The organism is Bradyrhizobium sp. 31Argb, from assembly GCF_043638955.1.
Lineage (GTDB): Bacteria > Pseudomonadota > Alphaproteobacteria > Rhizobiales > Xanthobacteraceae > Bradyrhizobium.
This window is the reverse complement of the sequence record NZ_JBEGDB010000011.1, coordinates 1-57,226: the sequence shown is the minus strand read 5'-3', so window position 1 is coordinate 57,226 and position 57,226 is coordinate 1. Positions and strand designations below refer to the sequence as shown.

Annotated in this window: 52 protein-coding genes and 1 pseudogene (1 of these 53 cut by a window edge); 31 read left to right on the top strand and 22 right to left on the bottom strand. The window is 63.6% G+C overall.

The window, feature by feature from the left end; all coding sequences use genetic code 11:
* From AAFX91_RS04005 to tyrS, 3 genes are all read right to left on the bottom strand, one after another.
* Positions 1-1,209, bottom strand: the 5' portion of a protein-coding gene (locus AAFX91_RS04005) for a methyl-accepting chemotaxis protein (protein WP_394565597.1). 489 nt of this gene lie to the left of the window's left edge; the window shows 1,209 of its 1,698 coding nt (coding positions 1-1,209); the start codon lies at positions 1,207-1,209; its stop codon lies beyond the left edge, outside the window.
* 101 nt (positions 1,210-1,310) lie between these two features.
* Entirely contained in the window at positions 1,311-2,552 is a 1,242-nt protein-coding gene (locus tag AAFX91_RS04000) for an MFS transporter (RefSeq protein ID WP_130578805.1), read from the bottom strand.
* A 55-nt stretch (positions 2,553-2,607) separates the two neighbouring features.
* On the bottom strand, positions 2,608-3,864 hold the full coding sequence (gene tyrS, locus AAFX91_RS03995) for a tyrosine--tRNA ligase (protein ID WP_130578804.1): 1,257 nt from the start codon (positions 3,862-3,864) through the stop codon (positions 2,608-2,610).
* Between the two features lie 165 nt (positions 3,865-4,029).
* Here tyrS and AAFX91_RS03990 point away from each other — a divergent pair, with 165 nt between their 5' ends.
* A complete protein-coding gene (locus AAFX91_RS03990; protein WP_130578803.1) occupies positions 4,030-5,133 on the top strand; it encodes an anhydro-N-acetylmuramic acid kinase in 1,104 nt (367 codons plus the stop codon).
* A gap of 88 nt (positions 5,134-5,221) precedes the next feature.
* Positions 5,222-5,899, top strand: a complete 678-nt coding sequence (locus tag AAFX91_RS03985; RefSeq protein WP_130578802.1) for a glutathione S-transferase family protein — start codon at positions 5,222-5,224, stop codon at positions 5,897-5,899.
* A 113-nt stretch (positions 5,900-6,012) separates the two neighbouring features.
* On the opposite strand, the gene AAFX91_RS03980 is transcribed toward AAFX91_RS03985, so the two are convergent.
* The gene (locus tag AAFX91_RS03980) at positions 6,013-6,660 is read right to left on the bottom strand and encodes an alpha/beta hydrolase (RefSeq protein WP_028169230.1); all 648 of its coding nucleotides are present in this window, start codon (positions 6,658-6,660) and stop codon (positions 6,013-6,015) included.
* A 353-nt stretch (positions 6,661-7,013) separates the two neighbouring features.
* On the opposite strand from AAFX91_RS03980, the gene AAFX91_RS03975 reads away from it, so the two are divergent.
* From AAFX91_RS03975 to AAFX91_RS03935, 9 genes are all read left to right on the top strand, one after another.
* Positions 7,014-8,168, top strand: a complete 1,155-nt coding sequence (locus AAFX91_RS03975) for a cysteine desulfurase family protein (protein ID WP_130578801.1) — start codon at positions 7,014-7,016, stop codon at positions 8,166-8,168.
* An 88-nt stretch (positions 8,169-8,256) separates the two neighbouring features.
* Complete coding sequence (gene sufB, locus AAFX91_RS03970; protein ID WP_130578800.1) at positions 8,257-9,753, top strand: Fe-S cluster assembly protein SufB; 1,497 nt, start codon at positions 8,257-8,259, stop codon at positions 9,751-9,753.
* A 60-nt stretch (positions 9,754-9,813) separates the two neighbouring features.
* Complete coding sequence (sufC, locus tag AAFX91_RS03965) at positions 9,814-10,563, top strand: Fe-S cluster assembly ATPase SufC (protein ID WP_130578799.1); 750 nt, start codon at positions 9,814-9,816, stop codon at positions 10,561-10,563.
* Between the two features lie 18 nt (positions 10,564-10,581).
* A complete protein-coding gene (sufD, locus tag AAFX91_RS03960) occupies positions 10,582-11,907 on the top strand; it encodes a Fe-S cluster assembly protein SufD (protein WP_282527955.1) in 1,326 nt (441 codons plus the stop codon).
* A complete protein-coding gene (locus AAFX91_RS03955; protein ID WP_130578797.1) occupies positions 11,904-13,151 on the top strand; it encodes a cysteine desulfurase in 1,248 nt (415 codons plus the stop codon). The genes sufD and AAFX91_RS03955 overlap by 4 nt, the downstream gene beginning before the upstream one ends.
* A complete protein-coding gene (locus tag AAFX91_RS03950) occupies positions 13,148-13,522 on the top strand; it encodes an SUF system Fe-S cluster assembly protein (RefSeq protein ID WP_130578796.1) in 375 nt (124 codons plus the stop codon). The genes AAFX91_RS03955 and AAFX91_RS03950 overlap by 4 nt, the downstream gene beginning before the upstream one ends.
* A gap of 6 nt (positions 13,523-13,528) precedes the next feature.
* Positions 13,529-13,942, top strand: coding sequence for a VOC family protein (locus AAFX91_RS03945; protein WP_130578795.1), 414 nt, complete (start codon positions 13,529-13,531; stop codon positions 13,940-13,942).
* A 121-nt stretch (positions 13,943-14,063) separates the two neighbouring features.
* Entirely contained in the window at positions 14,064-14,453 is a 390-nt protein-coding gene (locus AAFX91_RS03940) for an iron-sulfur cluster assembly accessory protein (RefSeq protein WP_130584210.1), read from the top strand.
* Positions 14,454-14,623: 170 nt separating this feature from the next.
* Positions 14,624-15,052 (top strand): TfoX/Sxy family protein, encoded by a 429-nt coding sequence (locus AAFX91_RS03935; RefSeq protein ID WP_130584211.1) that lies wholly within the window; start codon positions 14,624-14,626, stop codon positions 15,050-15,052.
* 186 nt (positions 15,053-15,238) lie between these two features.
* On the opposite strand, the gene AAFX91_RS03930 is transcribed toward AAFX91_RS03935, so the two are convergent.
* Positions 15,239-16,306: a GGDEF domain-containing protein gene (locus AAFX91_RS03930; protein ID WP_130584209.1), complete on the bottom strand. Its 1,068-nt coding sequence runs from the start codon at positions 16,304-16,306 to the stop codon at positions 15,239-15,241.
* Positions 16,307-16,518: 212 nt separating this feature from the next.
* Positions 16,519-17,934, bottom strand: coding sequence for a DEAD/DEAH box helicase (locus AAFX91_RS03925; protein ID WP_282527952.1), 1,416 nt, complete (start codon positions 17,932-17,934; stop codon positions 16,519-16,521).
* Positions 17,935-18,471: 537 nt separating this feature from the next.
* Here AAFX91_RS03925 and AAFX91_RS03920 point away from each other — a divergent pair.
* Positions 18,472-19,941, top strand: coding sequence for a caspase family protein (locus AAFX91_RS03920; protein WP_245475899.1), 1,470 nt, complete (start codon positions 18,472-18,474; stop codon positions 19,939-19,941).
* Positions 19,942-20,147: 206 nt separating this feature from the next.
* Positions 20,148-21,398, top strand: coding sequence for an FAD-dependent oxidoreductase (locus tag AAFX91_RS03915; RefSeq protein WP_130578367.1), 1,251 nt, complete (start codon positions 20,148-20,150; stop codon positions 21,396-21,398).
* A 1-nt stretch (position 21,399) separates the two neighbouring features.
* On the opposite strand, the gene AAFX91_RS03910 is transcribed toward AAFX91_RS03915, so the two are convergent.
* The 4 genes from AAFX91_RS03910 to AAFX91_RS03895 all read right to left on the bottom strand — a co-directional run bounded on the left by AAFX91_RS03910 (position 21,400) and on the right by AAFX91_RS03895 (position 25,896).
* Complete coding sequence (locus tag AAFX91_RS03910; protein WP_130578368.1) at positions 21,400-22,170, bottom strand: SDR family NAD(P)-dependent oxidoreductase; 771 nt, start codon at positions 22,168-22,170, stop codon at positions 21,400-21,402.
* A 163-nt stretch (positions 22,171-22,333) separates the two neighbouring features.
* Positions 22,334-23,113, bottom strand: coding sequence for an outer membrane protein (locus AAFX91_RS03905; protein WP_394565595.1), 780 nt, complete (start codon positions 23,111-23,113; stop codon positions 22,334-22,336).
* A gap of 216 nt (positions 23,114-23,329) precedes the next feature.
* Positions 23,330-25,387, bottom strand: a complete 2,058-nt coding sequence (gene parE / locus AAFX91_RS03900) for a DNA topoisomerase IV subunit B (RefSeq protein WP_394565594.1) — start codon at positions 25,385-25,387, stop codon at positions 23,330-23,332.
* 140 nt (positions 25,388-25,527) lie between these two features.
* A complete protein-coding gene (locus AAFX91_RS03895; RefSeq protein ID WP_130578371.1) occupies positions 25,528-25,896 on the bottom strand; it encodes a hypothetical protein in 369 nt (122 codons plus the stop codon).
* A 178-nt stretch (positions 25,897-26,074) separates the two neighbouring features.
* On the opposite strand from AAFX91_RS03895, the gene AAFX91_RS03890 reads away from it, so the two are divergent.
* From AAFX91_RS03890 to AAFX91_RS03865, 6 genes are all read left to right on the top strand, one after another.
* Entirely contained in the window at positions 26,075-26,605 is a 531-nt protein-coding gene (locus AAFX91_RS03890) for a DedA family protein (RefSeq protein ID WP_130578372.1), read from the top strand.
* 128 nt (positions 26,606-26,733) lie between these two features.
* Complete coding sequence (locus AAFX91_RS03885; protein WP_130578373.1) at positions 26,734-27,723, top strand: MBL fold metallo-hydrolase; 990 nt, start codon at positions 26,734-26,736, stop codon at positions 27,721-27,723.
* Between the two features lie 325 nt (positions 27,724-28,048).
* Positions 28,049-28,714: an FMN-binding negative transcriptional regulator gene (locus AAFX91_RS03880; protein ID WP_130578374.1), complete on the top strand. Its 666-nt coding sequence runs from the start codon at positions 28,049-28,051 to the stop codon at positions 28,712-28,714.
* Complete coding sequence (argC, locus tag AAFX91_RS03875; protein ID WP_394565593.1) at positions 28,711-29,691, top strand: N-acetyl-gamma-glutamyl-phosphate reductase; 981 nt, start codon at positions 28,711-28,713, stop codon at positions 29,689-29,691. The genes AAFX91_RS03880 and argC overlap by 4 nt, the downstream gene beginning before the upstream one ends.
* Positions 29,692-30,159: 468 nt before the next feature.
* Positions 30,160-31,101, top strand: coding sequence for an ABC transporter substrate-binding protein (locus AAFX91_RS03870; protein WP_394565603.1), 942 nt, complete (start codon positions 30,160-30,162; stop codon positions 31,099-31,101).
* Between the two features lie 37 nt (positions 31,102-31,138).
* On the top strand, positions 31,139-32,128 hold the full coding sequence (locus tag AAFX91_RS03865; RefSeq protein WP_130578377.1) for an isopenicillin N synthase family oxygenase: 990 nt from the start codon (positions 31,139-31,141) through the stop codon (positions 32,126-32,128).
* A gap of 10 nt (positions 32,129-32,138) precedes the next feature.
* Here AAFX91_RS03865 and AAFX91_RS03860 read toward each other — a convergent pair whose 3' ends face one another.
* Both AAFX91_RS03860 and AAFX91_RS03855 read right to left on the bottom strand, forming a co-directional pair.
* Complete coding sequence (locus AAFX91_RS03860) at positions 32,139-32,537, bottom strand: MAPEG family protein (protein ID WP_130578378.1); 399 nt, start codon at positions 32,535-32,537, stop codon at positions 32,139-32,141.
* 92 nt (positions 32,538-32,629) lie between these two features.
* Positions 32,630-34,435 carry a PHA/PHB synthase family protein gene (locus AAFX91_RS03855; RefSeq protein ID WP_394565592.1) on the bottom strand — a complete coding sequence of 602 codons (1,806 nt, stop codon included), beginning with the start codon at positions 34,433-34,435 and terminating at the stop codon, positions 32,630-32,632.
* Positions 34,436-34,713: 278 nt separating this feature from the next.
* On the opposite strand from AAFX91_RS03855, the gene AAFX91_RS03850 reads away from it, so the two are divergent.
* The 5 genes from AAFX91_RS03850 (at position 34,714) to AAFX91_RS03830 (ending at position 39,686) form a co-directional block, all read left to right on the top strand.
* Positions 34,714-34,998, top strand: a complete 285-nt coding sequence (locus AAFX91_RS03850) for a hypothetical protein (RefSeq protein ID WP_130578380.1) — start codon at positions 34,714-34,716, stop codon at positions 34,996-34,998.
* Between the two features lie 206 nt (positions 34,999-35,204).
* A complete protein-coding gene (locus AAFX91_RS03845) occupies positions 35,205-36,425 on the top strand; it encodes an LL-diaminopimelate aminotransferase (RefSeq protein WP_394565590.1) in 1,221 nt (406 codons plus the stop codon).
* A gap of 80 nt (positions 36,426-36,505) precedes the next feature.
* Positions 36,506-37,825, top strand: a complete 1,320-nt coding sequence (locus AAFX91_RS03840) for a homoserine dehydrogenase (protein ID WP_394565589.1) — start codon at positions 36,506-36,508, stop codon at positions 37,823-37,825.
* Positions 37,826-37,900: 75 nt separating this feature from the next.
* Positions 37,901-38,899, top strand: coding sequence for a class II fructose-bisphosphatase (gene glpX, locus AAFX91_RS03835; RefSeq protein WP_130578383.1), 999 nt, complete (start codon positions 37,901-37,903; stop codon positions 38,897-38,899).
* Positions 38,900-38,966: 67 nt separating this feature from the next.
* The gene (locus tag AAFX91_RS03830) at positions 38,967-39,686 is read left to right on the top strand and encodes a haloacid dehalogenase type II (protein ID WP_130578384.1); all 720 of its coding nucleotides are present in this window, start codon (positions 38,967-38,969) and stop codon (positions 39,684-39,686) included.
* A gap of 220 nt (positions 39,687-39,906) precedes the next feature.
* On the opposite strand, the gene AAFX91_RS03825 is transcribed toward AAFX91_RS03830, so the two are convergent.
* A complete protein-coding gene (locus AAFX91_RS03825) occupies positions 39,907-41,001 on the bottom strand; it encodes a methyl-accepting chemotaxis protein (protein WP_130578385.1) in 1,095 nt (364 codons plus the stop codon).
* Positions 41,002-41,364: 363 nt separating this feature from the next.
* On the opposite strand from AAFX91_RS03825, the gene recJ reads away from it, so the two are divergent.
* Positions 41,365-43,206 carry a single-stranded-DNA-specific exonuclease RecJ gene (gene recJ, locus AAFX91_RS03820; RefSeq protein WP_394565602.1) on the top strand — a complete coding sequence of 614 codons (1,842 nt, stop codon included), beginning with the start codon at positions 41,365-41,367 and terminating at the stop codon, positions 43,204-43,206.
* A gap of 21 nt (positions 43,207-43,227) precedes the next feature.
* Positions 43,228-44,037, top strand: a complete 810-nt coding sequence (locus tag AAFX91_RS03815; protein WP_394565588.1) for an SDR family NAD(P)-dependent oxidoreductase — start codon at positions 43,228-43,230, stop codon at positions 44,035-44,037.
* 143 nt (positions 44,038-44,180) lie between these two features.
* Here AAFX91_RS03815 and AAFX91_RS03810 read toward each other — a convergent pair whose 3' ends face one another.
* Positions 44,181-45,413, bottom strand: coding sequence for a lytic murein transglycosylase (locus tag AAFX91_RS03810; protein WP_130578388.1), 1,233 nt, complete (start codon positions 45,411-45,413; stop codon positions 44,181-44,183).
* Between the two features lie 56 nt (positions 45,414-45,469).
* Positions 45,470-46,054 carry a MarR family winged helix-turn-helix transcriptional regulator gene (locus AAFX91_RS03805; RefSeq protein ID WP_282527937.1) on the bottom strand — a complete coding sequence of 195 codons (585 nt, stop codon included), beginning with the start codon at positions 46,052-46,054 and terminating at the stop codon, positions 45,470-45,472.
* A 50-nt stretch (positions 46,055-46,104) separates the two neighbouring features.
* Between AAFX91_RS03805 and AAFX91_RS03800 the strand changes: the two genes are divergently transcribed.
* Both AAFX91_RS03800 and AAFX91_RS03795 read left to right on the top strand, forming a co-directional pair.
* Positions 46,105-46,587 carry a carboxymuconolactone decarboxylase family protein gene (locus AAFX91_RS03800; RefSeq protein WP_394565586.1) on the top strand — a complete coding sequence of 161 codons (483 nt, stop codon included), beginning with the start codon at positions 46,105-46,107 and terminating at the stop codon, positions 46,585-46,587.
* A 47-nt stretch (positions 46,588-46,634) separates the two neighbouring features.
* The gene (locus AAFX91_RS03795) at positions 46,635-47,132 is read left to right on the top strand and encodes a cupin domain-containing protein (RefSeq protein ID WP_394565585.1); all 498 of its coding nucleotides are present in this window, start codon (positions 46,635-46,637) and stop codon (positions 47,130-47,132) included.
* A gap of 40 nt (positions 47,133-47,172) precedes the next feature.
* Here AAFX91_RS03795 and AAFX91_RS03790 read toward each other — a convergent pair whose 3' ends face one another.
* The 3 genes from AAFX91_RS03790 to efp all read right to left on the bottom strand — a co-directional run bounded on the left by AAFX91_RS03790 (position 47,173) and on the right by efp (position 49,905).
* A complete protein-coding gene (locus AAFX91_RS03790; RefSeq protein ID WP_282527934.1) occupies positions 47,173-47,619 on the bottom strand; it encodes a DUF805 domain-containing protein in 447 nt (148 codons plus the stop codon).
* A 95-nt stretch (positions 47,620-47,714) separates the two neighbouring features.
* Positions 47,715-49,292 carry a peptidoglycan DD-metalloendopeptidase family protein gene (locus tag AAFX91_RS03785; protein WP_394565601.1) on the bottom strand — a complete coding sequence of 526 codons (1,578 nt, stop codon included), beginning with the start codon at positions 49,290-49,292 and terminating at the stop codon, positions 47,715-47,717.
* Positions 49,293-49,338: 46 nt separating this feature from the next.
* On the bottom strand, positions 49,339-49,905 hold the full coding sequence (gene efp, locus AAFX91_RS03780) for an elongation factor P (protein ID WP_130578393.1): 567 nt from the start codon (positions 49,903-49,905) through the stop codon (positions 49,339-49,341).
* A gap of 355 nt (positions 49,906-50,260) precedes the next feature.
* Between efp and epmA the strand changes: the two genes are divergently transcribed.
* From epmA to AAFX91_RS03765, 3 genes are all read left to right on the top strand, one after another.
* Positions 50,261-51,313, top strand: a complete 1,053-nt coding sequence (gene epmA / locus AAFX91_RS03775; RefSeq protein ID WP_394565583.1) for an EF-P lysine aminoacylase EpmA — start codon at positions 50,261-50,263, stop codon at positions 51,311-51,313.
* Positions 51,310-52,401 (top strand): lysine-2,3-aminomutase-like protein, encoded by a 1,092-nt coding sequence (locus tag AAFX91_RS03770; RefSeq protein ID WP_394565582.1) that lies wholly within the window; start codon positions 51,310-51,312, stop codon positions 52,399-52,401. Before epmA ends, AAFX91_RS03770 begins: the two co-directional genes overlap by 4 nt.
* A gap of 70 nt (positions 52,402-52,471) precedes the next feature.
* Positions 52,472-52,723, top strand: coding sequence for a hypothetical protein (locus tag AAFX91_RS03765; protein ID WP_130578396.1), 252 nt, complete (start codon positions 52,472-52,474; stop codon positions 52,721-52,723).
* 45 nt (positions 52,724-52,768) lie between these two features.
* Here the strand turns inward: AAFX91_RS03765 and AAFX91_RS03760 are convergent, their stop codons facing one another.
* From AAFX91_RS03760 to AAFX91_RS03745, 4 genes and pseudogenes are all read right to left on the bottom strand, one after another.
* Entirely contained in the window at positions 52,769-53,854 is a 1,086-nt protein-coding gene (locus AAFX91_RS03760) for a 3-deoxy-7-phosphoheptulonate synthase (protein ID WP_394565581.1), read from the bottom strand.
* Between the two features lie 310 nt (positions 53,855-54,164).
* Positions 54,165-54,743, bottom strand: a complete 579-nt coding sequence (locus AAFX91_RS03755; RefSeq protein ID WP_394565579.1) for an HdeD family acid-resistance protein — start codon at positions 54,741-54,743, stop codon at positions 54,165-54,167.
* A gap of 70 nt (positions 54,744-54,813) precedes the next feature.
* A complete protein-coding gene (locus tag AAFX91_RS03750) occupies positions 54,814-55,851 on the bottom strand; it encodes a PrsW family intramembrane metalloprotease (RefSeq protein WP_130578399.1) in 1,038 nt (345 codons plus the stop codon).
* Positions 55,852-56,938: 1,087 nt separating this feature from the next.
* Positions 56,939-57,151 (bottom strand): annotated as a pseudogene (locus tag AAFX91_RS03745) (M20/M25/M40 family metallo-hydrolase); the annotation flags it as partial.
* Between the last annotated feature and the right edge of the window lie 75 nt (positions 57,152-57,226).

Here is a 57,226-nt window from a genome sequence, read left to right as displayed (position 1 = left end):
CAGCTCGGCGACGTGCTCGATCTGCTGGGCGCCGTCGGCGAGCGCCCGCACGATGGTATCGGTGCGGCGCGCGCTCTCGACGGCGCGGCCGGTGACATTGGCCGACTGCGTCACCTGGCGGCTGATCTCGGAGATCGAGGAGGACAATTCCTCGGCGGCCGAAGCTACCGTCTGCACCCGCGAGCTTGCCTCCGTTGCGGCCGAACCGACCACCGCGGCGCGGTGATTGGTGCCCTCGGCGGTCGAGGACATCGACTTTGCGGTGGCTTCCAGCTCGCTGGATCCCGACGCCATCAGTCCGACGAGCTGGCCAACCGATGCATCAAAGCGATCGGCGAGGGCGAACAAGGCGTCACGCTTTTCCTTCTCGCTCCGCTGCTTGGTTGCGTCCTGTTCGGCTTCCAGCGCCCGTGCGGTGATCGCGGTCTGCCGCAGGACCTCCAGCGTTTCCGCCATGCGGCCGATCTCGTCACGGCGGCTCGTCTCCTCGACCGCCTCGTCGAGCGAGCCTTCGGCAATGCGCTGCATCCGGTTCTTCTGACGCTCCAGCGCGCCCACGACGTCGCGGGCAATCAGCCACGACAACAGCCCCATCAGCAGCATCAGACCGCCGCCGATCGCGCCAAGCTCCAGCAGCACGGCGTTCATGTCGGCGTCGATATCATCGACATAGAGTCCGTAACTCATGACGATGTTCCACGGCTCGAAGCTGCGAACATAGGTCATTTTCCGCGCCGGCACGGTCTGCCCGGGGCGTGGATAAAGGTAGGATGTGGTGCCGCCTTCCGGGCTCTGCCGGCCGGCAGCGATCTGGGCATCGGCGATCAGGACGCCATTGGCATCCTTGGTGCCGTTGATCTTGCCTTCGAGCTTGGGATTGGCGCTGTTCAACAGCAGCGACGTATCGGCGATATTGTAGGCGTTCGGATATCCCTGGCCGTTGTTGAAAGTCATTTTCCGGCCGCGCTGGCGAAACTGCTCCTTCGCCTCGGCGACCGTCATCTTTCCGGCAGCGACATCCTCCTGCAGCGACTGCGCCACGCCGTAGAGCAGGTCGGCCGCCGTCCGCATCTGTGCGACGCGGTCGTCCAGCATGCGGTTTCGGTTGATCCAGGCCGCACCCGCGACGATTGCGAAAACGGTCAGTGCCGCGAGAGCCACTATGCAGGCGAGTTTGGTGCGGATCGTCAGTCGGCTGAGAAGGTTCATTGCGGCCTCTGCGGGTATCGTGTCCCGAGGCATAGCAGGAAGTGTCTTACCAATCGTGAATCGGGTATGCCATCAAGGGGATACCTCCGAGGCGCCCTTGATCAGCGGCGCAGTGCCGGCACGACCAGGAACGGAATCATTCCCAGGATCACGCTGACCAGCGCGAATGCGATTACCGGATTGTAGCTGTGGGCGAAGTCGTGGATCAGGCCGCCGGCCCAGGATCCGAACGCGGAGCCGAGCCCGCTGCCGATCGAGATGGTGCCATAGATCGTGCCGACCCGCTTGCCGCGGAAGATCTTCATCGCGGTGGCCGTGATCAGCGGGCCGCGCGAGCCGATCATGCTGCCGAAGGTGACGACGAAACCGGTGAGGAGCCAGAAGTTCGGATACCACTGCAGCAGCCAGAGCAGGATGATGCCGAGGATCGAGATCGCATAGCTGAGCAGGACCGACGGCCGGCGTCCGATGATGCTGTCGAGTTCGGAAACGCCGAGCATGCCGAACAGCAGCACGACGCCGCTGAACCCCCAGGCGGTCGCGGCCTGTAGCGGCGGAAAGCCGGCGTCGATCAGATAGGCGACGATCTGTGCCGAGATCGCGTACATGCCGATCGCGGTGAAGAAGAACGTGGCAAACAGCGCCCAGAAGGCGTGGTGGCGTATCGCGCCGAGCAGCGTCCAGCCTTCGTCTACGATGTCAAGATCGGCTTTCTTCACCACATGCGGCGAGCCGCGCGAGAACCGCCGCCATGGCAACAGCAATAGCGGCACCAGCAGGCACAGCGCCGTGATGCCGAAGATCTGGTAGGCGCCGCGCCAGCCGACGCGATCGATCAAGAGCTGCGAGGCCGGGAGCAGCACGAGCACCCCGGCGCCGGTTGCGGAATAGACCACCGCCATCGCGGTCGGCAGGCGAGGGCCAAACCAGCGGCCGAGCAGGATCGAGTTCGGCACATTGCCGATGAAGGCGATCCCGACTCCGACGCAGAGGCCGATGCTGAACTGCAATTGCCAGAGATATTGCGCATGCGCGGCGACCAGGAATGAGCCGCCGAGCAGAAGCAGTCCGAGCGAATAGACAGCGCGCGGCCCCGAATGGTCGAACAGGCGGCCGATCAGCGGCGCGGTGAGGCCGCCGGCAAGCCAGGTCAGCGAATAGACCGAGACGATCTGCGCGCGGTCCCAGCCGAAACTTTCCGAGATCGGTTTCAGGAAGACGGTGAAACTCTCGCCGAGGCCGCGGCCGATCAGCGCGAGTGCAAAGCACAGCGCGAGCACGTTGAGCGCGACGCGCGTCGGCGGCTTCGCCGCCATTTCCTCCCCGAGCGTGTTCTTGTCCATGAGAGGAGGGAGCGCGTTTCCGCGCCTCCCCACAAGCCGCAAAAAGCGAATGCGCCTATGCAGCCTTCAACAGGACGTGCCGCTTCTTGCCAAGCGACAGCTTGATCACGCCTTCCGCAGTGAGGTCGGACGGCGTCAGCACCATCTTCTCGTCGGTGACAGCGACGTCGTTGACGCGCAATCCGCCGCCCTTGATCTGGCGCCGTGCCTCGCCGTTGGAGGCGACGAGGCCGGCCTTCACATAGGCAGCCAGCACGCTGATGCCGGCATCCAGTTCGCTGCGCGGAATTTCGATCGTGGGCAGCGTCTCCGCGAGCGCGCCTTCCTCGAAGGTGCGGCGCGCGGTCTCGGCGGCCTCAACGGCGGCATCGCGGCCGTGGAGCAGGGAGGTCGCCTCGGTTGCCAGCACCTTCTTGGCCTCGTTGATCTCGGAGCCCTGCAGCGCCTCCAGCTTCCCGATCTCGCTCATCGAAAGCGTCGTGAACAGTTTCAGGAATCGTCCGACGTCGGCGTCTTCCGTATTGCGCCAGTATTGCCAGTAATCGTAGGGGCTGAACTGGTCGGCGTTCAGCCAGACCGCGCCGGCCGCGGTCTTGCCCATCTTGGCGCCGGAAGCCGTGGTCAACAGCGGTGTCGTCAATGCGTAGAGCTGATGGGTGCCCATGCGGCGGCCGAGGTCCACACCGGTCACGATGTTCCCCCATTGATCGGAGCCGCCCATCTGCAGATTGCAGCCGTAGCGACGTGCCAGTTCGACGAAGTCGTAGGACTGCAGGATCATGTAGTTGAATTCGATAAAGCTCATCTCCTGGTCGCGATCGAGGCGGAGCTTGACCGAGTCCATGGAAAGCATGCGGTTCACGGAGAAGTGCCGACCGATATCCCGCAACATTTCGATGTAATTGAGCTTGGTCAGCCACTCCGCATTGTCGGCCATCACGGCATCGGTCTTGCCTTCCCCAAACTTCAGGAAGCGCTTGAAGACGTGCTTGATCGATTCCTTGTTCGCGTCAATTTGCTCGATGGAGAGAATTTGGCGCGTTTCGTCCTTGCCCGAGGGGTCGCCGACGCGCGTGGTGCCGCCGCCCATCAAGGTGATCGGTTTGCCGCCAGCGGTTTCCTGCAGCCAGTGCAGCATCATGGCCGACAACAAATGGCCGATATGCAGGGACGGGGCCGTGCAGTCGTAGCCTACATAGGCCACGATCTCCCCCTTGGCGGCGAGCGCGTCGATGCCCGCCGCGTCCGACACCTGATGAACGAAGCCGCGCCACTGCAGCTCATTCATAAAATCCGATTTAAATGTAGTCATTTGTCGGCGACTCTGATCATTCTTGTTTTACGGTAATTGCAGCCGGTTGCGGAACCATGACCGAACGGGCTGCCGCCGCGAGGCGCGCTGTGGCATTATAAGATGTGCTTGTTTGATACAAGCCGGGCATCAGGGCAGGGCAAAAGGGGCGTCGAAGGCACAGGGATGATGTTGACCGCACTCGGTCTGATGAGCGGGACCTCACTCGACGGGGTCGACGTGGCACTGATCGAAACCGATGGAAAGCAGGTCAAGTCGTTCGGGCCGTCCGGCTACCGGCCCTACACCAATGCCGAGCGCAGCCTGCTGCGCCAGGCGCTTACCGAGGCCGTCCATCTATCGCACCGCGACGCCCGGCCCGGGATCCTTGCCGAGGCCGAACGCGCCGTCACGCTGGCGCATGCCGAGGCGGTCGCCGCCTTCACCGCGCAGAATCGCATCACGCCCGAACACATCGACATTGTCGGCTTCCACGGCCAGACCGTGCTGCACCGGCCCGAGCGCCAATTGACGGTGCAGATCGGCGACGCTGCGGCGCTGGCGAAGGCGATCCACATTCCCGTGATGTATGATTTCCGCGCCGCCGATGTGGCGTCTGGCGGGCAGGGCGCGCCGTTCGTGCCGGTCTACCACCGGGCGCTGGTGCAATCCGTGCAGCGCGAGGGGCCGACCGTGGTGGTCAATGTCGGCGGCGTCTCCAACATCACCTATATCGACGGCGCCGACACGCTGATCGCCTGCGACACCGGTCCCGGCAACGCGCTGCTCGACGACTACATGTTCCGCATGATGAGCCAGCCGTTCGACACCGATGGCCGGTTCGCCGCCCAGGGCAGGGCCAATGAGGCCTGGATTGCCCGCGCGCTGGAATTGCCGTTCTTCGCGCTGCTGCCGCCGAAATCGCTGGATCGCAATGATTTCGCCGCATTGAAGCTCGGGGACGTCGCACCCGCCGACGGCGCGGCGACGCTGACCGCCTTCACCGCGGCCGCGATTGCCCGCGTGGTGCCGCTATTGCCGAAGGTGCCGAAGAGCTGGATTGTCGCCGGCGGCGGTGCGCGCAATCTGACCATGCTGCGGATGCTGCGCGAGCGGGTTGCGCCCGCGACCGTCGAAGCGGCCGATGCGCTCGGCTGGTCGCCGGACGCGATCGAGGCACAGGCGTTCGGATTCCTCGCCGTGCGCGGCATGAAGGGCCTGCCGCTCAGTTATCCCGCCACGACCGGCGTGCCGATTCCCATGACCGGGGGTGTCATCGCGCGGCCTTAAAGGGTAGATGCAATTGCATCCTTCTTGACTGTTTTATGCAAATGCATTTAGATGCATGCGAGTGCATGAAACTAGCGAGGAGTGCGCCATGGCCGCTGCGTTGAAACTGATCAGCCACAAGCTCTGTCCCTATGTGCAGCGCGCGGTGATCGCTCTCGCAGAGAAGGGCGTCGCCTTCGAACGGATCGATATCGATCTCGCTAACAAGCCGGACTGGTTTCTGAAGATATCGCCGCTTGGTAAGGTGCCGGTACTGACGGTTGCGACCGAAAAGGGCGAGGTGGCGCTGTTCGAGAGCAACGTGATCTGCGAATACATCGAGGAGACGCAACCTGGCGCCAAGCTGCACCCGCAGAACCCGCTTGCGCGCGCCGAACATCGCGCCTGGATGGAATTCGGCTCGGCGATTTTGAGCGATCTCTGGGGCCTCGAGACTGCCAAGGATGCCGCGACCTTCGAGGCCAAGCGGGAGGCGGTCACCACCAAATTCGCCCGCATCGAGGCGGCGCTCGGCGCGGGTCCGTACTTTGCAGGCGAGGAATTCAGCCTGGTGGATGCGGTGTTCGCGCCGATCTTCCGCTATTTCGACGTGTTCGACGAATTCATCGACCTTGCGGTGTTCAAGGACATGCCGAAGGCTCGGAAGTGGCGCGCGGAGTTGGCGAAACGCCCGAGCGTGAAGGCCGCGGTTGGCGCCGACTATCCGCAATTGCTGCGCGCCTTCCTCAAGCAGCATGACGCGCATTTGTTGAAGCTTGCGGCGTAACGCGGCCGTCTTCGTAGCTAGGATGGAGCGGAGCGCAATCCGGGGCCGCTCGTGACGCGGATGCAGTTGTCCCGGGTTGCGCTTCGCTCCACCCGGGCTACGGGATCGCGGCGTCAGCGCACGTTGGCGAGACGCATGTCGAGATAGCCGGTGACCGTTTCCATCAATGGCTCAAGCTTGCCGTCGAAGAAATGGTTGGCGCCGGGGATGATCTGCTGATCGATCACGATGCCCTTCTGCGTCTTCAATTTCTCGACCAGCGTGTTGACGTCCTTGGGCGGCACCACGGCGTCCTTGTCGCCATGCACGATCAGTCCGGAGGAAGGGCAGGGCGCCAGGAACGAGAAGTCATAGAGATTGGCCGGCGGCGCGATCGAGATGAATCCCTCGACCTCGGGCCGGCGCATCAGAAGCTGCATGCCGATCCAGGCGCCGAACGAAAAGCCCGCGACCCAGCAGGCGCGCGCCTCGGGATTGATGCTCTGCGCCCAGTCGAGCGCGGAGGCTGCATCCGACAATTCGCCGGTGCCGTGGTCGAACGAGCCCTGGCTGCGGCCGACCCCGCGGAAGTTGAAGCGCAGCACCGAGAAGCCGCGATGCGCGAAGGCATAGTAGCACTGGTAGACGATCTGGTGATTCATCGTGCCGTGAAACTGCGGGTGCGGATGCAGGATCATGGCGATCGGCGCGTTCTTCTGCTTGGCCGGGTGGTAGCGGCCTTCGAGACGGCCCGCCGGGCCGTTGAAAATAACTTCAGGCATCAGTGATCCCTTGAGTGATCCTACGCTTGACCCTTGGTTGGCGCTGAGCAATCAACCGAGTTGTGCTGACTTCATCGGCCCCCGGCAGATAAAGTGGCTGGATTTACCGTGAACGGCGTCGTCAGGCGGCTTCCCGCGAACGAACGACGCCTCGGTTGGTTTTTGAGGCCCGCGCGTTCTAGCATGAGGCGAGGGGCAAAAAGCAAGCATCTTGAACAACGCCAAGCGTGTTCAATGCGTTAGCTGGTGATTGCGGGCGGTGCTGCGATCACCAACTGGCATAACGCCGGCAGGATTCGAGCGAAGATTGCCGGCTAGAACCCGCAAGAAGTGCTAAGGTATTATATTACTCCATGGCGGACCGCGTCTATCTCGACTGGAATGCGACCACGCCGATTCGCCCCGAGGCGAAGGCGGCGATGGCTGCCGCGTGGGAGCTGTGCGGCAATCCGTCCTCGGTGCATGCCGAGGGGCGGCAGGCGCGGCGGCTGATCGAGGAGGCGAGAAGCGCGATTGCCGCGGCGGTCGGCGGCAGGGCGCAGGATGTGGTGTTTGCCTCTGGCGGCACGGAAGCGAATGCGCTGGCGTTGACGCCGGGGGTGCGACGCGGCGGTGGTGCTGCTGTCCAGCGGCTCCTGGTGTCGGCGATCGAGCATGCCTCGGTGCTGTCAGGGGGACGCTTTGCGGCCGAGGCGATCGAAACGGTCGCGGTGACGCCGTCAGGCGTGCTGGACCTCGATGATCTCCGCGGCAAGCTTGCTGACGGTCCGCCGGCATTGGTGTCGGTCATGCTGGCCAATAACGAGACCGGCGCACTGCAGCCGGTCAGGGAGGCGGCCGAGATCGTTCATGCCGCCAGCGGCTTGCTTCACGTCGATGCGATCCAGGCCTTCGGGAAAATTCCCTTCGATCTCGGCTCATTGCAGGCGGATATGGTGACGCTCTCCGCGCACAAGATCGGCGGCCCCAAGGGCGTCGGGGCCATGGTTCTGGTGGAGGGCGTGGAGAGGCTCGAACCGCTTCTGCGCGGCGGCGGCCAGGAGCTCGGGCGCCGCGCCGGTACGGAGAACGTTGCCGGCATCTCGGCCTTTGGCGCGGCTACCAAGGCCGCGATGGCAGGCCTCGCGACCGACGCAGTCCGGCTGCAGGCCCTAAGGGACCGACTTGAGGTTGGCCTGAGGGAAGTTGATGGTATTATTGTATTCTCGGATGGCGTGCCTCGGCTGCCCAATACGACGCTGTTCACCTCGCCCGGGCTGAAGGCCGAGACAGCCGTGATCGGCTTCGACCTCGCCGGAATCGCGGTATCCTCGGGTTCCGCGTGTTCCTCCGGAAAGGTCCAGCCGTCACATGTGCTGGCCGCGATGGGGTTCCGGCCGGACCTCGCCCAGGGAGCAGTGCGGCTTAGTCTTGGCTGGTCTACATCCACCACAGACATAGATTTGGCCGTAAAGGCTTGGCTAAAGCTCGCCAATACCTTACTTAGAGTGGGACGAAACACAGCTTGAACGGTTCTAAGCGGGTTTTCGTCCACTAACCGTACCACTCTTTAGAACTGATCCACCGCGGTCCTTGAAACCGCGAGCGGAGGATTAAATGCCTGCTGTACAGGAGACGGTCGACCGTGTCCGACGGATCGACGTCGATCAGTATCGATATGGGTTCGAGACGCTCATCGAGTCCGAAAAGGCCCCCAAGGGGCTGTCGGAAGATATCGTCCGCTTCATCTCAGAGAAAAAGAACGAACCGGCCTGGATGCTGGAATGGCGCCTGGAGGCGTACCGCCGCTGGCTGACCATGACCGAGCCGACCTGGGCGCGCGTCAACTATCCCAAGATCGACTACCAGGACCTCTATTATTACGCGGCGCCGAAGCCGAAGAAGACGCTGTCGTCGATCGACGAGATCGATCCGGAGATTCTCAAGACCTACGAGAAGCTCGGCATTCCCTTGCGGGAAGTCGCGATCCTCGAGGGTGTCGAGCCGCCTCCGGGCGGGGAGCCGTCGGAACAGCGCAAGATCGCGGTCGACGCCGTCTTCGACTCGGTGTCGGTTGCGACCACCTTCCAGAAGGAATTGAAGAAGGCCGGCGTGATCTTCATGCCGATCTCGGAAGCGATCCGCGAGCATCCTGAACTCGTGAGGAAGTATCTCGGCAGCGTGGTGCCGACGACGGACAACTTCTTCGCCACGCTGAACTCGGCGGTGTTCTCCGACGGCTCGTTCGTCTACGTGCCGCCGGGCGTCCGCTGCCCGATGGAACTGTCGACCTATTTCCGCATCAACGAGCGCAACACCGGCCAGTTCGAGCGCACGCTGATCATCGCCGACAAGGGCTCGTATGTCTCTTACCTTGAAGGCTGCACTGCGCCGCAGCGCGACGAGAATCAGCTCCACGCCGCCGTGGTCGAGCTCGTTGCGCTCGATGACGCCGAGATCAAATATTCGACGGTGCAGAACTGGTATCCCGGCAACTCGGAAGGCAAGGGCGGCATCTACAATTTCGTCACCAAGCGTGGCGATTGCCGCGGCGACCACTCGAAGATCTCCTGGACCCAGGTCGAGACCGGCTCCGCCATCACCTGGAAATATCCGAGCTGCATCCTGCGCGGCGACAATTCGCGCGGCGAGTTCTACTCGATCGCGATCTCGAACGGTTACCAGCAGGTCGATAGCGGCACCAAGATGATCCATCTCGGCAAGAACACCTCGAGCCGGATCATCTCCAAGGGCATCGCCGCCGGCAAGTCGCAGAACACCTATCGTGGCCTCGTCACCGCGCACCGCAAGGCCATCGGCGCGCGCAACTACACCGCCTGCGACTCGCTCCTGATCGGCGACAAATGCGGCGCGCACACCGTGCCTTACGTCGAGGCGAAGAACTCGTCGGCGACGTTCGAGCACGAGGCGACGACCTCGAAGATCTCCGAGGACGTGCTGTTCTACTGCGTGCAGCGCGGGCTGAGCCAGGAGGAAGCCGTCGGCCTCGTGGTCAACGGCTTCGTCAAGGACGTGCTGCAACAGCTCCCGATGGAGTTCGCGGTTGAGGCGCAGAAGCTGATCTCGATCTCTCTCGAAGGTTCGGTTGGATAATCCTCATCCCTGGCGGGCCTGCCGTACCGGCGCCTCGGGGTGACATCTAGGAAAACTGTAATGGCATTGCTTGAAGTGAAAGACCTGCAGGTCCGTGTCGAGGATCGCGAGATCCTCCATGGCCTGTCGCTGACCGTGAATCCCGGCGAGGTGCACGCGATCATGGGGCCGAACGGCTCCGGCAAATCGACGCTCTCGCACGTCATCGCCGGCAAGCCGGGCTATGAGGTCACCGGCGGACAGATCCTGTTCCGCGGCGAGGATCTCTTGGAGATGGCGCCCGACGAGCGCGCCGCCAAGGGCGTGTTCCTGGCGTTCCAGTACCCGGTCGAAATCCCCGGCGTCGCCACCATGAATTTCCTGCGCACTGCGCTGAACGCGCAGCGCAAGGCGCGCGGCGAGAGCGAATATTCGACACCGGACTTCCTGAAGAAAGTCCGCGAGGTCTCCAAGTCGCTCAGCATTCCGCAGGACATGCTCAAGCGCGGCGTCAATGTCGGCTTCTCCGGCGGCGAGAAGAAGCGCAACGAGATCCTGCAGATGGCGCTGTTCGAGCCGAGCCTCTGCATCCTCGATGAAATGGACTCAGGTCTCGACATCGACGCGCTCAGGATCGCGGCCGACGGTGTCAACGCGCTGCGTTCGTCCGAGCGTGCCATGGTCGTGATCACCCACTACCAGCGGCTGCTCAACTACATCGTGCCGGACTATGTGCACGTGATGGCCAAGGGCTCGGTGGTGAAGACTGGCGGCAAGGAACTGGCGCTGCAGCTGGAAGAATCCGGCTATGCGCAGTTCGAAGACGCCTAAGCCTGAACGGAATTCGTGATGAACGTCGTGTTGGCAAAAACCGATACCGGGCGCGCGGTGAGCACCAGTTTTGCGCTCGCGCGCGAGCGGTTGCCTGGCTCCGGCAAGGTCGCTGAGCAAAGGCGGCAGGCCTTTGAGGCCTTTGAGGGCGCGGGCCTTCCGCACCGCCGGATCGAGGACTGGAAATATACCGACCTGCGCGCGTTGATGCGCGAGGTGTTGCCGCTGGCGGCTGCACCCGATGCGGCGGCTCTGTCGCGCGCGGAAGCCGCGCTCAAGCTGCATACGATCGAAGGCACGCGGCGGCTCGTGCTGGTCGATGGCGTGTTCGCGCCAAAGCTTTCCGATCTCGGCAAGGGCGAGAAGGGCCTTTCGGTCCGCACGCTGCGCGAGGTGCTGGAGGCGGGGGACGGCCCGCTACAGGGCGAGTTGCTGGCATCAGATAACTCCAATCCCATGATCGCGCTGAACACGGCGATGGCGACCGACGGCGTCGTGATCGAAATTGCCAACGGCACCGTGTTGGAGCAGCCGCTGCACGTGGTCCATGTCGCAAGCGTGGGCGCACCGGCTGCGATGTTCACGCGTTCGCTGCTCCGGCTGGGCCGCGATGTGAGTGCGACGCTGGTGGAAAGCTTCGTCGCCACCGAAGGTGCAAAGGCGTATCAGACCTACGACTCCCTGATCGTTTCGCTCGGCGACAATGCGCGGCTCGATCATCTCCGCCTGATCGAAGACGGGTTAGAGGCCTTCAACATTGCTTCTGCCGCGGTGACGCTCGGCGCGCATGCGCAGCTCAACACCTTTGGCATGGTCTCGGGCGCTGGTGTCAGCCGCTATCAGCCGACCATCGTCTTTGCGGGCGAGGGCGCGCGGGTCGACACCAACGGCGTCAATCTGATCAAGGGTCGGCAGCATGCCGACACCACGATGTTCATGGATCACGCGGTGCCGCACTGCGCCAGCCGCGAGGTGTTCCGCGCCGTGATCGACGACCGCGCCCACTCGGTGTTCCAGGGCCGCATCGTCGTCCGTCCGGACGCGCAGAAGACCGACGCCAAGATGATGACGCGGGCGCTCCTGCTCTCCGACGAGGCCGAGGCCGACAACAAGCCGGAACTCGAGATTTTTGCCGACGACGTCACCTGCGGCCATGGCGCGACCACCGGCGCGCTGGACGAAAGCCTGTTGTTCTATCTGCGTGCGCGCGGTCTTCCCGAGAAGGAAGCGCAGGCGCTCCTGATCCAGGCCTTCGTCGGCGAGGCCATCGAATCGATCGCGAACGATTCGCTGCGAGAGCATGTGATCGCGGCGGCACAGCGCTGGCTGGAGGCACGGGGATGAGTACGCATCCGGCGGTCGCCAATGGCGCTTACGACATCGCGCGGGTGCGCGAGGATTTTCCGGCGCTGGCGCTTAAGGTCTACGGCAAGCCGCTGGTCTATCTCGACAACGCGGCCTCCGCGCAGAAACCGAACGCGGTGCTCGACCGTATGGCCGAGGCCTACAAGACCGAATACGCCAATGTGCATCGCGGCCTGCACTACCTCGCCAATGCCGCGACCGAGGCTTACGAAGGCGCCCGCACCAAAGTGGCGAAGTTCGTCAACGCGCGGCGCAGCGAAGAGATCATCTTCACCCGCAACGTCACCGAGGCGATCAACCTGGTCGCCTCGTCATGGGGCGAGCCCAATATCGGGCAGGGCGACGAGATCGTGCTCTCGATCATGGAGCACCATTCCAACATCGTGCCCTGGCATTTCCTGCGGGAGCGGTATGGCGCTGTCATCAAATGGGCGCCGGTCGACGACGACGGCAATTTCCTGATCGAGGAATTCGAGAAGCTCCTCTCGCCGCGCACCAAGCTGGTGGCGATCACGCAGATGTCGAACGCGCTCGGAACGCTGGTTCCGGTCAAGGAGGTCGTCAGGATCGCGCATGCGCGCGGCATTCCCGTGCTGGTCGACGGCGCGCAGGGGGCCGTGCATCTGCCGATCGACGTCCAGGACCTCGACTGCGATTTCTACGCCTTCACCGGCCACAAGGTTTACGGCCCGACCGGCATCGGCGTGCTCCATGCCAAGCATGAGCACTTGGTCGCGATGCGGCCGTATAACGGCGGCGGCGAGATGATCCGCGAGGTTGCGAAGGACTGGGTCACCTATGGCGACCCGCCGCACAAATTCGAGGCCGGAACCCCGCCGATCGTCCAGGCGATCGGGCTCGGCGCTGCGATCGACTACGTCAATTCGATCGGCAAGGAGCGCATCGCCGCCCATGAGCACGACCTGCTCACCTACGCCCAGGAGCGCCTGCGCGAGATCAATTCGCTGCGGCTGATCGGCACCGCCCGGGAGAAGGGGCCGGTGATCTCCTTCGAGATGAAGGGCGCCCACCCCCATGATGTCGCGACCGTGATCGATCGCCAAGGCATTGCGGTGCGCGCCGGCACCCATTGCGTGATGCCGCTCTTAGAGCGGTTCAATGTCACAGCCACGTGCCGGGCCTCGTTCGGCATGTATAATACGAGGGAAGAGGTCGACCATCTGGCGCAAGCCTTGATCAAGGCCGGGGAATTGTTCGCATGACCGAGACAGCCGACGACGTCAAAACCGCCCATGTGGAGACGAGCTCCGCCTTGCCGCCGGAAGAGACCGAGCGTCTCAGCCAGGAGATCGTGGCCGCGTTGAAGACGGTGTTCGACCCGGAAATCCCGGCCGACATCTATGAGCTCGGATTGATCTACAAGGTCGATCTCAAGGACGACCGCAGCGTCGACGTCTTGATGACGCTGACCACGCCGAACTGCCCGGCGGCCGGCGAATTGCCAACCATGGTGGAGAATGCGCTGGCCAGTGTTCCCGGCATCGGCGTCGTCAACGTCAACCTGGTCTGGGAGCCGGCGTGGACGCCGGATCGGATGAGCGACGAGGCCCGTCTCGTGCTCAACATGTGGTGAGGGTCATTGCCGAAGCTATCCGGTGTCATCGAGACCGCACTCTATGTCGATGACCTCGACCGCGCCCGTGCGTTCTACACCGATGTGCTTGGCCTTGAGCCGCTGACGAGCGATTCGCGGTTTATGGCCTTCGACATAGGAGGCCGCAATGTGCTGCTGCTGTTTCGTCGCGGCGCCACGCTCGAGACGGTTCATCTGCCGGGCGGCACCATTCCGCCGCACAACGGCAACGGCCCGATCCATGCGGCCTTTGCCATCGCCGCGGACGAACTGCCGGCCTGGGAAAAGCGGCTCGGCGAGCACGATGTTGCGATCGAAGGCAGGACCGATTGGCCGCGCGGCGGCAAGAGCATCTACTTCCGCGATCCGGACAATCACCTGCTGGAACTGGTCACACCGGGAGTATGGGCCATCTACTAGGCGAGGCGTTCGGAGAAGTTCTAGCCAATTGCGAACATGAGACCTTCACAGCCGGAATTTCGTTGTTATTTTTGAGACGACAGACTTTGCCGCTCTGCGTCGTAGGGAGAGAGCCGCCGCAATGGACACCATCGCACCAGTTGCTAAGCCGAAGCCGCGGCCGCGCCCGCAGGTGATGAGGCTGACGGACGCCGCGGCAGCGCGGATCACGGAACTGACCAAGCGCGCCGATTCTGAGATCGTCGGCCTTCGCGTCGGCATCAAGAATGGCGGCTGCGCCGGTCAGTCCTATACGGTCGAATACGCCCACGAAATCCGGCCGACGGACGAGGTGGTCGAGGACAAGGGCGTGAAGATCCTGGTCGATCCTAAGGCGGTCCTGTTCCTGCTCGGCACCGAGATGGACTACAAGGCCGATAAGATGCAGGCGCAGTTCATCTTCAACAACCCGAACCAGGTTTCTGCCTGCGGCTGCGGCGAGTCGGTGCAGCTCACGCCGGCGAAGGTGTAACGAGCTGCCGCAGCTTGCGCTAACCTCATCCTGAGGAGGCCGCGCTGCGGCCGTCTCGAAGGATGGCCACGGGCGAGAGCGGGGCCTCATGGTTCTCAAGGCGATGCGAAGCATCGTCCGGGGACGCGCTGGCGCGCTCCTCACCATGAGGGGTTGCAGTGGGGGCTGTCGTGGACCGCGAATTCCTGATCGACCTGTTTGCCGATTTCGGCCCGGTCACCATCCGCCGCATGTTTTCCGGCTACGGCATCTCCGCTGACGGTACCAACTTCGCGCTGTCGCTGCGCGCGGGGCTCTATTTCCGTGCCGATGAAGAGACCATTCCGCGGTTTGAAGCGGAAGGCTCGAAGCCGTTCCAATATCAGACGAGCACCCGGACCGTTACGGTGAACTCCTACTGGCAGTTGCCGGCGCGGTTGTTCGACGATTCGGAAGAGCTGGCGCAATGGGCAAGGGCCGCACTCGCCGCCGCGCAGCGCGCCGCGTTGCGCAAGCGGCCGAAGGGGAGGAAGGCGGCGAAGAAGGCCTCGGCGAAGAAAGCCAAGAAGACGCCAAGTCGTAGGGTGGGCAAAGCGAAGCGTGCCCACCGTTCCAGATAGCGCGTGCGATGGTGGGCACGGCGCAAGTGCGCCTTTGCCCACCCTACGCAGCTCCAGCCCGTCATTGCGAGGAGCGCAGCGACGAAGCAATCCATGTCTCCACAAGCGGTGAGATGGATTGCTTCGCTTCGCTCGCAATGACGGGGAAAGAGCATGCTGGAAAACGCGAAAACCGCCGCGAAGCCGTCAAGCAACGCGGCTGCGGATCTCGGCGGTGTATTCGGGGTCGACTTCGCAGACCACGCGATTGCGGCCGGCGCGTTTGGCGGCATAGAGGCAGGCGTCGGCACGTTCGATCAGCGCATCCGTGTCGTCGCCCGCCTTCAGCAGGGAGACACCGACCGAGATGGTGACGCGGCCGAGAATCTCGCCGGTGGATTTCTTCTTCAATTCCTTCGCCATCACGGCGCGGCGGATGTGGTCGGCCACCGTCAGCGCCTGGCGTAGGCTGGTGTTGGGCAGCACGACCGCGAATTCCTCGCCGCCGTAGCGCGCGGTGATGTCCTGGCCCTTGATGGTCTGCTTCAAGGACATGCCGACCAGCCGCAGCACCTGGTCGCCGGTGAGATGGCCGTAGGAATCGTTGAACGATTTGAAATGGTCGATGTCGAACATCAGCAGCGACAGCGGCTGGTCATTGGCGATCGCGGTCTGCACTGCCATCTCGATCGAGCGGTCGAAATATTTGCGGTTGCCGAGTCCGGTCAGCGGATCGGTCAGGCTCTCGGCGCGGATCGCCTCCAAGCTGTGCTGGAGATTGCTGATTTCGGTCTTTGACAGCGCCAGGCGGTTCTCGAGCGCCTTGTTAGTTTCGCGCATCTCGTGCGTGGACTTCACAAGCTGCTCGATGATCGGCTTGAGCTGGTCGCGATTCTTCACGCTCGCGAGCCTTTCGCTGGCGCCGCTCAGGCTTGCGTCGTAGCTCGCAGACATGCCGAGCGCGTCCGAGATCAGCGTCACGACATCGTCGATCTCGCCGATGACACGCGCGCCGACCTTGTCGATACGATCGGAGGTCTTGATGTGGGAGAGATAGGTCTCGTAGATCTGCTCGAGATCGGCTTCGCTCAGCTTGCCGTTGCGCGCCAGAGTCTCGTTGATGATCTTATTGAGCGGAGCGTTGTATCCGGTCGCATAGACGTACCAGATTTCGTAATTGCGGGGGACGGCGGTCTGACGAAGCGACCTGATCTGGCCAAGCGCAACCTCGGCAAAAGCCATCGTGCGTTCGTGTTCGTCCAGCAGCTTGACCACTGATCAAGTCCCCAATGCCGAGCCGCGCCGCTCAGCCGCAATAACTAAAAGTATCGTTGCCACGCTAATGGAGGATAATGAACGCCCCGTAAATAGGGGAATCGCACGCCGCGCGCCGACGATTCTGATGGAAGAATCGGCGGCACGAAAAAAACGAACCAAGCCAAGAGATTAGGGCGTCGGCCTGATCCGGGCCGACGCTGTGCAAAGCGCTAGACGCGGGCCCGCACGGGGCGCAGCAGAAACGCAGGGAGATGCGAATGATCGGCCGGCTCTGAGTCGACGTCGCGCTGCGTGCGTCGCGGCTCCGGACGGCCGATCGAAGGCACGCGCGGGCTAGTGGCGGCCGGCGGCTGCGAATTGGCATTGCGGCTATCGCGGCCGTGACCAACTCGCGGCTCACGTTCGCGCCGCGAGTTGCGGCCGCTGCGCTCGCGCGATCCGTCGCGCCGCCGCGCCTCGCGCGGCTGCTCGTCGGTCTCGTTCTCATCCGATTGAATTGTGAAGTCGCCTTCAGCACGCGGGATCGGCTGGCCGATCAGCTTCTCGATCGCAGCGACCGACTTGGTGTCGAGCGGCGTGACGATCGAGATTGCGGTACCGGTGCGGCCCGCGCGGCCGGTGCGGCCGATGCGGTGAACGTAGTCGTCGGGATGATGGGGGACGTCGAAATTGAAGACGTGGCTGACGGCGGGGATGTCGAGGCCGCGGGCGGCGACGTCGGAAGCGACCAGCAGCGGCAGCTCGCCCTTGCGGAACTGATCGAGCGCGGCCGTACGGGCGGACTGGTCCATGTCGCCGTGCAGCGCGCCGACGCTGAAGCCGTGCTTCTGCAGCGACTTGTGAAGAACGGCGACTTCGCGCTTGCGATTGCAGAAGATAATCGCGTTGTTGAGATCTTTGGCCCCGCGCAGCAGGCGGCGGAGGATTTCGCGCTTCTGGTGCGGCTCGCGCCCCGCGGGCACCTGCGATTGCGTGACGGTGACGGCGGCGGTGGCAGGCTTGGAGACTTCGACCTTCACGGGGTTGTGGAGGAAGGCCTCGGTGATGCGCCGGATTTCCGGCGGCATGGTGGCGGTGAAGAACAGCGTCTGTCGGGTGAAGGGCACTAGTTTGCAGATGCGCTCGATATCGGGGATGAAGCCCATGTCCAGCATGCGGTCCGCTTCATCGATCACGAGCAGCTCGACGCCGGTGAGCAATAGTCCGCCGCGCTCGGTATGGTCGAGCAGCCGGCCGGGGGTTGCGATCAGGACGTCGACGCCGCGGGTCAATTTGCTGTCCTGGTCGCCGAACGAGACGCCGCCGATCAGGAGCGCCACGTTGAGTTTCTGGCCGGCGCCATAGCGGTCGAAGTTTTCCTTCACCTGGGCGGCGAGCTCGCGCGTCGGCTCGAGGATCAGGGTCCGTGGCATCCTTGCCCGGGCCCGGCCTTTCTCGAGGATGGTGAGCATCGGAAGCACGAAGGCCGCGGTCTTGCCGGTGCCGGTCTGGGCGATGCCGAGGACATCGCGGCGGGCGAGAACGTGGGGAATCGCCTGTTCCTGGATGGGCGTGGGATTGGTGTATCCGGTGGCCGCTACGGCAGCCAAGACCTTGTCGGAAAGGCCGAGATTGGAAAAAGACATTGAGCCTCTTGTCGACACCGCCGTTCGGAATCGAGGGTAAAAAGGCTGCCGCGTTTCGCCCCGAAACGGCGCGCTTCTCAAAAAAGCTCGGGGGCTCTGACTGACGCTGACGGGCGGCAAACTCAGGGAATCGCGTTTCGATCCAAGGCCGCGTTGACCGGAACATAGGTTCGAAATCGCCAAAGTCAATCTGGGAACCGCCTAAATGGCCGAAAAAGCTTAATGTTTTCGCACAAATAACGGGCGAGCTGTCATTTGGCCGTCAAACGGCGGGGCGGTACTGACGGAGCGCGAAACCTCGTACACTGAACCGGTTGGGGCGGTGTACCGACTATGGCATCGACGGTCGCGCGTTACGGGGCGCCCAGAGCATGATCCGGAAAAGTGGAAACCGGTTTTCCCTCGCGACAAACGCGAAGCGTTTGCGCGGAGATCATGCTCAAACAAAGAGATGAGATCATGATCCGATTCCGTCTAATCGGATCATGATCTAGTGAGACGGGGCAGAGAATGGCTGGCTTTCTTTCGAGAGTTCTGATGGTCGCGGGCATTGCCCTGGCATCGGCAACTCTCGCCGCGCCGGCGCGTGCGGAAAAGCGCGTGGCGCTGGTCGTCGGCAACAATGATTACAAAAACGTCCCGAAACTGCAAAAGGCGGTCAACGACGCCCGCACCATGGGGGACACGCTGAAGCAGCTCGGCTTCTCCGTGATGATCGCCGAGAACCAGAACCGGCAGCAATTCTCCGAGACGCTGCTCGCCTTCGACAAGGCGATCGAGCCCGGCGACACCGCGTTCTTCTTCTATGCTGGCCATGGCTTCGAGATCGCCGGCCAGAATTTCCTGCTGCCGACCGACGTGCCGGCGGCGACCGAGGGCCAGGAAGAATTGGTGCGCGACGCCTCTGTTCTCGCCGACCGCATCGTCGAGCGCCTGCAGAACAAGAAGGCGCGCACCTCGATCCTGGTGTTCGACGCCTGCCGCAATAATCCGTTCGAGCGGCCGGGAACGCGCGCAGTCGCCGGCGGCGGCGGACTGGCGCCGATGACGCAGTTGCCGGAGGGCGTGTTCTCGGTGTTCTCGGCAGGCCCGCGCCAGACCGCCCTCGATCGGCTGTCGAACGACGATACCAATCCCAATTCGGTGTTCACCCGTACCTTCGCCAAGGAGTTGCTGCAGCCCGGCAAGAATCTCGTCCAGGTCGCCCAGCACACGCGGCGTCTGGTCAGCGAGGCGGCCGAGACCATCAGGCACAAGCAGATCCCGGTCTATTTCGACCAGATGGTGGACGACGTGTTCCTGAACGGCATGGCGAAAGGGCCGGATATGGCGGGAGCTGCCGAGGCACCGCAGAAGCTTGCAGCATTGCCGCCGGTTTCGGTGCCGCGCATTCCGAAGGACGATTCCGTCAACGCGCCGATCGCAAGTTTCTCCCGCCATAATGGCGGCTGGACGGTGGTGTTCTCGCTCGCGGACCCTGCGCTCGGAATCTCCTGGCGGATGGGCGACAGCGGCGATTTCCGCGAGACCGGGTTCATCGATACACTCGATCCGCGCACCCGCAAGCGGATGCCCAATCCGTCGATCGAGTTGGCCGCCGATGCGCCGGCCGGCACCATCCAGGTCCGCTATGTCGATGCGGCAGGCGAGATGCAAGGGCCGTTTCCGATCCGGTTCGACCCCGAAGCGGCATTGATCCGCGACCAGCGCAAGATCCTCGACATGACAGCGACGAGCTGGCTGTCGTTCCGCGAGTTCAACGGGCTCCTGGTCTATTACACCCATCTGATGTCCTATCGCTGCGCGATCCGCGAGGCGCGCGTCGGTATCGACAGCGCGGTGCCGGACAAGGTGCTGAAGATGCCGCCCTGCGATGCCCGCGACCCCAGCGTGATCCCGCACGAGGCGCAGCCCTATCTGAAGCTTGCGCCGCAGACCAAGTCGGTCTCGGTGGAGCTCACCTATCGCGACGGCAGCGTGTCGGAGATCAAGACGTTCCGCCGCTAAGCTCGTCTCTCTCGTCATCGTCCGGCTTGACCGGACGATCCAGTATTGCAGAGGCGCCTGAGTTTAATGGAGAGGCTGGCGCATACTGGATGCCCCGCGTTCGCGGGGCACGGCGGCGGAGAGCGATTTCATCAAATTGAGCGTGTCTCGGACGCTATGCTTACACTACAATCGACGTGAAGATCGATGCGGCGTGGAGACAGATCATGGTCGACAACGTGACGCAGCACCCGTCAGCGCGCCGGATAAAGGTGCGCTGCTGCATCGTCGGTGGCGGCCCGGCGGGCATGATGCTTGGCTATCTCCTGGGCCGCGCCGGCATCGATGTGGTGGTGCTGGAGAAGCACGCCGACTTCTTCCGCGACTTTCGCGGCGACACCGTGCATCCCTCGACCCTGCAGGTGATGGATGAACTCGGGCTGATCGACGGCTTCCTCAAGCTGCCGCACCAGGAATTGCAGAAGCTCGAAGGGATGTTCGGCGGCACCAAGGTCCGGATCGCCGATCTCTCCCGCGTCGACGCAAAATACCCGTTCATCGCTTTCATGCCGCAATGGGACTTTCTCAACTTCCTGCGTGAGAACGGCAGGCGTTTCGCCTCGCTGCAGGTGCTGATGAGCACGGAGGCGATCGATCTGATCCGCAATGGCGAAGCGGTCGCCGGCGTGAGGGCGACGACGCCGGAGGGGGCGCTCGACATCGAGGCCGATCTGACGATTGCCTGCGACGGCCGTCACTCCACAGTACGCGAGCGCGCCGGCCTTGCGGTCGAGGAGATTGGCGCGCCGATGGACGTGTTGTGGTTCCGCGTCGGGCGGCGGCCGGACGAAAACGAGAACCTGTTCGCGCGCGTCGAGCCCGGCAAAATGATGGTCACGTTCAACCGCGGCGATTACTGGCAATGCGCTTATGTCATCGCCAAGGGACAATACGACGCCGTCAAGGCGAGGGGACTTGCGGCGCTGCTGGATGACGTGGTGCGGCTGGCGCCGATCCTGAAGTCCGGCATGTCCGATGTCAAAGGCTGGGACGACGTGAAGCTTCTGACGGTTGCGATCAATCGCCTGAAGCGCTGGACGCTGCCGGGGCTGCTCTGCATCGGCGACGCCGCGCATGCGATGTCGCCGGTCGGCGGCGTCGGCGTCAACCTGGCGGTGCAGGACGCGGTCGCGACCGCCAATCTGCTGGCGGCAAAGCTTGCGGGCGGCTGTCCGACCGAGGATGAACTCGACGCGGTGCGTCAGCGGCGCGAATTTCCGATGAAGATGACTCAGACGATGCAGACCATCGTGCAGAACAAGATCATCAGCGCTGCGCTCGGGCCAGCCGGCCAGCCGGTCAAGGTTCCGCTAGTGGTGCGGCTGGTCACCGCCATACCCTGGCTGCAGGGCATCACCGCGCGCTTCGTCGGGATCGGCGTGCGCCCCGAACATGTGCAGTCGCCCGCGCTCTCCTGAATCAGCCCATGATCGAATAGCCGCCATCGACGGGGATGGCGGTGCCGGTGATGAAATCGGAAGCCGGCGAAGCGAGGAACACCGCGATCCCTGAGAGATCGCCGATATCGCCCCAGCGCGCCGCCGGCGTGCGCGCCAGCACCCGCTCATGCAGCCCGGCGATCTCGCTGCGGCCGCGCCGGGTCAGGTCGGTGTCGATCCAGCCGGGCAGGATCGCGTTGATCTGGATGTTGTCGGCCGCCCAGGCGCAGGCACAGGAGCGCGTGAACTGCACGATGCCGCCTTTGCTGGCGGCATAGGCCGGCGCGAAGCTGGCGCCGAAGATCGACATCATCGAGCCGATATTGATGATCTTGCCGCCGCCGGCCTCTTTCATCGCCGGATAGACCGCCTGCGAGCACAGGAAGGCACTGGTGAGGTTGGTGGCGATCACGCTATCCCATTCGCCGATATCGAGCGCATGCGGCGGCTTGCGGATATTGATGCCGGCGTTGTTGACGAGGATATCGATCCGCCCGAGCTCGGCTTCGACGCGCGCCACCATGTCGGCGACGGCTTTGCCGTCGGTCACATCGGCGGCGACTGCAACGGCCTTGCCGCCGCGCTGCTGGAGTTCGGCGACCGCGGCCGCCAACTTCTCTTCGTTGCGGCCGACGACGGCGATCGCAGCGCCGGCATCGGCCAGCCCACGCGCCATTCCAAGTCCGATTCCACCATTGCCGCCGGTGACGATCGCAACCTTGCCAGTAAGGTCGAAGAGGGGCGTTCCCATTGTTATTTTCCGCTTCTGTTGAGATTGGGGGAAGATGCCGACTCGGGCGCGCCTTTGCCAGCCCTGGATGTCGCAGACGTGCCAGCCTTGCAACGAGCGCCAGCCGCAGACGCAAAAAAGCCCCGGACAATGCCGGGGCTTCTGCCTGCTAGTTCAGCAGAGATCAGTACTTGGCGACGAACGGGGTGCCCCAGTTGAAGCGGTAGACGATCGAGGTGCTGATGGTCTGCACCCATGGCTTGAAGGTCGTCGAAATTCCCGTCGGCACACCAACGAACGACTCCGGTAGGGAGATGCGGTCGTAGAACGCGGAGCGGTATTCGGTCTTCATGAACCAGCCGGGTGCGCTGATGCCGAAGATGTCGAGGTTGTTCTCAACGCCGCCACCGACGAACCAGCCATCACGACGGAAGGAAGGAGTGGTGACTCCGGTCGGGTTCCCGGCCAGGTCGTTCATGGCCGTGCTCGACCATTCCGAGCCCGAATAGCCGCCGTTGACGTAGGAGTAGACATTCGGTGCAACGAGATAGCCGAGGCGCACACCAGCCGCATAGCTGGTCCGAAGCTTCTGGCGTCCCTCAATATTGCCGATTGGATCGGTCAGCGAACCGCGAAGGCTGCCGAACTGGCCGTCGGCAAACACGCCGGCAGCCCACCGGCCGTTGAACTGCCAGTCGTAACCGATACCAACGGTACCGAACCAGCCGTCGCCACCGAGCCGCGTGTCGCGCGACAGCGGAATCCCACCAGCGGTGGTTTCAATGTTGCTGTCGGCGTTCCACAGACCGCCGCCGCCACCGCCAAAGACGTAGAAGCCCGTCCAGTTATAGGCCGGTGCAACGGGCGGTGGCGCCTTCGTATACGGCCGAGCGCCAAGATCAGCCGCCGAGGCCGACCCCGTCAGTGCTGCAACCGCGGCCACAGCGAGCGCCAATTTCTTCATGTCCAAATCCCCAACTTGCATGACGAGCGCCTGACGGCTGCGTCGATTCCATTCCGTAGCTGCACAAACTATAGCTATTTCAACCAGGAATGCTGTTGCGGGACAGGCACACTCGCCTGAAAACGCTCCGGTACTCTTCGGCCCGGAGCGGCCTGCGTACCGCGGCAGGATCAAAAATCTGCCGCGTGTACATAGGGTTAGACTGGAAGGCGATGACTAGACGTCGAGCAGGTCGTCGCTGGCAAATTCAGCCTTGTCGGAAATGAAGGCGAACCGCGCCTCGGCCTTGGTGCCCATCAATCGCTCAACCGAATCGGCGGTGCCCTCGCGGTCGTCGGCAAGCAGAACGACCCGCAGCATGGTGCGCTTGGCCGGGTCCATCGTGGTTTCCTTGAGTTGCGCCGGCATCATCTCGCCGAGGCCTTTGAAGCGGTTGACCTCGACCTTGGCGTTGGCATTGAACTCGCTCTTGATCAGCGCGTCCTTGTGCGCGTCGTCGCGGGCATAGACCGATTTGGAGCCGTGGGTGAGCTTGTAGAGCGGCGGCACCGCCAGATAGAGGTGCCCTTCGTCGATCAGCCGTGGCATCTGGCGGTAAAAGAAGGTGATCAGCAGCGACGCGATATGGGCGCCGTCGACGTCGGCGTCGGTCATGATGACGATGCGCTGATACCGCAGATCCTCTTCGCGGTAATGCGCGCCGGTGCCGCAGCCGATCGCCTGCACGAGGTCGCTGAGCTGGACATTGCCCATCAGCTTGTCCTTGCCGGCAGAGGCGACGTTGAGGATTTTGCCGCGCAGGGGCAACACGGCCTGCAGCTTGCGATCGCGCGCCTGCTTGGCGCTGCCGCCGGCCGAGTCGCCTTCGACGATGAAGAGCTCGGAACCTGCAAGTCCGGCGTCGGTACAATCGGCGAGCTTGCCGGGCAGGCGGGCCTTCTTGCCTGCGGTCTTGCGCGCGACCTCTTTCTCCTGGCGGCGGCGCAGCCGCTCCTCGGCGCGGTCGATCACGAAATCGAGCAGCCGGTTGGCCTGCACCGGATTGCCCGACAGCCAGTGATCGAACGGATCCTTGATCGCCTGCTCGACGATGCGCTGGGCCTCCGCCGTGGCCAGCCGGTCCTTGGTTTGGCCCTGGAATTCCGGCTCGCGCACGAACACGCTGAGCATGACCGCCGCGCCCACCATGACGTCTTCCGAGGTCACGGACGCAGCCCGCTTGCCCTGGCCGACGCGCTCGGCGTGGTCCTTCAGGCCGCGCAACAGTGCGCTCCGCATGCCGGATTCATGGGTGCCGCCATCGGGGGTCGGAACCGTGTTGCAGTAGGAGGAGAGGAAGCCGTCGGCATCCGCCGTCCAAGCCACCGCCCATTCGCAGGCGCCGTGGGCGCCGTTGCGGCCCGACTTGCCGGAGAAGATGTCCGGATGCACCAGCGTGTCGGCATGGATCGCGGCGGCGAGGTAATCCTTCAATCCGCCGGGGAAGTGGAAGGTTGCCTCCGCCGGCACATCCTCAACGCCCTTCAAGAGCTCCTGGTCGCAATGCCAACGGATCTCGACACCGCCGAACAGATACGCTTTTGAGCGCGTCATTTTGAACAGGCGCTGCGGCTTGAACGTGGCCTTGGCGCCGAAGATGTCGGTATCGGGCTTGAAGCGGATGCGCGTGCCGCGGCGGTTGCTGACCTTGCCAAGGTCTTCGAGCTTGCCCTTGGGATGGCCGCGCTCGAACGTCATGCGGTGGAGCTTCTGGCCGCGCGCCACCTCGACCTCGAGCCGCGAGGAGAGGGCGTTGACCACGGAAATGCCGACGCCGTGCAGACCGCCCGAGGTCTCATAGACCTTGGAGTCGAACTTGCCGCCCGAATGCAGCGTGCACATGATGACTTCAAGCGCGGACTTTTTCGGGAATTTCGGGTGCGGATCGATCGGGATGCCGCGGCCGTTGTCGGTGACCGTCAGGAAACCGTCCGCGGTCAACTCCACTTCGATGAAGGTGGCGTGCCCCGCCAGCGCCTCGTCCATGGAGTTGTCGATGACTTCGGCGAACAGATGGTGGAGCGCCTTTTCGTCGGTGCCGCCGATATACATGCCGGGCCGCCGGCGGACCGGCTCCAGCCCTTCGAGCACCTCGATATCAGCAGCGGTATAGTCAGCCTCAGCGGAACCCGAGCGCGCAGCGACCTTCAGCGGCGCTCGACCTTTAGGCTCGGCACCGCCGAACAGGTCGTCATTGGATTTGGTTTTTGCAGCGGATTTCAGTGATTTGGACATGGCTCTTCATAGATTGCGCAAACAGCGCGCAGCGAATCAGTCATTCTGACTATGACACGGATAGGCTTAAAAAGTGACCGCCCGGGCAGCGGCAATCGATGCCTCGCCCGGCGGTCACAGAAATAGGTAGGAACTCTCGATCAGGCGCGCGAGGTGCGGAACACGATCAGGGCAAACAGGGCCATGGAGCCGACCACCAGCAATGAGCCCACGACCGGGGCGATCTCGAACGAGGACCCCTTCAGGAGCACGACGGCCACGCCCGCGGGGAACAGGATCGCGCCCAGAATGTGCATCCAGCCTTGGATCCGGGCCAGCATCGTCGCCCCGGCGGCCGGAATCAGGCGGTAATAGAGCCCAAACAGGAACAAAAGCACGCCGCCGACGAGATTCAGATGGGCATGCGCCGGCGCCAGGGTGAAATTTTGCTGGATGCCCATGGCAATGCCGCCCAGCATCCCGAGCAGTAGAACGACGGCACTCACGCACATCATCAACGATCCAATCATCAAAAAACCTCATCCTGTGGGAAAACGCTGCGGCCTTGGGGCCGGGACCTGAAATCACGCCCCTTCCTTCGGCTTTGTGACTTGATTGTCACGCAAGGGGCTGGCTTACCTGTCCTTAGGCTATGAGCCCGCAGAAAGGTTCAAGCCACCAGAGCGGGGCGGGGAAGGCGTTCATTATATGGAAGAATTTGCGCGTGCCGTGGCCGATTTCGTGCGCCACCACCAGGTTTGGGCCGCGCCAATCGTGCTCGTGCTGGCGTTCGGCGAGTCGCTCGCGTTCGTTTCGCTGCTGATCCCGGCCTGGGGCGCGCTGGTCGCGATCGGTGCGCTGATCGGGGTGAGTGGTATCAGCTTCTGGCCGGTCTGGATCGCCGGCGGCATCGGCGCGGCACTCGGCGACTGGGTCTCCTATTGGTTCGGCTACCGCTACAAGGAAAAGGTCGCGCAGATGTGGCCGCTATCGCGCTATCCGGAGATCCTGCCGCGCGGCGAAGCCTTCGTGCGCAAATGGGGCGTGCCCAGCATCTTCATTGGCCGCTTCTTTGGACCCTTGCGCGCCTCGGTTCCGCTCGCGGCCGGTATCTTCGAGATGTCATATTGGCCATTCCAGATCGCCAATTTCATCTCCGCGCTGGTGTGGTCGGCGGTGCTGCTGCTGTTCGGGGACGTGATGGCGCACATCGCCGAGTGGTTGTGGCGAACGGTGTGAGACGTGGAATAAGCGCCCGAGGCGGGGGTTAGCCCCGTCGATACCGGGCGCTCCATTTTCGGTGGATTGGGTCCTTGCAGGAAGCCAACGCGGAATTACCGCGGTCATCGTTTCACTGGGAGAGCATCATGGAAATCACACGTCGTCACGCCCTCGCGGGCGCAGCCGCTATTGCTGCTGCGCCGCTGTTGCCGAACATTCCCGCACAGGCCGCGGCGCCGCTCGCGGACAAGCAGGCGCCGAGCTTCTACCGCTACAAGGTCGGTGACATCCAGGTCACCGTGGTGTCCGACGGCAAGAACGTTTTCAAGCTGGAAGACTCCTTCATCACCAATGCGAAGAAGGAGGAAGTGAACGCGGCACTGGAAAAGGCGTTCCTGCCGCGTGATGTCTTCACGATCCATTTCGCCCCGCTCGTGATCAACAGCGGCGGCAAGCTCATCGTGCTCGACACCGGCAACGGCCCCACGGGCAAGGTCAGCAGCAAAGGCGCTAACGGATTGTTCATCGACCATATGACGGCGGCGGGATTCGATCCCAAGGCGGTCGACATGGTCGTGATCTCCCACTTCCACGGCGACCATGTGAATGGTCTCTTGACGGCGGACGGCACGCCGGCGTTTCCGAACGCCGAGGTGCTGGTGCCTGCCGTGGAGTGGAAGTTCTGGATGGACGATGGCGAGATGAGTCGCGCTCCGGCCGGTCGCATGCAGAATCTTTTCAAGAACAACCGCAGCATCTTCGAGGCGAGCCTTCAGAAGAAGGTGACGCCCTACGAATGGGGCAAGGAGGTCGCGCCGGGACTGCTCGCGGTCGAGACCGCCGGCCACACCCCGGGTCACACCTCCTACGTGTTGTCGTCGGGTTCAGGGAAGGTATTCATCCAGTCCGACGTCACCAACAATCCGAATCCGTTCGCGACCAATCCGGGCTGGCACGCCTTCTTCGATCAGGACGCCGACATGGCCGAGAAGACCCGTCGCCGGGTCTACGACATGGTGGCCGCCGAGAAGCTGCAATTGCAGGGCTTCCACTATCCATTCCCCGGCCTCGCCAATGTCGAGAAGGACGGCAATGGCTATCGGGTGATCCCGGTGCCGTGGAATCCCGTGATCTGAATGGCCCCACGCTCGTCATTCCGGGGCGTGCGCCTTTAGCGCGCGAACCCGGAAGTTGCGGCGGGAGATTCCGGGTTCGACGCTACCGCGTCGCCCCGGATTGACGGCGTTGCGCCTTGACGATCAGGCCCCGCACCCCTATAGCCTCACGCATGATCCATGCTGCGACCAATTTCATCGCCCGCCGCAGCCGCGCTTGCGCGGTATGGGCGGTCGTCTGCGTTTAAGATCATCGCCTCTGCCGCCGGATCACCTCCCGCGGCATCTTTCCCAAGAAAAGAAACGCGGTCGGTCTGGCGGCTCCTAGCCACCTCCGGAGTTCGACATGTATACGCCACCGCCGTTCAAGCCCGACCGCGCCGCAAGTCTCGCCTTTGCGGAAGCGCGCGGGTTCGGCCTTGTCTGCGCCTGGGACGGCGCCAAGCCGATCGCTTCGCCGCTGCCGTTCTACCTGTCCTATGGCGCGGACGGGACGCCGCGCGCGGTGTTTCATCTCGCCCGTCACAATCCGCTGATAAAGCTTGCGGGGACTTCGTCCTGGCTGCTGGCCGTCACCGGATCGGATGCCTATGTGTCGGCGGATTGGTATGTCTCACGCGATCAGGTGCCGACTTGGCTTTATCAGGCTGTGCATCTGAGCGGTCCGGTACGGCCGCTGTCGGATGACGAGCTTGCGGTGCAGATCGATACGCTCAGCGCCAAGTTCGAGAACAGGCTGCTGCCGAAGAAGCCGTGGACGTCATCGAAGATGACCGCCGCACGGCTCGAGGCGATGAAGAAGGCAATCGTGGGTCTTGAGATGACGGTTGAAGAGGTCGAGGGTAGCTTCAAGCTCAACCAGCACAAATCCGAAACCGACTACGCAGCGGTGGCGAGCGTGCTCGCTTCGCAGACCGATGCAGGCGCGCAACAGATTGCGCATCTGATGCGCCAAGCGCGGCCGCAGGCCTTTGCAAGTGAACCGAACAAGCTCGAAAGGAGCGAGCCATGAGCCTCTCTGACGTCAAGCCATCCCCGACCGTCGGCAGCGCCGCCAAGCCCGCCGTGTTTGTCGACGGTGCCAGTGGAACAACGGGCCTCGGCATCAACGAGCGGCTTCGGCTGCAGAATGACGTGGTGGTGAAGAGCATTGCCGAAGAAAAGCGCAAGGACGCAGGCGCCAAGCGCGCGCTGATGGAGGAGGTGGATCTGGTGATCCTCTGCCTGCCGGACGATGCCGCGAAGGAGACCGTTGCGTTGATCGACAGCATGGGCGCCGCGGCACCCCGGGTGCTTGACGCATCGACGGCGTTCCGCGTTGCCAGCGACTGGACCTACGGCTTTCCGGAGCTCGCGGCGGATCAGGCGGACAAGATCCGCACCGCTCGGAAGGTTTCCAACCCCGGCTGCTATCCGACCGGCGCGATCGCGCTGCTCCGCCCGCTGGTCGACGCCGGCCTGCTGCCTGCGGATTACCCGGTCACCGTCAACGCCGTCAGCGGCTATTCCGGCGGCGGAAAGTCGATGATCGCAAGCTTCGAGGACGGCACCGCGCCAGCCTTCGAACTTTATGGTCTCGGTTTCGAGCACAAGCATGTGCCGGAGATGCAGCTTTACTCGCGGCTGACGCGCCGGCCGATCTTTGTGCCGTCGGTGGGCAACTACCGGCAGGGCATGCTGGTGTCAGTGCCATTGCAGCTTGAGACACTGCCGGGCAAGCCCGGTGCGGCCGACCTCCACGCTGCGCTGGCGGAACGCTACGCCGGAAGCCGCTACGTCTCGGTCATGCCGCTTGAGAACGAGGCCGCCAAGAGCGGGCGGATCGAGCCCGAGGCGCTGAACGAGACCAACAGGCTCGAACTTTATGTCTTTGCCAGCTACAAGCACCATCAGGCGGTGCTGGTCGCGCGCCTGGACAACCTGGGCAAAGGTGCCTCGGGCGCGGCGGTGCAAAACATGCGGCTGATGCTGGGGCTCGCTGAGGCCTAAGCCTGAAGCGGGCGGCACTGTTCTGTCATGCTGAGCGCTTCGCGCAGCGATGCGCTCAGCATTCTGCCGGAGCGACGTTGGACCATCGGCGCTGAGCGGCGCAATCGGGGCGCGCTCCAGGCTCACCAGGAAACTGGATGAAGTCAGTCGCCGCACATGAGGGCGCTCGTCCGCGATCCGATGGCTGGCGCGCACAGGGCGTATCCTGTCTGCGTACGCTTTTTGCGAACACAATGCGCAAAAAATGATGCTCGTACGCAACGCTTTGCGGTGCAAGACTTCCTGTTGCCTTGCAATCCAGTGGTCGCCGAGCGCTCCGCAAACACGGAGATGAAGCTGGCTCGCAGGCTCAGCTTGCCGTTGTGGTGACGACGATGGCGCCCCGACGGTCGGCTGAATCACTTCCAGTCCAAAGGGGCAGGCATGCGGACCGCTACACTCATGAAACAGTGTCTTACTATCTGTGCGATGGCCTTGTCGGTCATGGGTTCGCCAGCCCAGGCGCTCGATAAGGTTGTTTACGGCCTAAACTGGGTGCCACAAGGGGAGCACTGTGGCTTCTTCCAGGCCCAGGCGAAGGGCTACTACAAGGACACTGGCCTCGACGTCGAACTTCGTCCCGGCAATCCAAACGTCAATATGCCCCTCATGGTCGCTGCCGGCGAAATCGACATGGGCATGGGGTCGAGTTTCACAACGCTCAATCTGGTCAATCGGGGCGTGAAGGCCCGTACGGTCGCGGCATTTTTCCAGAAGGACCCGCAGACGCTGGTGGCTCATGCAGGCCAGGGCGTTTCCACCCTGCAGGACCTGAAGGACCGGCGGATCATGATCGGCCAGTTCTCACGAAACGAATTCTGGCAATTCCTGAAAGCCAAGTTCGGCTTCTCGGATGATCAGCTGGCGGCCTACAGCTATTCGGCTGCGCCGTTTCTTGCCGATCCCAAGGCCGTGCAGCAAGGCTATATCACCGAAGACGCCTTGCTGCTCGGCAAGGCCTTGCCTGCACCGCCCGTATCGATCCTGCTTGCCGACTATGGCTACGACAATTACGCGACCACGATCTTCGCCACCGACGCCTATATTGAAGGTCATTCCAACACCGTTCAGGCCTTCGTCGACGCAACCCGAAAGGGGTTCGAAGAATGTATGACGGGTGACGCCACACCGGCCATGAAAGCTATCCTCGCCGTCAATCCAACCGGCGGAGAGGAACTGTTCCGCTTCAAGCTCGATCAGATGCGCAAGCGCGGGCTTGTCCTTGGGGGCGATGCCGACAGGCTGGGGATTGGCGCCATGACGGACGAACGCTGGACCCGCTTCTTCGACACGCTCGCCACGGCAGGAGTCTATCCGAGAACGCTCGACGTGAGATCCGCCTACACGCTGCGATTCAGCAACACCAAATGACCGCTCGACCCCCTGGTATGTTTGCCGAGAGATTTCGATGCCTCAGATGACTCTTCCCATCGTCGATATAGCTCCCTTCGTCCACGGTGACGCTGCGGCCCGCCAGAAGGTCGGACTGGCGTTTGGTCATGCGTTCGAAAGCATCGGTTTCGCCGTTGTGGTCGGGCACGGGGTGCCGGAACAGCTCGCGAGCGACACCTATGGCGCTGTGAAGGACTATTTCGCGCAGCCCATGGCGACGAAGCTGCAGAATGCCGCACCCGAGAAGACCAAGGGGCGCGGCTATCTGCCGATCGGAATCGAGAGTGTCGCCAAGACCCTGTCGGGCGAAACGCCGCCTGACCTGTGCGAGGCCCTGGTGTTTGCGGCTCCACACCGGGCAGCCCACAGCGGCCGGCCGAATATATGGCCCGCCAGTCCGGTCGGGCTTCGAGACTTGGTTGAAGCCTGGTCGGCCGAGATCATGACGCTCACCGCTCATCTCACGCGTCTTTCGGCGTTGGCCCTCGATCTGCCAGAAGACTATTTCGCGTCCTCGTATGCCGATCCATCGATCACGCTGCGCTTTGTACATTATCCCGATCAGCCGCAACCGCCTGCGCCGGGTCAATTGCGCTATGGCGCCCATCATGACTACGGTGGCCTGACCATCCTGCGGCAGGACGAGGCGCCGGGCGGCCTCGAGGTCTGTGATCGCGACGGGACATGGAGCGAGGTTGGCGTCGTCCCGAACTCCTTCGTGATCAATGTCGGCGATCTGATGTCGCGATGGACCAATGGCCGCTGGCGCTCGACGCTGCATCGGGTATCCAACCCCGATCGCAGCCTCACAGGCTCGACCGCGCGCCTGTCCATGGTGGCCTTCACGGGACCGAACGAGTCGGCCGAAGTCGCCTGCCTCCCGACTTGCGTCGATGCGAAGCATCCCGCGCTGTACGAGCCCGTGTTGGCTGGCGACTACATTCGCGCCAAGCTGACGGCATCCATGGATTTGAGCATGAAGCCCGAGGCCAGGCCACAGCCGTGAAGCACTGCAATCAGAGCACCCTGAATATCGCCAGCGCGAGCACGGCTTGCGCGAGGAAGCCGATGACGAAGGCGAGGGTGCGGAACACCGGCAGGCCGAGCGTGTAGACGATCAGGTGCGCCACGCGCGACCAGAAATAGACGGCGCAAGCGAGCACGGTCCATTTGGTGGAATAGTCGATTGCATTGAGGATCAGGACCAGCGGCGCGAAAACGATGAGGTTCTCGACCGCGTTGTCGTGCGCGAACATCAGCCGGTTCGCCCAGTCGGCGAGAGGCTTGTCGCCGCGCGAGGGGTTGGCCATCGCGCCGGCGAGGCCGCGGACCTGGCAGCGGTTGATGATGTAGGGAATCCACAATATTCCGGTCAGAATCACCGTCAGCGTCAGCCAGAACAGTTCACGCGTCATTGGTTTCCCCTCGATTGATCCGCGTCCCGTCTAGAGCGTGATTTTTCTGCTCCAAGTGGACGCTTGATTATACCGAAGCGGCGCGCATCGCGCTATGCGCGCACCCGGACATAGCTGCCGGGGGCTTCTTCGATCGGCGGCAGCGCCTCAGACCCGACAGCGCGCGCGGGGACTGCCTCGGCATCGATGCTTTCCAGCCATTCGCGCCAATCGGGCCACCACGATCCCTTGTGCTCCTTGGCGCTCTTCAGCCAGTCGGAAAGCTTGGCGTCCTTGATGTTGTCGTTGGTCCAGTACTGGTACTTGTTGGCCGCAGGCGGGTTGACCACGCCGGCGATATGGCCGGAACCGGACAGCACATATTTCACGGGCCCGCCGAAGAACTGCGAGCCGTACAGCACCGACTCGGCCGGCGCGATGTGATCCTCGCGGGTCGCGAGGTTGTAGACCGGCACCTTCACCTTGGAGAGATCGAGCAGCGTGTTGTCCAGCACCATGCTGCCAGAGGAAAGCCGGTTCTCCAGGTAGCAGTTGCGCAGGTAATAGGAATGGTTCGCCGCCGGCATCCGCGTCGCGTCGGAGTTCCAGTGCAGGAGGTCGAACGAGGTGGGCGGCTGCCCCTTCAGATAGTTGCTGACGACATAGGACCAGATCAGGTCGTTAGAGCGCAGCATGTTGAAGGCCATCGCCATCTTGCTGCCCTCGAGCACGCCCCGCTGCTCCATGTCGCGCTCGAGCGCCGAGATCTGGTCCTCGTCGACGAACACCAGGAGGTCGCCGGCATGAGTGAAGTCGACCTGCGCGGCGAAGAACGTGGCCGACGTGACGCGCACGCGGCGCTTCTCGGCGAGCCAGGCGAGCGTCGCGGCAAGCAGGGTGCCGCCGACGCAATAGCCGACGGTGTGCACCTTCATCTCGCCCGTCACCTTCTCGATGACGTCCATCGCGGTCAGCGGTCCCTCGGTCATGTAGTCGGCGAAGGTCTTCTTGCCGAGCTCGCGATCGGGATTGACCCAGGAGATCACGAACACGGTCAATCCCTGGTCCACGCACCATTTGATGAAGGACTTCTCCGGCCTGAGATCGAGGATGTAGTACTTGTTGATCCATGGCGGCACGATCAGGAGCGGCGTGCGTAGCACCGTCTCCGTGGTCGGCGAGTACTGGATCAACTGCATCAATTCGTTTTGATAGATCACCTTGCCCGGCGTGGTCGCCATGTTGACGCCGACCGCGAGGTTGGTCGGGTCGGACTGGCGGATTCGCAGCGTGCCGTGGCCGGCCTCGATGTCCTCAGCCAACATCTTCATGCCGCGAACGAGGTTGTCGCCGTTCGTCTCCATCGTGGTGCGCAGCACTTCCGGATTTGTCAAAACGAAATTCGACGGCGCCAGCGCGTTGGTGATCTGCTGGACGTAGAACTCGGCCTTCTTGCGGGTATGCGGATCGACGCCCTCAGCGTTGCGCACGAGCTCCTGCGCCCATTGCGCGGTGAGCAGATAGAGCTGCAGAATGAAGTCGAAGAACTGGTTCGACCGCCATTCCGGGTCGGCGAAGCGCTTGTCGCGCGGTGGCGGATCGATCGCGGCCTTGGCTTCCTGGCCGGCCATGCGGCGGGCGGCCGAGCCGAACAGGTCGAGATAGGCCTTGCCGAGCTTGGTCTGCAGGTCGGCGGCCCGATCCTGGTCCGAGAGCCAGTATTCGGCGACCGCGGTGAAGGTCTTGATCACCTCCGCAAACTCGCCTCCCGCCTTGTCCTTGATGTCAGCGTTCTCACGCGGCTTCAGATAGGCTGCAAGCGCCTGGCCGGAGCTCTCCAGCGCACGCGCAATGTTCATTGCGAAGGCTTCGCCGTCGAACTTCTTTGTGGCCTGGGTTTCGAGGGTAACGTCGCCCATGCAATGGACACTATCGCTTCAATTGAGCCGCGTCATCGCGCGGTGCGGCAAGGAAGATGTAGGATTTCTCTAGGTTTTCGCGTTGTTGTTGCACTGCGACAAATTCCTCCCAGTTCCGACACATTGAAGCCGCATCAATCGGATTTGTTGTTCACGACTTAATCGTTTCGGGCGACAATGGTTTGAACGGTTAGGGCAGGGCCGAAGCGATCAGACGATTTGTCGCTGCAAGGCTCATACCAGTGATTAGTTACCGGCAAGTGGGGACTTCCGGACGTATGCGTATCGATCGAATGAAAAGGCTGCTCGCGGTCGGCGCGCTGCTCGCGTCCGCGGTTGCGCTTGGCGGCTGCTCCACGTCGATCGCGGATCTTCCCGGCGTCGGGGTGCCAGCCGATGCGCCGGCGCGTCCGAAGGAGGCCGGCGGCTATCTCCCAGTGCACGACATGCCGCCGGATCGTGAGGAGGCGCCGATGAAGCCGGCCGAGCAGGCCAAGATCGAGGCCGAACTGAAGGCGGCCCGCGATCGCCAGGCTGCAGCCGCGCAGAACGCCGGTAAGTGACGGGGCGGAATCGCTGGCGCTGCCACCGCTACATGCTAAAAGAACCTCAATTCAACCGCATATCCGGTCGCCGAGCCCAGATTTTGCGTCTGGAAACGCTCTAAGTCATTGATTGGGCGTAATTTCCGGGCCAAACCGGGCTTGGTCTCGGCAAACCGCGTACACGCTCGCGATTCTGCCGTGCCGGTCGTCGGAGCAGAGGTCCCATGGAAGAGTTCTATCGCATTCGCCGTCTGCCGCCTTACGTGTTCGAGAAGGTCAACCAGGCCAAGGCAGCCGCGCGCAATGCCGGGGCCGACATCATCGACATGGGCATGGGCAACCCGGACCTGCCGACGCCGCCCCATGTGATCGAGAAGGTGAAGGAAACCCTCGGCAAGCCGCGGACCGACCGCTATTCGGCCTCGCGCGGCATCAACGGTCTCCGCAAGGCGCAGGCTGCGTATTACGCGCGGCGGTTCGGCGTGAAGCTCAATCCGGACACCCAGGTGGTGGCGACGCTGGGCTCGAAGGAGGGCTTTGCCAATGTGGCGCAGGCGATCACCGCGCCCGGCGACGTCATCCTGTGCCCGAATCCGAGCTACCCGATCCATGCCTTCGGCTTCCTGATGGCGGGCGGGGTGATCCGCTCGGTGCCGTCGGAGCCGACGCCGCAATTCTTCGAGTCGGTGGAGCGCGCGATCATCCATTCGATCCCGAAACCGCTCGCGCTCGTGGTCTGCTATCCCTCCAACCCGACGGCCTATGTCGCCGATCTCGACTTCTACAAAGACCTCGTCGCCTTTGCGAAGAAGCACGAGATATTCATCCTGTCGGATCTCGCTTACGCTGAAGTTTATTTCGACGACAACAATCCGCCGCCTTCGGTGCTGCAAGTGCCGGGCGCGATGGACGTCACCGTCGAATTCACCTCGATGTCGAAGACCTATTCGATGGCCGGCTGGCGCATGGGCTTTGCGGTCGGCAATGAGCGTATCATCGCGGCGCTGGCGCGGGTGAAATCCTATCTCGATTATGGCGCCTTCACGCCGATCCAGGTGGCCGCGACCGCGGCGCTGAACGGGCCGGACGACTGTATCCGCGAGATGCGCGAGACCTATCGCCGCCGGCGCGACACGCTGGTGGAGGCGTTCGGCCGCGCCGGCTGGGATATCCCGCCGCCGCAAGCTTCGATGTTCGCCTGGGCGCCGCTGCCGAAAGCGTTCGAGGATGTCGGCAGCATGCAGTTCGCAACCCTCTTGGTGGAGAAGTCCGGCGTGGTGGTGTCGCCCGGCGTCGCCTTCGGCGAGCACGGCGAAGGCTTTGTCCGCATCGCGATGGTGGAAAACGAGCAACGTATTCGCCAGGCCGCGCGCGGCGTGCGCCGCTTCCTTGAAAGCGGCATCGAAACGTTGCACAACGTGGTTCCTCTCGCCAACCGGCGCTAGGCATGATCCCGAAAAGTGGAATCCGGTTTTCGGATCAGATCATGCTTAGGTCATAAAGTCCTCCGGCAGGTTTCTTCTCGATGGTCGCACCGCTGAAAGTGGGCATAGCGGGGCTCGGCACCGTTGGCGCCGAAGTCGTCCGCCTGATTGAGCAGCAGGGAGCCGCCTTGGCGGCGCGCAGCGGTCGCGGCGTGCGCGTCGTCGCGGTCACCGCGCGGTCGAAGGCGAAGAAGCGCGGGCTCGATTTGCGCGGCATCGACTGGGTGGAAAGCCCGCAGGCGCTGGCCCAGGATTCCAACGTCGACTGTTTCGTCGAGTTGATGGGCGGCGCCGATGATCCCGCCTTCTCGGCGATCGAGACCGCGCTCAAGGCCGGCAAGTCGGTGGTGACAGCCAACAAGGCGCTGATCGCCAAGCACGGGCTGAAGCTTGCCAAGGCCGCCGAGCAGAATGGTGGCGCACTGAATTACGAGGCCGCGGTCGGCGCGGCGATTCCCGTGATCAAGACGCTGCGCGAGGGGCTCTCCGGCACCAGCGTCAACCGCGTCTACGGCATCCTCAACGGCACCTGCAATTACATCCTGACGCGGATGGAGCATGAGGGATTGTCGTTTGAGGAATGTTTGAAGGATGCGCAGCGGCTCGGTTATGCCGAAGCCAATCCGTCCTTCGATGTCGACGGACACGACACCGCACAAAAGCTTGCGATCCTGGCGAGCCTCGCCTTCGGCACCAAGGTCGCGCAAACCGCTGTCTATGTCGAAGGCATTTCCTCGATCACGCCCGAAGACTTGCGTGCGGCGGAGGAACTCGGATATCGCGTCAAGCTGCTCGGCGTTGCGGTGCGAACCGCAAAGGGCATCGAGCAGCGCGTGCATCCGACCATGGTGCCGAAATCTTCGTCGATTGCCCAAGTAATGGGCGTCACCAACGCGGTGACGATCGACGGCGAGGGCATTCCGCCGATCACCCTGGTCGGGCCGGGGGCAGGCGGGGCGGCGACCGCGTCCGCCGTTGTTGCCGATATAGCCGACGTCGCGCGCGGCATCCGCGCAACGCCGTTCGGCCGGCCGGTCGACAGCCTACGCGCCACGACAAAGGCGCCGATGGAGCGCCATGAAGGCGGATATTACATCCGCCTTCTGGCCCGCGACCACGCCGGCACCGCCGCGACCATCGCAACGCGGCTCGCGGAACAGAAGATTTCGCTGGAATCGATCGTGCAGCGCCACCGCAATGGCGGTGATGTTAACGGTTCGGCCAAAAAAGCTTCACCGGTTCCGGTCATTCTGATTACCTATGCGACCAGTGAAGACGCGGTTCACCGGGCGCTCAAGGCCGTGCAGCGCGACAGGGTCATCAGTGGTCGCCCGCAGGTGATCCGAATTGAGAAAAATTAGTGTGCGATAGCGAACGCCCTCTACGTTAGATGATTGAATGCGGGCGAGGGGCCCGAAGGCTGAAGGAGTGCAGAGATGTCGACCCATATTTCCGTCCCGCCGCAACTCTTGCTCGAGCGCATTCTCACGCTCGAAATCGTGCGGGTAACGGAGCGGGCGGCGGTGTCGGCCGCGCGGCTGCGCGGCCACGGCGAGGAGAAGGCGGCCGACCAGGCCGCCGTCGACGCGATGCGCCGCGAACTCAACAAATTGCCGATCGAGGGCACCATCGTGATCGGCGAAGGCGAGCGCGATGAGGCGCCGATGCTGTTCATCGGCGAGAAAGTCGGACTCAATGCTGGGCCGAAGGTCGATATCGCCGTCGACCCGCTGGAAGGCACCACGCTCTGCGCGAAGAGCATGCCGGGCGCGATCGCCACGATGGCGATGGCCGATGGCGGCACGCTGCTGCACGCGCCCGACGTCTACATGGAAAAGATCGCGATCGGTCCGGGCTACGCCAAGAACGTGATCGAACTCGACGCGTCGCCGGCCGACAACATCCAGCGGCTCGCCAAGGCCAAGGGCGTGCCGGCATCGGCGATCACAGCGCTGGTGCTCGACCGTCCGCGCCATGCCGACATCATCGCGAGCATCCGCTCGACCGGCGCCGCCGTGCGCCTGATCACCGACGGCGACGTGGCCGGCGTGATCCACACCACCAACCCGGACGAAACCGGCGTCGACATCTACATGGGCACCGGCGGTGCGCCCGAGGGCGTGCTGGCCGCGGCAGCGCTGCGCTGCATCGGCGGCCAGATGCAGTGCCGCCTCATCCTCGACAGCGACGAGAAGCGCGAGCGCGCGCAGAAGATGGGCATCACCGATCCGAAGATGATCTACGGCATCGAGGACATGGCGCGTGGCGACTGTCTGTTCGCCGCCACCGGCGTCACCACGGGCTCATTGCTGACAGGCGTGAAGTTCAAGAAGGACACGATCGAGACCGAGACGGTGGTGATGCGCTCGGTCACCGGCACCGTGCGCTACATCAAGGCGGAGCACCGCCAGCTCGAGAAGTTCCATCTCGACTGAAGTGAGCCGTCATTCCGGGGAGCGCTGATGCGCGCCCCGGAATGACAAGAAAAAACGGGAGGCGAGCATGGCCGATCTTTCGGCGGTGAAGGCGTTGGTGTTCGACGTGTTCGGCACCGTTGTCGACTGGCGCACCAGCCTGATCAACGACTTCACGAACTGGTCGAAGACGCGCGGCATCGAAGCCGACTGGACCGCCCTCGTTGACGGTTGGCGCGCGGTCTATGTCGCCTCGATGGATGAGGTGCGTAAACATCCCGAACACGGCTATGTCATCCTCGACGTGTTGCACCGCCGCTCGCTGGAGAAGCTGGTCGAGCAGCAGGGCATCAAGGGATTGACGGAAGCCGACCTGCAGTACCTGACGATGGGCTGGCACCGTCTGCATCCCTGGCCCGACAGCGTGGCGGGGCTGGCGCGGCTGAAGACGAAATACATCATCTCGCCGCTCTCGAACGGCAATGTCGCACTGCTGACCAACATGGCGAAGTTCGCAGGGCTCCCCTGGGACCTCATCATGTCGGCCGAACTGTTCGAGCACTACAAGCCCGATCCGGAAACCTATCTCGGCGCCGCGAAATTGTTGTGCCTGCCGCCGGAGCAGGTGATGATGGTGGCCGCGCATAACGGCGACCTCAAGCATGCGCAACAGAACGGCCTGAAGACTGCCTTTGTGGCGCGTCCGACCGAATACGGCCCGCTGCAGAAAGTCGACTTCGAAGCAACCGGCGACTGGGACATCGTCGCCAAGGACTTTGGCGCGATCGCCGATCGGATGGGCTGCTAGTTCGTCGCGAGAAGAACGCAGCGGAAAACCTAAGAGGAACCCGCCACGCAAAAGGTCCTCATCCTGAGGAGCGCCCCTCAAGGCGCGTCTCGAAGGATGGCCGCGGGTGACAGTGGGGCCTCATGGTTCTCCCGGCGATGCGAAGCATCGTCCGGAGATGCCGCGGTGCGGCTCCTCACCATGAGGGGCGCACAGCAACGCGCTGGGTTGCAGCACTCGTCTAGGAAGCCGCCCCGCAGAGAATGACGCCGTACCAGCCGAGACCCCTGTAGGTCTCGTAGCCCGGCGTGGCGTGGAAGGCGACCAATGCGCCGGAGCGGTCGTGGTAGAAGCCGCTGCGCTGGCCGCCCAGCGACAGCGAGACGTGCTCGGTCAGAAGGCCCTTGCCGTCGGACGCCGCGATCACCCGGAAATTGGAATCGATCAGCAGCACGCGCGCTTTGTCGGCGGCGCCGACGCGTACACCCTGGACGATGGCGCGCGCCTGCGGCTCCCAGTCGAAATGGATCGCGAGCACGCCTGTCGGTTTGCCATGGGCCTTGCCGCCTTCGCGGACGCTGGCGCAATAGGTCGCGACCTGGGCATTGCCGAGCAGCGGCTGGCACTCGACGTCGCCGGCGACATAATCGTCCCCCGAGCGCAGGTCGCGCGCCTGACGAAACCATTTTGTAGCCGCGACATTCTGGCCGATCACCTTGAAGCGATCGGCGCGCCCGTTGGCGAGCACATTGCCTTCGAGATCGCAAAGCCAGAGATCGAGATAGACGGTGTAGGCGGATAGGATCACGCCGAGCCGCTCGGAAGCGTGTGCGACCACTGCCGGTTGCGGTGAAGCGGCGCAGTCGACGACGGCGGAATCGGTCGCCCACCAGCGCACGTCGCAGGTCCGTTCATAGAGGTTGCGGTCGATCAGTTCGATCGCATTCAGCGACAGGTCCACCATGCGCTCGCCGCGCGAGCGGTCGGTCATGCGCTCGATCGAGCTCATGAGACTGCCGGTGCGCCGCGTCAACTGCGTCTCGAGCTCGCGCGCGATGGTCTCGACCTGCTGGCCGACGCCGCGCACTTCCTGCGCCACCACTGCAAAGCCGGCGCCTTGCGCGCCGGCGCGCGAGCTCTCGATCAGCGCATTTAGCGCCAGCATCTTCATCTGGTTGGTGATCTTCTGGATCGACCTGGTCTTCTCGCAGGCGATCTGGTTGACCTCCGCGGTCAGCCGCGCGATCAGGGCCGAAATGTCGGATTCATCGTCGACGTCAGGTGAGACCGCCGATTCGCTCGCGATTGATTTCGCGCGCGGGAGCGCGATGGACATAGGCGGACTTCCCCTGCATTAAGCCTTTGACCGCTTCCTGCGGACGGAACGGAACCAAAAAAATCGCACATCAAACGCGCGTCCTTTTTCGGGGATTTCGGCTAACGTCGGCTTAATTTTCCGAAATTGCCACCTATGTGGGACTGCACTTTATTTTAGCACTCCGCTGTTTCCTGTCGTGAATCCCTCTCCTGACACCGCCCGACGAAGGCGTCGACACCCCTGCAAGCCAATTCCGCAACGTCCGCCTCCTGCGAAAAGCGGGCAAAACCGCCTGGTAACGCTTCGCGATCGCCCGCTCAGGGTCGAGGATGGCAGCACTGATTCGCTCTCATGCGAGCGCCACTCGTCGTCGGGATCGTTATGACGCTGCACACCGCCATCCTGCCTGTGGAGATGCCGCCGGCCTTTCTCGGCGTGGCGCGCTCGCTCACGGGCAAATTCTGGCGCGACCGTTTGGACGCGCGGGGAGCGGCGCGGGCGCTCGCGATCGCGCAGCGCCATCAACTGCCGGAAATGTTGGCGCGCGTGCTCGCGGGCCGCGACGTCGCGATCGATGACGTGCCGGATTTCCTCGATCCGACCATCCGCAAATTGATGCCGGATCCCTTCACCGTGACCGCGATGGAGGCGGCGGCAAGGCGGATCGCGGATGCGGCGGTGCGTAACGAGAAGGTCGCGATCTTCGGCGACTACGACGTCGACGGCGCAACCTCGGCGGCGCTGCTCACCTGGCACTTGCGGCATTGCGGGCTCGATCCGCTGATCCACATTCCCGACCGCCTGTTCGAGGGCTACGGCCCGAACACGGAGGCCGTGCGCGCGCTCGCCGCCAAGGGCGCGACGCTGCTGGTCACCGTCGATTGCGGCACCACGAGCCTGGAGCCGCTGGCGGAGGCGCGGCAGCTCGGCATGTCCGTGGTCGTGATCGATCACCATCAATGCGGGGAGGCGCTGCCCGAGGTCGACGCGCTGGTGAATCCGAACCGGCTCGACGATCTCTCGGGCCTTGGTCATCTCGCAGCCGTCGGCCTCGTGCTGGTGACGCTGGTCGCGGTGAACCGGGAATTGCGCGGGCGCGGTTTCTGGTCTTCGGAAATGCCGGAGCCGGATCTCTTGGGCATGCTGCATCACGTCGCGCTCGGGACGGTGGCCGACGTCGCGCCGCTGATCGGGCTCAACCGCGCCCTCGTCGCCAAGGGGCTGATCGCGCTGCGCAGGCGCGACCATGTCGGGCATACCGCGCTGATGGATGTGGCCCGGCTCAACGGCCCGCCAGAGGCCTGGCATCTCGGCTTCATGCTGGGGCCGCGCATCAACGCGGGTGGGCGGATCGGGCGCGCCGATCTCGGCGTGCGGCTGCTCCTGGAAAGCGACCCCTCGGAGGCGGCGCGGATCGCGGCCGAGCTCGACCGCCTCAACAGCGAGCGGCGCGTCATCGAGCAGGCGGCAGAAGCGCAGGCCGAGGCGGAGGCGCTGGCCTCGCTCGGATTGGAGGACAAGGGCTCCGTCATCGTCACGGCTGCCGAGGGCTGGCATCCCGGCGTCGTCGGTCTCGTGGCCTCGCGCTTGAAAGAGAAATTTGGCAGGCCAGCCTTCGCCATCGCGCTCGAGCCGGGAGGCATCGGCACCGGATCGGGGCGCTCGATCGGCGGCGTCGACCTCGGCAAGGCGGTGCGGCAGGCGGTAGCGGACGGCCTGCTGCTCAAGGGTGGCGGCCATGCGATGGCCGCGGGCATAACGCTGCGAAAGGAGAAGCTCGCCGAGTTCCGCGCCTATCTGGAAAGCGTGCTCGCGGCCGACGTCGCCAATTCGCGCCACGAGAACGAATTGTTCATCGACGGCGCGGTGAGCGCGCGCGCCGTAACGGTGGAATTTGCTGCGATGCTGAACCGCGCCGGCCCGTTCGGCGCCGGCAATCCGGAGCCGGTGATCGCGCTGCCGTCGCACCAGCTCGTCTATGCCGATGAAGTCGGGCAGGCGCATCTGCGGCTGCGCTTCAAATCCGGCGACGGCGCGATCGTGAACGGCATGGCTTTCCGTTCCGTCGGCCAAAAGCTCGGCAATGCGCTGATCCAGAATCGCGGCCAGCCGCTCCATGTCGCAGGCTCGCTTGCGATCGACCGTTGGCAAGGCACCGAACGTGTGCAATTGCGTGTGCTCGACGTCGCGGTCCCCGATCAGGGGCCTGCGGTGATCAGATAAGAAAACAGTCGGGGAGAGCACATGGCGGGACAGGTTGAAGGCAAGGTGGCGCTAGTCACCGGCGGAGCCTCGGGCATTGGCGCGGCGGTCGCGGAATTGCTGGCTCAGGAGGGCGCCACGGTCGTGGCGACCGATATCGACGAGCTCAGGGGACCGGAGCTCGTTGCCGGCATCAGCAAGGCCCGCGGCAAAGCGGTGTTTCTGCAACAGGACGTGACCAGCGAGGCACGCTGGGTGGAGATCATCTCGGAGATCGAGAAACGGTTCGGCCGGCTCGATGTGCTGGTCTCCAATGCCGGCATCGGCATCTCCGTGCCGTCGATCACCGACATGACGCTCGCCGACTGGCGCCGGCAGACCGCGATTAATCTCGACGGTGTTTTCCTCTCGGTGAAATATTCTCTGCCGCTGATGCGGAAGAGCGGCGGCGGATCCGTCATCATGATGTCCTCGCTTGCGGGCCTGCGCGGCGCGGCGGGCCTTGCCGGATACTCCGCGACCAAAGGCGGCGTGCGGCTGCTTGCGAAGTCTGTCGCGATGGAATGCGCCGCCATAGGTGACGGCATCCGCGTCAATTCGGTGCATCCCGGCATCATCGACACCCCGATCTGGGGCAAGATCCCGACGGAGGCGACGGGAAACCCCGCCAACGCGCCGATCGATCCGGAAGAGCGCGCGAAGCTCGCAACTCCGCTCGGCCGCGCCGGCCAGGCGGCGGAGATCGCCAGCGGCGTGCTGTATCTGGCCTCGGATGCGTCGCGCTACGTGACGGGAACTGAGCTCGTCATCGACGGCGGGATGAATGCAGGTGCCGTCGCGCGCAGGGCGTGACAGCAGTCAATCCCTCTCGTCATTCCGGGATGCGCCGAAGGCGTAGGCCCGGAATCCATTGGGCAGCGGTCGCGAGGGGAGAAATGGATTCCGGGCTCGATGCTTTGCATCGCCCCGGAATGACGACCTGGTGACGACACACGCTACGGACCCTGCCGCAACCGCGCCAGTACCTTCAGTCCGCCGTAACCGTCGGCGGGCAACAGGGCCATCTTGGTCTGATAATCCCGGATCGCCTTCATGGTGTCGTTGCCGACGCGGCCGTCGGTGCCGCCGGTGTCGAAGCCGGCCTTGGTCAGCCGGGTCTGCATTTCCTGCACCTCAGCAAGCGTCAGTGCGCGCTCGGAGCCGGGGAAGGGATGGATGAAGGGCGGCGCGCCGAGAATGCGGTCGCCGAGATGGCAGATCGCCAGCGCGTAGTTCATCGAGGGGTTGTAGCTGCGCACGGCATAGAAATTCGGACCCAGCAGGAAGGCGGGGCCGCCCGCGACCGGTATCCAGAGTTGCGCCGATGCATTCGGCTGCGGGAACGGCTGGCCGTCGGCGCGGGTCACGCCGGCGCTGGCCCACGCCGCGTAGGTGCGGCTGCCGCTCATGCTGCCATTGGCGCGTACTTCATAGCCCCAATGTTGGCCGCGGTGATATTTGCCGCGGTTGACGAGGTATTTCGCGGTTGATCCGAGTGCGTCGTCCGGCCGGCCGAATGGCGAGACCTTGCCATCGCCGTCATAGTCGAAGCCGACATTGAGCCACACTTCCGGCATCCATTGCGAATGCCCCATGGCGCCGGCCCAGGAGCCGCGCATCTCCTCCGGTGTGCTCCAGCCGCGATCGACGATCCTGAGCGCGTTGATCAACTCGGTCTCCCAATAGGCCTTGCGACGCGGCTCGTTCCAGGCGAGCGCGGCAAGTGCAGGGAATACCGGCTTCATGTGGTTCCGCTGCACCAGCGGATCGCCGTAAGCGGATTCAACGCCCCACAACGCCAGCAGCGTGCCGCGCTCGACGCCAAAATCCTTCTCGATCCGCGCGAACAGCGCCTCGTTCTTCTTGAGCGCCTCGCGCCCATTGATGATGCGCCAGTCGGAGACGCGACGGTTGATGTACTGCCAGATCTGCTCGTTGAATTCCGGCTGCTTCTGCATCTGCCGGAACACGCTCATGTCGGGCTCGATGCGGCCCATCACGCGCGTCCAGGTGGCCGCCGAGATTCCCTTGGCGAGCGCGCGGGCGCGAAAATTGTCGCGCCATTGGTCGAAGCCGGGTGGTGCTGCGGCAAGCGCTGAGAACGGGCCAGCCAGCAGGGTGCCAGCCGCGATGCTGCCTTGCAGGAAAGCCCGGCGGGCAGGGGATTTCAAAGAATCAATCTGCTTCATGCTGCCAATCTAGCGACGCCATCAAAGTACACAAAAAGTCACATCGCCGCGGGAACCTAGCTATCCTGCAGCTCTGTGGCGATTTTGGACAGCCAGCGCCGCACGATCAGTTCCGCCTTGGGGGGCAGCCCTTTAGCCAGCCGCCGGTCCACGGCATGGGCGTGGCGCCGGCATTTTTCCAGGAGCGCAGTTCCGCGCCTGGTCAGCGTCCATTGCAGGACGCGGCCGTGAACCGGGTGCGGTGTCTTCCGGATCGCGCCGTCGCGCTCGAGATTGCGGATGATGACGCCGACGGTCTGCGGCGTCAGCAGCGCCACCCGCGCCAGATCGGCGCCGGACAGCCCGGGATAGGCCCGCAGCATCGTCAGCACGACGAATTGCGGCGGGGTGACGCCGAGCTTTCCCAGCGCGCGTTCCATTGTCAGCCGGGTCGCGGCCTGGGCCTGCCGCAGGAGATAAGCGAGGTAGCCTTGCTCGCCGCGTTTGCCCTGGCCGGGCGGCGGCGGACGGGGCGTCGCGACCGTTAGATTTTCCGCCGCGTGCGTTTTCCTATTCCGAGCGGGATTTTTCGATTTTCCGCCTTTTGACGTCTTGCGAACCGTGACCGATTTCTTGCCGGTGAACCGAGCCTTGCGCGACATATCAGTGCTCTTATAATGTATCAGTATACTGATAACATGAGGCGAAACCGATGTCACACGCGAGAGCCGAATACGCTGACTTTCAGACACTCGCACCCGAAGTCTACGAGGCCGTGCGGGCGCTGGGCCAGATGGCGGCCAAGGCCGGGCTCGACAAACAGTTGCTTGAACTGGTCAAGCTGCGCGCCTCGCAGATCAACGGCTGCGCCTTTTGTGTGCAGTTTCATGTCCTGCAGGCAGAGAGCCTCGGCATATCCGCCGACAAGCTCAATCTCGTCGTGGTTTGGCGCGAGGCTCCGCAATTCTCAGGCCGCGAGCGCGCCGCGCTGGCCTGGACCGAAGCGCTGACGACGCTGGGCGACGGCGTGAGCGACGAGGTTTATGCTGAGGCGCGCGCGGAATTCTCCGAGCCGGAACTGAGCTATCTCACCTCGGCGATCGCAGCGATCAACGTCTGGAACAGGTATGGCGTCGCCTATCGCTGGACGCCGCCGGCACGGAAGCCACCAGCGGTCGGCGCAGCCGCATCGTGAAACAAGGCAGAGGAGGCGAATAGCGTCTTTTTCCAAAGGAGAACAACATGGCATCGATGCTCGCGACAACTCCTTTCGCACCGACGCGCCCGATCTCGCTCGCAGTCATTGCGGGTCTTGCCTGTGCCCTGGTCACCGCAAAGACATTGCCGGCGATGATGGACACGGTATCCGGCGCCATCGCGCCGCTTTGCGCGAATGCCGCCGAGGGATCGCCGCTCGACAAGGTCGAGCCGATCGGCTCGTACGCACTGCCAAACGTGCCGGGCAAGCGTGTCACCATCGTGCGCGTGTTCTACGGCCCCGGAGGCTTCACGCGTGCGCATCGGCATGCCGGCTCGGTGACGGCCTATATCACCAAGGGCGAAATCCGCTCGCAGCTCGGCGGCGAACCGCTTGAGACGTTCAAGGTCGGCCAGTCCTTCTTCGAGCCGCCGGGCTCGACGCACCTGGTCTCAGCCAATGCGAGCAATACGGAGCCCGCGGAATTGATTGCTGTGTTCGTGGCCGACGAGGGCGCGCAGCTCACGACGTTTCTCGAGTAGTGCGGTTCGGCGGGTTTGTAAACGCGTCGCGGCGGACGCGCTAGATTCCGGCGCGCGCCAGTGGATCGCGGCCGAACCGATTGTCTCCGTATCCTCCGGGAAAGAAGCTCAGAAAGGCAACGATCAGCAGATATGGAATAGACACGCTGATGTTGATCGCGCTGGCAACAAGTGGAATGGCGAGAAGGGTCAGCAGCCACCATCCGGAGACATTCAGATCGTGCAACCGTTTCGCCAATATGGCGATGAGCGGCCACAGAACGATCAGCAGCGCCAGCCGGACCGAGCCGTCATACGGCGGATTGACGTCGGGTGAGACGTAATACCGGACCGGCGGAATGGTGAGGTTACGCCAGCTACGGACCAGCAGAATGTAGACCAAGACAATCCCGAGAAAGCCGAGTCGGAATTCCTGCCGGCTGATCCGGCCGTTCGGCGACAGAAAATACCAGGCGAAGGTCGAGAACATGCGCGATCGTGGTTTCACTTGAGTTTGCTGCCCACCATGCATTGCAGGCACTTAACGATCGCGGAATCGACTTCGGAGATTTAGCTCCTTTCCGTCAATCGCCTGGTCGGCAATCAGTTGCCGCCACCTTCCTGCGGATCGAGACGTTGGATCACGTCTTCCGGCTGCGCGTGCGCCACCGCGGCTGCCGCGGGCGGTTCGGGGCCGATCTCGCGGCCGCGGCCGCGGATCAGGCGTTCGTAGGCTGAGACCAGCGTGGTGTAGGGATTGACCCAGAGCCAGCCGTCGCGCGTGAACACCTGCACGTCGAAATGCAGGTGGCGCGTGGTGCCGTTGGGATGATCGAGATAATTCGAGACCACGCCGATCTTTTCGCCCTCCGTGACGCGGCGTCCGTTGAGAAGGCTGTCCGCATCCATCGCCGACGGGTTCATATGCATATATCGGAAGCGAATATGCTCGGTCTGGGTGTTGACCTGCAGCGTCGCCCCCTGTTGGCCCCGTGAACGGATCACGACGCCATCGCGCACGGCAACGATCGCTTGCCGCTTGGGATCGCAGGGCTCCCCGCTTTCGTTGTTGGGCGGGCAGGCGCCCGGGCGGATATCCTGTCCCTGGTGGCCAAAGCCGTTGGCGCACTGGCCGACTTCGAAGCTGCGCGCCTCGCAAAAACTGTCCTGCCAGGGATATTGGTCGGCGCGCCTGCCGAACGATTGCGAATGGACGAAGGCCGGCGCCTTCGCCAAGGGAAAGCGGATCTGCGAATACGCGGTCAGATCGGTGCGGCCACCCTGCTTGTGGTAACCGCTGTTGGCGACGATGTCGCCGCTCGGCCGATAGGTGAACTCGGGTGAAACGGTGGCCGGCCGCTCGGCGCTCACGGAGGCGATGTCCCGCCGCAGCCGCGAGGGTTGGCCGCCGGCGACGCGTAGCGCCTTCAGGAAACGCTCGGCGACCGGATAGGCTTCGCGGCAGGCCAGTCGCCGCAGCCGCGGCGTGCTATCGAGGCAGTGGATCGAGACCACATAGGGCACGCCGAAGCGGGTGAAGGCGTAGCGCACATAGCCTTCGCGGATGATGCGTCGGATATCAGGGTATTGCGCCGAAAGCGATTTGACCGGTTCGGCTCTGCCGCCGAGCCGATCGTTGAGATCATAGAGGAGCAGAGAGCCGGTGATATGCACCTCGACCGGTCTTGTGAAAGTCCGCTCCGGCATCCCGTTGCCTGCTCCCGGCTCAAGTGCGAACATCGCATCATAACCGGCGGCTCCTGCATGGAAGAGATCGGCCGGACGGAAGTCCGCCTGATAGCGCGACACCGACAAGCTCTCCGGCGTGCCGCTCTGCCGCGCTTCGAGATAGCTTGCGGTGTCGAACGGCAGGAGCACCGGGATCGGGCTGCGGCCGATGCCGGGGAATAGCTGCGAGGTGATCGCGTTCAATTGCACCAGCGCGGGCCGTGAGCGCGGATCGTACGAAGGCACGCGGCGCTGGCTCGCAAAGGTGAAGTTTGCGGCGATCGAAGGCTGGGTATTGATCTCGGCGCGGAGCTGATCGAGCACCGCGCGCCATTCGACGCGCACGGCCGAGATCGAAGGAGTACGGAATTCGTCGGCAGAAGCGGCGAAGGGGCTGGCGAGGAGCGACGCGAAAGCTGCCAGCCAAGGTGCGACGAAGCGGACAGCTTTCACTTTCAACGCGTCGTCCCCCGGCGCGGTACCCCGTTAGCTCGATCGGCTAATCCTTCGCGCGTTCGACATAGGAGCCGTCTTCGGTCATCACCACGATGCGCGTGCCGGTCGAGATATGCGGCGGCACAGCGGTGCGGATGCCGTTCGAGAGCATTGCGGGCTTGTAGGAGGACGAGGCGGTCTGGCCCTTCGTCACCGGCTCGGTCTCGACGACCTCGAGGGTGGCGCGCTGCGGCAATTGGATCGCGACCGGATTGCCATCATGCATCGAGAGCTTCACGGTCATGTTTTCCTGCAGATACGGCGCGGACGACCCGACGATGTCCTTTGGAACCTGGACCTGGTCGTAGGTCTCGCCATTCATGAAGTGGAAGCCGTCGGCGTCCTCATAGAGGTAATTGAAGTTGCGATCCTCAACCGTTGCCTTCTCGACCTGGTCGGTGGTCTTGTAGCGTTCGGAGACCTTCACGCCGTCGCCGATGCGACGCATTTCGATCTGGCTGACCGGGGTTCCCTTGCCGGGATGGATGTTTTCGGCGGAAAGGACAACGTAAAGCTTGCCATCCTGCTCAATGATGTTGCCCTTGCGGATGGAACTGGCGATGACTCTCAAAGTGGTTTTCCTGAATGGTTCGGCCGCCGGCTCGGCTCGGCTGATGCGCTCGGCGGCCTCGCGGCAGTTTCGGGCTGCAACATACTGATTTGCCCCCGAGATGCCAGCCTTTTGCGGCCGGTTTCGGCAGGTTGCTGACAGGTGTGGTGTCCTCTGGCGGCTGTCAACCGCGCGAACCGCGAGCCGGAACGTGGTCCAGCCCCGCCATGTGGACAACGCATTCGCCGTCGGGCATCAAGGGGGCGCCGCTTGTCGATGGAAATCTAGTGATTTCAATGGTCTTTATCGATTTTCTCAACCTGTTGATGGATAACCCGACGCATCGCGTGAAGCGTCCTTTAGCGGGAGCGCAGCCATGAGTGGCGTCGACCGCCCGTCGCCCTGGTGGAATCCAGCTCGGCACGCCGACAGAAAGCCGTTTCTCGAGGCGCGCAGCGCCGTGACCAAGGTGGTGCGGGCCTGGTTCGAGGGGCGAGGATTTTCGGAGGTCGAGACCGGCATCCTGCAGGTTTCGCCCGGCAATGAGACCCATCTGCATGCGCCGCGCACGGAGTTGACCCGGGCCGATGGAAACCGGGTGCCGCGCTACTTGCGGACATCACCCGAGTTCGCCTGCAAGAAGCTGCTCGCCGCAGGCGAAACCAAGATCTTCGAGTTCGCGCGCGTGTTCCGCGACCGCGAACGCGGTGACCTCCATTTGCCCGAGTTCACCATGCTGGAATGGTACCGCGCCAATGATGACATCGACGCCGTGATAGCCGATACCCTCCTTGTTATCGCTGAGGCCGCACACGCGACCGGCATCGGGCGCTTCTCGTTCCGCGGCAAGACCGCAGAGGTCGGTGGGGTCCCTGAACTGCTGACGGTTGCGTCCGCCTTTGAGCGCTTTGCCGGCATCGATCTTCTGGCCACCATCGTTGACGGCGAGGGTGACCGTGGCGCGCTTGCGGATGCAGCCCAGGAACGGATACGGATCGCCGAGGATGACACCTGGTCGGATATTTTCAGCAAGGTTCTGGTCGAGCATGTTGAGCCAAATCTCGGGCAGGGGCACCTGACCGTGCTGTCCGACTATCCGATCCCGGAAGCTGCGCTGGCGCGCGCAGATCCTTCCGATCCGCGTGTCGCCGAACGGTTCGAGGTCTATGCCTGCGGCGTCGAACTCGCCAACGGATTCGGCGAATTGACCGATGCCGCCAAGCAGCGCCGACGTTTCGCCGGGGCCATGGACGAGAAGGAGCGCCGCTATGGCGAGCGTTATCCGCTGGATGAGGATTTTCTCGCGGCCGTCGGCGCGATGCCCGAGGCGAGCGGCGTGGCGCTCGGCTTCGACCGGCTGGTGATGCTCGCAAGCGGCGCGCCAAGAATCGACAAGGTGGTGTGGACGCCGCCGGCAGGAGAGACATGAACCGGATCGACCGAAAGCTGACCGCAACGTTGCGCCAGCCCGCCGAACTGATCGAGCGCGGCCTTGCGCCAGAGGCAGCACTTGCCGATCTCGAGCAGGTCGCCGCGCGCTATGCGATCGCGGTGACGCCTGATATTGCGGGGCTGATCGATCCGGACGATCCCAACGATCCGATCGCGCGGCAGTTCATTCCCGCCGCGGACGAACTCGTGACGCAAGTAGGCGAGAACGCTGATCCGATCGGCGACGATGCGCATTCGCCTGTTCCCGGCATCGTGCACCGCTATCCGGACCGGGTGCTGTTCAAGCTCGTCCATGTCTGCGCGGTCTATTGCCGGTTCTGCTTCCGCCGCGAGATGGTCGGGCCGGGCAAGGCGACCGCGTTGTCGGAGGATGCCTATCGCGACGCGCTTTCCTATATCCGCTCGCGCCCGGAGATATGGGAGGTGATCCTGACCGGCGGCGATCCATTGATGCTGTCGCCGCGGCGGCTCGCCGAGATCATGGCCGATATCGCTGCCATCGATCACGTCAAGATCATTCGCCTGCACACGCGCGTGCCGGTGGCCGATCCGGCCCGCGTCAGTCCGGAGATGGTCCGCGCGCTGCGTGTGGAGGGCGCCACGACCTGGGTTGCGATCCACGCCAATCATCCGCGCGAACTGACGCCCGAAGCGCGCGCCGCCTGCGCGCGGCTGGCGGATGCCGGCATTCCCCTGGTGAGCCAGACCGTGCTGCTCAAGGGCGTCAACGATGATGCCGCCACGTTGGAGGCTTTGATGCGGGCCTTCGTCGAATGCCGGATCAAGCCCTATTACCTGCACCACGGCGATCTTGCGCCCGGCACCGCGCATCTGCGCACGACCATCGAAGAGGGGCAGGAACTGATGCGATCGTTGCGGGGCCGCGTCTCGGGCCTGTGCCAGCCCGATTACGTGCTCGACATTCCCGGCGGCCATGGCAAGGCGCCGATCGGGCCGCGCTATTTGTCGCAGGACAATCCCTCACAACGTGAAGGAGTTAATGAAACACGCTACCGTGTCGTCGATTATTGCGGTGACGTGCATCTCTATCCACCTAAGGTGTGATCGAAGATGCACGAATATCGACGTGCCCGAACGGGCGCGATAGAGTGTGTTGAGAGGCAGGAGAATCAGGATGCGGAAAACAATCTTGTCGATGGCACTTGTGACCCTGATCGGTGCGCCTGCCTTTGCGCAGGGCGGAACCACGACAGTGCCGAAAACCGGTCCCGAGACCAGGCCGATTCCGGAAGCGCCGATCGGCCACCGTCAGCCGCGCCGCGGCGAGGTGCCGAGCGAGAACAATATCAACGACCCGAACAATCCGGTGAACAAGGAAGACGCCGCCCTTGATCGCAAGATCAAGAGCATCTGCAGGGGTTGCTGAGGCGACCGCCGGGCGCTGCGACGCCCAGCGGCTCGTAGCAGGCGTCTAGGCCAACCGTTCCCGGACATCGCGGCGCTCCGCCTTGCGGCGTGCCTCGACCGCATCGGCGAGCACGTTGAGCGAGGAGACCGTCGTCTCCCAATCGATGCAGCCATCGGTGATGCTCTGCCCGTAGGTGAGCGCGACCCCCGGCACAACGTCCTGCCGCCCGGCGACCAGGTTGCTCTCGATCATCGCGCCCATGATGCGCATCTCGCCGCTGGAAACCTGGCCGGCGATGTCGGCGACGACCAGCGGCTGGTTCTCCGGCTTCTTGTTGCTGTTGGCGTGGCTGGCGTCGATCATCATGCGCTGGTTGACGCCTGAGCGCGCCAGCTCTGCCGCGGCGGCATCGACGCTTGCCGCATCATAGTTCGGCGCGCGGCCGCCGCGCAGGATGATGTGGCAGTCTTCGTTGCCGCTGGTCGCCGCGATCGCCGAGCGGCCGCCTTTCGTCACCGCCATGAAATGGTGCGGGTAGGAGGCCGACTTCACGGCGTCGGCGGCGATACGCACATCGCCGTCGGTACCGTTCTTGAAGCCGACGGGGCAGGACAGCCCGGAGGCAAGCTCACGGTGGATCTGGCTCTCCGTGGTGCGCGCGCCGATCGCGGCCCAGCTCACGAGATCGGCGATGTATTGCGGCGTCGTCATATCAAGGAATTCGCTGCCGGCGGGCAGGCCGAGATTGTTGACGGCGGAGAGCACGGTGCGGGCAAGCCGCAGGCCCTTGTTGATGTCGAAACTGCCGTCGAGGTTGGGATCGTTGATCAGCCCCTTCCATCCGACGATGGTGCGCGGCTTCTCGAAATAAACCCGCATCACGATCTCGAGCCGGTCAGAGAGTGTCTCGCGCAGGCTGGCGAGGCGTTCGGCGTAATCGATGGCCGCTTCGGGATCGTGGACGGAGCAGGGGCCGACGACGACCAGGAGACGGTCGTCCTTGCCGTTCAGGATGGCGTGGATGGCGTTGCGCGCCGCCATCACCACCCGCGTCGCCGTCAAGGTGCGCGGGACTTCGCGCATCACCTCTTCGGGCGTACTCAGCTCTTTCAGTTCTCTAATTCGAAGATCGTCAGTGGTACTCAACACGGCGGGCTCCTTTGATTTTTGAACCTGCCGGCCAACAAAAAAGCCGCCAGGTCTGGCGGCTGTTCGGACGTCTTGCTGCAATTTCACTAAATTGAGCGCGATCCTCCCGCCGCCAGCGAGCTGTCGTAGCTAAAGTACCAAGAATAGCTGGTGGCGGCGTTGATCATGGCTGGCTCTATAGCGGATGGATGCGGCCTTGTCACCTCCAAAGATTCGGTTCTGATTCAATCAGAACCGAATCTTTAGTTTCTTGTTTTGACGCGTTTTCTTCACGCGAACCGGTATCCACTTCGCTCGAAAACGCTCCAAATCACGGGTCGGTGCTGTGGGCGGCGAGCGCCATGCCGATCAGGCTGGCCCCGCCGAACAACAGATTGAGGCCAACCAGGAGCCCAAGCGCCCATTCCGCCGAGCCGGGCAGTCCGGCGACGATGATGAAGGCGATCAGGATGTCCATCAGTCCCGCGATCAAGAGCCACGACCAGCGCCCGGTCAATTCGCGCCGGTGCTCCAGCGCATACATGATGGTGGCGACGCCTTCGGCAACGAAATAGGCCCCGACCACGATGGTCAGCGTCAGCACGCCCTGCATCGGCCGCGCCAGCAGGATCAGGCCGGCGAGCACGGCGAGCGCCGCCGAGATCAGCGACCACCAGAAGCCCGGCATTTCGCGCGCCCAGTAGGTGACGATCAATCCGCCGATGCCTGAGATCAGGAACAACCAGCCGAGGAAGATGGTCACGGCGAGGCTTGCGAAGGCCGGGACGATCAACGCGGCGAGGCCGAGAACCGCGAGCAGGATACCTTCGAACAGGAAGGCCTTCCAATGCGCCTTCACCGAGGCGTTCACTTCGGACTGCAATTTGTCGAGGTTGTCTGGAAGGGTCATCGCAGCGCTCCCGGCAGGTGCGTAATTGCACGAGCGATCCTAGAGCATATCCGGTTCCGATTATATCAGATTAGCCCGGCCCCGGCGCCGACGAAAAGCCCTCCGATGTCGTGCGAATTCGATTTCGCCCGAAGATGTAGATCGCAGTGGTCGCGATCAGCAGCGCTATGCCGATCACGATGGAGATCGCGGCGAGCGAGACCAAGATCGCTGCCGGATTGTGCTCGGGATTGATCAGCCAGCGACGGATCGACGCCAGCACGAAGGCCAGCCCCAGAAAGCCGGCCCCGCTGCCGAGGACGAGCACGGCCCACATCCGCCGCAACTGGCTCAGCCGTTCACGCGCAAGCGCGGTGCGCGGGGCATGATGGCGGCCGACCCGGTAGATCAGGCGGATGGCGAAGCCGATCGAGCTGAACCCGATCAGGACGCTTGCCGAGCCAAGGATCATCCGCAGCGTGGAGCCGAGATCGCCGCCCCGTTGCAGGGTCAGGAGCGGGAAGTCGAACGCGGCATGCAGCAGGACCGGGGCGACCAGCACCATGGCCCAGCTCGAAAACCGTGCCCAGGCGCGGTTCTTGCGGTGTGCGCCGAGCGCGGTGCCGGAGCGCGCGATCGCGACATAGGCGCCGGCGATGATGCCGAGCGCGCCATGAAACGGCACCGTGAGCACGCTGCGCAGCACGGCGAGCGCGCGCCACATCTCGGCGTGCTGGACCAGGTAGGCGAGGTTCTCGTAGGCGGCGAAACCGAGCCCTACGGCGGCGCCGTAGACCACCGGGTCCATCGGATCGGCGGAGGCGCGGCGCCGCGACGACACGGCGATGATCACCGCGATCTTCACGATCTCCTCAGGGAGAGCGACGCCGAACAGCGAGCGCACCACCAGCGTCATCCAGGGGTTTTCCGGTATCGCCAGCAATGCGTTGAACGGCGCCCGCACCAGCCCAAGCAGCGAGATGCTGGCCGCGCCAAGCACGAAAGCGAGCCAGACCTGCGCCGGCGGGCCCGGGCGCTCGTCGGCGGCGATGACGAGCCAGAGCATCAGAAGCGCCGGCGCAATGGCGGCGGCGCCGATGACGGTTGGGAGAGACTCGAGCAATAGCATCTGCGGGTAATCAAAACCGGGTACGACTAACGAAAATGGCCACAAAGCCGGCGCTTGGCAAGGCAACGTAACCGCTTTGCGATGGGTTCGGCGCGCCACATTCACGGCTTTTTGTCGCATTGCACGGTCGGTCATTCCCGGCGTCCCGGCCCCGAGCCGGGATCCTGCAGTCCGTAGCCCGTAGCCCGTAGGATGGGTAGAGCGCAGCGTGCCCACCAATCAAGCACTCCGCTCGCGATGGTGGGCATGCTTCCGCTGGAGTCCGTTTAAGCGACCGTGCGTGAAGTCGCTTTGCCCACCCTACGAGTCCCTCGCGCCTTGCACCGCTGTCATCGTCCGCGAAGGCGGACGATCCAGTATTCCAGAGGCGGCGGTGCTTGAGCCGAGAGGCTGCCGGATACTGGATGCCCCGCCTTCGCGGGGCATGACGGTGGAGTATGGTAAGGGACATGAGTCCGTATTCTCGCGGCGCGTTGCGTCCGAGCTTTGCGTTACTTTCCACCCTCTCATTGAGCAGAGGGCGCAGGGAAAGCCGGGTGCCGGTTGCACCCATGGGTCCCGTGCACGGGGGTAGGACCACAGGTTCAACCGAAGCATTCCGGCTTTCCCTGCGCGATGGTGTTACGGCTTACTTCGTACTCTCCCCGGTGACCGGGCTTTCTTGCCACCGTCGCTCTGCTCAACGAACAGAACTTAGCGCCAGCGTCGGGGCGCCAGGACCACACGACTTCGCCGTCCGCTGATATCACGCTCGTCAGTCGTGACACCCGCGTCCACCGCATCTCACCGCAACGTTCGTGACGATCGCGACCCGCCCCTCTCTTGGGTGAGACCCGCGGAGTCATAGTGCTGATTTGCCCGACGGCGAAAGCGGATTATTTTTCGCATGAAGGATGGACACGTTTCTGCTGATTTGCCCGTCGGGTTGATTTGTCGCAGTTCGCGCCTCAACACACGCTGTCATTCCGGGGCGATGCGAAGCATCGAGCCCGGAATCCATCCAGCCGCAGAACACGTGGCGAAATGGATTCCGGGCTCGCGCTGCGCACGCCCCGCAATGACGGAGAGTGAGATCCGTGGCGCGCGTTCACCGCACAAGCAGTCGCCGGCATGCATCGACAAACACCTTTGCCCCGGTGACGATGTCGGCGTCGTCGGTGTTCTCGCTCCAGTGATGGCTGATGCCGGCGATCGAGGGCACGAACAGCATGCCTGATGGCATGATGGTGGCGAGGACCTGGGCGTCATGGCCGGCGCCGCTTGGCATCCGGATCGACTTGCCGTCGGCAAAGCGCGCGCTAGGCCGTGTGGACTCTTGGGATTCTCAAATCAGATTGAACGTGATTCAAGGCTTTCTTTTAGGAGGAAGCCTTGG

Coding starts and splice junctions, on each gene's coding strand:
- AAFX91_RS03865 (WP_130578377.1), top strand. CDS start 31,139: ATGCCTCAGATGACTCTTCCCATCGTCGATATAGCTCCCTTCGTCCAC.
- AAFX91_RS03975 (WP_130578801.1), top strand. CDS start 7,014: ATGGCGGACCGCGTCTATCTCGACTGGAATGCGACCACGCCGATTCGC.
- AAFX91_RS03845 (WP_394565590.1), top strand. CDS start 35,205: ATGGAAGAGTTCTATCGCATTCGCCGTCTGCCGCCTTACGTGTTCGAG.
- AAFX91_RS03815 (WP_394565588.1), top strand. CDS start 43,228: ATGGCGGGACAGGTTGAAGGCAAGGTGGCGCTAGTCACCGGCGGAGCC.
- sufD (WP_282527955.1), top strand. CDS start 10,582: ATGAACGTCGTGTTGGCAAAAACCGATACCGGGCGCGCGGTGAGCACC.
- AAFX91_RS03920 (WP_245475899.1), top strand. CDS start 18,472: ATGGTCGCGGGCATTGCCCTGGCATCGGCAACTCTCGCCGCGCCGGCG.
- AAFX91_RS03890 (WP_130578372.1), top strand. CDS start 26,075: ATGGAAGAATTTGCGCGTGCCGTGGCCGATTTCGTGCGCCACCACCAG.
- AAFX91_RS03950 (WP_130578796.1), top strand. CDS start 13,148: ATGACCGAGACAGCCGACGACGTCAAAACCGCCCATGTGGAGACGAGC.
- AAFX91_RS03750 (WP_130578399.1), bottom strand. CDS start 55,851: ATGCTATTGCTCGAGTCTCTCCCAACCGTCATCGGCGCCGCCGCCATT.
- AAFX91_RS03910 (WP_130578368.1), bottom strand. CDS start 22,170: ATGGGAACGCCCCTCTTCGACCTTACTGGCAAGGTTGCGATCGTCACC.
- AAFX91_RS03895 (WP_130578371.1), bottom strand. CDS start 25,896: ATGATTGGATCGTTGATGATGTGCGTGAGTGCCGTCGTTCTACTGCTC.
- AAFX91_RS03940 (WP_130584210.1), top strand. CDS start 14,064: ATGGACACCATCGCACCAGTTGCTAAGCCGAAGCCGCGGCCGCGCCCG.
- AAFX91_RS03880 (WP_130578374.1), top strand. CDS start 28,049: ATGTATACGCCACCGCCGTTCAAGCCCGACCGCGCCGCAAGTCTCGCC.
- recJ (WP_394565602.1), top strand. CDS start 41,365: ATGACGCTGCACACCGCCATCCTGCCTGTGGAGATGCCGCCGGCCTTT.
- AAFX91_RS03980 (WP_028169230.1), bottom strand. CDS start 6,660: ATGCCTGAAGTTATTTTCAACGGCCCGGCGGGCCGTCTCGAAGGCCGC.
- AAFX91_RS03765 (WP_130578396.1), top strand. CDS start 52,472: ATGCGGAAAACAATCTTGTCGATGGCACTTGTGACCCTGATCGGTGCG.
- AAFX91_RS03810 (WP_130578388.1), bottom strand. CDS start 45,413: ATGAAGCAGATTGATTCTTTGAAATCCCCTGCCCGCCGGGCTTTCCTG.
- AAFX91_RS03770 (WP_394565582.1), top strand. CDS start 51,310: ATGAACCGGATCGACCGAAAGCTGACCGCAACGTTGCGCCAGCCCGCC.
- AAFX91_RS03805 (WP_282527937.1), bottom strand. CDS start 46,054: ATGTCGCGCAAGGCTCGGTTCACCGGCAAGAAATCGGTCACGGTTCGC.
- AAFX91_RS03800 (WP_394565586.1), top strand. CDS start 46,105: ATGTCACACGCGAGAGCCGAATACGCTGACTTTCAGACACTCGCACCC.
- AAFX91_RS03830 (WP_130578384.1), top strand. CDS start 38,967: ATGGCCGATCTTTCGGCGGTGAAGGCGTTGGTGTTCGACGTGTTCGGC.
- glpX (WP_130578383.1), top strand. CDS start 37,901: ATGTCGACCCATATTTCCGTCCCGCCGCAACTCTTGCTCGAGCGCATT.
- argC (WP_394565593.1), top strand. CDS start 28,711: ATGAGCCTCTCTGACGTCAAGCCATCCCCGACCGTCGGCAGCGCCGCC.
- AAFX91_RS03755 (WP_394565579.1), bottom strand. CDS start 54,743: ATGACCCTTCCAGACAACCTCGACAAATTGCAGTCCGAAGTGAACGCC.
- AAFX91_RS03850 (WP_130578380.1), top strand. CDS start 34,714: ATGCGTATCGATCGAATGAAAAGGCTGCTCGCGGTCGGCGCGCTGCTC.
- parE (WP_394565594.1), bottom strand. CDS start 25,387: ATGTCCAAATCACTGAAATCCGCTGCAAAAACCAAATCCAATGACGAC.
- AAFX91_RS03985 (WP_130578802.1), top strand. CDS start 5,222: ATGGCCGCTGCGTTGAAACTGATCAGCCACAAGCTCTGTCCCTATGTG.
- epmA (WP_394565583.1), top strand. CDS start 50,261: ATGAGTGGCGTCGACCGCCCGTCGCCCTGGTGGAATCCAGCTCGGCAC.
- AAFX91_RS03840 (WP_394565589.1), top strand. CDS start 36,506: ATGGTCGCACCGCTGAAAGTGGGCATAGCGGGGCTCGGCACCGTTGGC.
- sufC (WP_130578799.1), top strand. CDS start 9,814: ATGGCATTGCTTGAAGTGAAAGACCTGCAGGTCCGTGTCGAGGATCGC.
- AAFX91_RS03870 (WP_394565603.1), top strand. CDS start 30,160: ATGGCCTTGTCGGTCATGGGTTCGCCAGCCCAGGCGCTCGATAAGGTT.
- AAFX91_RS03915 (WP_130578367.1), top strand. CDS start 20,148: ATGGTCGACAACGTGACGCAGCACCCGTCAGCGCGCCGGATAAAGGTG.
- AAFX91_RS03885 (WP_130578373.1), top strand. CDS start 26,734: ATGGAAATCACACGTCGTCACGCCCTCGCGGGCGCAGCCGCTATTGCT.
- AAFX91_RS03825 (WP_130578385.1), bottom strand. CDS start 41,001: ATGTCCATCGCGCTCCCGCGCGCGAAATCAATCGCGAGCGAATCGGCG.
- AAFX91_RS03855 (WP_394565592.1), bottom strand. CDS start 34,435: ATGGGCGACGTTACCCTCGAAACCCAGGCCACAAAGAAGTTCGACGGC.
- AAFX91_RS03990 (WP_130578803.1), top strand. CDS start 4,030: ATGATGTTGACCGCACTCGGTCTGATGAGCGGGACCTCACTCGACGGG.
- AAFX91_RS04000 (WP_130578805.1), bottom strand. CDS start 2,552: ATGGACAAGAACACGCTCGGGGAGGAAATGGCGGCGAAGCCGCCGACG.
- AAFX91_RS03925 (WP_282527952.1), bottom strand. CDS start 17,934: ATGTCTTTTTCCAATCTCGGCCTTTCCGACAAGGTCTTGGCTGCCGTA.
- tyrS (WP_130578804.1), bottom strand. CDS start 3,864: ATGACTACATTTAAATCGGATTTTATGAATGAGCTGCAGTGGCGCGGC.
- sufB (WP_130578800.1), top strand. CDS start 8,257: ATGCCTGCTGTACAGGAGACGGTCGACCGTGTCCGACGGATCGACGTC.
- AAFX91_RS03905 (WP_394565595.1), bottom strand. CDS start 23,113: ATGAAGAAATTGGCGCTCGCTGTGGCCGCGGTTGCAGCACTGACGGGG.
- AAFX91_RS03860 (WP_130578378.1), bottom strand. CDS start 32,537: ATGACGCGTGAACTGTTCTGGCTGACGCTGACGGTGATTCTGACCGGA.
- AAFX91_RS03955 (WP_130578797.1), top strand. CDS start 11,904: ATGAGTACGCATCCGGCGGTCGCCAATGGCGCTTACGACATCGCGCGG.
- AAFX91_RS03795 (WP_394565585.1), top strand. CDS start 46,635: ATGGCATCGATGCTCGCGACAACTCCTTTCGCACCGACGCGCCCGATC.